Origin of the sequence: Paraburkholderia sp. CHISQ3, assembly GCF_030464945.1 — a bacterium.
Classification (GTDB): domain Bacteria; phylum Pseudomonadota; class Gammaproteobacteria; order Burkholderiales; family Burkholderiaceae; genus Paraburkholderia; species Paraburkholderia megapolitana.
The window spans coordinates 111,000-152,381 of the sequence record NZ_JALPRG010000016.1; the positions used below are offsets into that span (position 1 = coordinate 111,000).

A 41,382-nucleotide genomic window follows, 5' to 3' on the forward strand; every position below is an offset into this window, starting at 1 on the left:
GAGGCTGACCTTGCGGTTCCAGAGTGATGTGGGGATAGGTTGAAATGATAGCGGATTTCGCGTAGGGCGGCCTCGCGCGCCTCAGCCGGGCATCTGGGCGCCGCTGATACGCTGGATGCCGGCAAGATCGCGGGCCGAACTGGCGGCGAGAAAACCGCGCTCCGTGAGCAGTGCGCGTACGGCGGCTGCCTGGTCGTAGCCGTGCTCGATCCAGAGCGCGCCGCCGGGCACGAGGTGGCGCGGGGCGCCCGCGACGATCGTGCGGATCGCCGCCAGGCCGTCGGCCTCGTCGGTCAACGCGCTGCGCGGTTCGAAGCGCAGATCGCCCTGGCTCAGATGAGGGTCGTCGCTGGCGATATACGGCGGATTGCTGACGATGAGGTCGAACTGCAGCGCAGTATCGAGTGCTGCGTACCAGTCGCCGTGTGCGAATTGCAGCGGTCCGCCGGGACGCGCCGGATCGAGCAATCGAGCGGCGTTGCGCGCCGCGACGCCGAGCGCTTCGGCCGAGCGGTCGGTCGCCCAGATGCGCGCATCGGGCCGCTCGGAGGCAATCGCGACCGCAATCGCGCCGGTGCCGGTGCCCAGATCGAGGACATGCGGCGCACGGCGCCCAACGAGTGCCGCCAGCGCCGTTTCAACCAGCAGTTCGGTTTCAGGCCGCGGAATCAGCACGTCCGGTGTGACCTCGAAGTCGAGCCCGAAGAATTCCCGCGAGCCGATCAGTTGCGCCACCGGCTCGCCCGCCACACGGCGTGCTTCGAGCGCGCGGAAACGATCGACAGGCGCGGCATCGAGCGGCTCGTCGCTGCGCGTGATCAACTCGGTACGGCGCCAGCCGAGCACATGCCCGAGCAGGATGCGCGCTTCGAGCGACACTAGCGGCGAGACACGCAACAGGGCGGCGACGGTATCCATGCGAGCCTGCCGTCAGTCAGCGTCGCCGAGCGACGCCAGCAATTCCGCCTGATGCTCGCTGACGAGCGCCGCGATCAGTTCGTCGAGATCGCCGTCCATGATCGAGTCGAGGCGGTACAGCGTCAGGTTGATCCGGTGATCGGTCAACCGCCCCTGCGGAAAGTTGTAAGTGCGGATACGCTCCGAGCGGTCGCCGGAGCCGATCAGGCTCTTGCGCGTCGCGGCTTCTTTCGCCTGCTGCTCGTGAGATTGCTTGTCCTTGATGCGCGCGGCCAGCACCTTCAGCGCGCGATCCTTGTTCTTGTGCTGCGAGCGATCGTCCTGGCACTCGACGACGATCCCGGTCGGCAGGTGGGTAACGCGCACCGCCGAGTCGGTCTTGTTGATGTGCTGACCGCCCGCGCCGGACGCACGGAACGTGTCGATACGCAAATCCGCCGGATTGATCTCGACTTCGCCGATCTCATCCGCTTCGGGCATCACGGCGACGGTGCAAGCAGACGTGTGAATGCGGCCCTGCGTTTCGGTAGCCGGCACGCGCTGCACGCGATGACCACCCGATTCGAATTTGAGCTTCGAATACGCGGCTTCGCCCGCGATCCGCACGATCACTTCCTTGTAGCCGCCAAGATCGGATTCGCTCGCCGACATCATCTCGACCTGCCAGCGGTTGCGTTCCGCGTAGCGCAGGTACATCCGCAGCAGATCGCCCGCGAACAGCGCCGATTCGTCGCCGCCCGTGCCCGCGCGGATTTCGACGAAGATGTTGCGCTCGTCGTTCGGGTCTTTCGGCAGCAGCATCTTCTGCAGTTCGGCGGCGAGCTGTTCCATGCGCTCGCGCGCCGCGCGGATTTCTTCTTCCGCGAAGTCGCGCATCGACGCATCGGCGAGCAATTCCTGCGCGGTCGCCGCATCGCCGGCCGCGTGGCGCCACTGTGCGTACTGCTCCACGACCGGGCCGAGTTCGGCATGCTCGCGGGTGAGCTTGCGGTATTGGTCGAGATTCGCCGTGATGTCTTCGCGGCTCAACAGATCGTTTAGTTCGGCCAGTCGGGTAGTGAGCTGGTCGAGCTTGCTTTGCATGCTCGTTTTCATCGGTCGGTCGGAGCGTGTTCCGGAAAGGACGGCGGGGTAGATAAGGATCGGACTGGGCGCGAGCCCTGAGGCGGGCGCCAGGCGGGCTCGCGGGGAAACGGCAAGCGGGCCCGGGGCGCGGTGGCGGCAGGGCCGCTAACGCTCCGTAGAACCGGAGTGTTTGTAGAAGCCGCCCATCAGGTCGATGAGCGCGTCGCGGTCCGGACCGCTCGCGCGATTGAGCGCATGCGTGGGGCCGTGGATCAGCTTGTTGGTGAGCGCCTGCGACAGCGCTTCCAGCACGGCAGCGGGATCTTCGCCGCGCGCGAGCATCTTCTGCGCGCGCTCCACTTCAGCGCGACGCAATGCATCCGCCTGGGTGTGCATGTGGCGAATGACCGGCACGATGCTGCGCGCATCGAGCCACTGCATGAAGTTCTGTACGCGCGTTTCGATGATCGCTTCGGCCTGGGCGACCGCGGCCTGGCGCGAGGCATTGCCTTCGCGGACGATCGCGCCGAGGTCGTCGACGGTGTACAGGAAGACGTCTTCGAGCTTGCCGACTTCGGGTTCGATGTCGCGCGGCACCGCGAGGTCGACCATGAAGATCGGCCGGTGGCGGCGCGCTTTCACCGCGCGCTCGACGGCGCCGAGTCCGATGATCGGCAGCGTCGACGCGGTGCACGACACGACGATGTCGAACTCGTGCATCCGCGCGGGCAACTCGGCAAGCGGAATGGCGCGGCCGTTGAAGCGTTCGGCGAGCCGCGAGCCGCGTTCGGCGGTACGGTTCGCGACCACCAGTTCGCGCGGCTGCTGGGCGGCGAAGTGGGTCGCGCACAGTTCGATCATTTCGCCGGCGCCGATAAACAGCACGCGCTGGTTCGCGATCTTGTCGAAGATGCGTTGCGCGAGCCGCACGGCGGCGGCGGCCATCGAGACCGACTGCGCGCCGATTTCGGTGGTGCCGCGCACTTCCTTCGCCACCGCGAAGGTGCGCTGGAACAGCTGGTTCAGGTAAGTCCCGAGCGCGCCGGCTTCCGATGCGGTGCGCACCGCGTCTTTCATCTGTCCGAGAATCTGCGTTTCGCCGAGCACCATCGAGTCGAGCCCCGACGCAACGCGAAACGCATGGCGTACCGCTTCCGACTGCGGCAGCGCATAGACGTGCGGCGCGAGTTCGTCGACGGGGAGGTTGTGGTACTTCGACAGCCAGTGGATGGCGGCTTCGCGGGCGGCCTGGTCGTCGGTGGCGCAGTAGAGTTCGGTGCGGTTGCAGGTGGACAGGATCGCGGCTTCGGGGGCCGTGGGGGCCATGCGCCCCAACCAGAGGTCCTTGAACGTCGCGAGGGCAGGCTTGATCTGTTCGAGCGGAAACGCCACACGTTCGCGCAAGGCGACGGGTGCGGTGTGGTGATTGATTCCGATCGTTAGAAGCTGCATATGCGGGGCTATGGTTGCGGCCAATATTATAGCGTTTTCACGATTCTTTCAGTCCGTCCGGCATATTCGGGCTATTACGTATGGCCGGTGGCGGCCGGCACCGTGGGGTTGTGGCGCGGCTTCAGGGACCGCGGCTGGGGTGACAAAGCGGCGTCGGGCAAGGGAGAGGGGGCCGTTACACGGCAGTCTGGCCGGTGAATATGGCAGATGAGGGGAGGTCAGAGCGGACATCTGTGCGTTGCCGCACCCGCGACCTTACGCCACGCCGCGATTTTGTCAGTCCGCTTCGGGCGCGGCGGGCCGAGTGACAAACTGGACTGGTTACCGGAGCGCCGGTCGTGTAAAAATCACGGGTGCGCGGAATAAACGGTAAATAAAAGCCAGACAACTTACCGTAATTCCGGCATCGCGCGGCCGAAACTGATTCGTAGAACCATAGCCGTCCGAATGGTCAAAACGTAGGCAGAATGCGGATTACGCGGCTTGCCATAGATTATTGTGCCCCGTAAACTCAGTCGACGGACCCAGGCAGCAATGCCGGTTCTCAGTAAAACGGAATAAAAATGCTCCTTGGGGAAACGATTTTCGCCCACACAATTAATCTGATTCATGGCGAGGTCGACTGATGGGTTGGTTCGGCATTATCGTGCTGGGCGCCGCAGTCGGTCTGGCGGGTGCATGGTTGCATCCCCTGCGGCGCGCAACCCGCGCTCGCTGGTGGCTCGCTGTCGTGGCCGGTATCGCCGGCGCGGCGCTGGGTCTGATGGCCGGCAATGTGACCGGTCTCTTTCATGACGGCGACACGCTCGAATGGCCCTTTTGCACGGCCTTCGCGTTCATCGCCGTCGCCCTGACGGTCGGCTTGTTCTCCCGTCGCTGAATGTTTGCAGGTGAATCTGATGAATGCCCGTCTTCCTGAAACCTCCACGATCCCCGAGCGGATCGCCGCCCTGCGCGCAGCGATGTCTCGCGAGGGACTGGCCGCGTACCTCGTGCCGTCGGCGGATCCGCATCTGTCCGAATACCTGCCGGGCCGCTGGCAGAGCCGCGAATGGCTGTCCGGCTTTACCGGATCGGCCGGCACGCTGGTGGTCACCGGCAGCTTTGCCGGCTTGTGGACCGACAGCCGCTACTGGTCGCAGGCCGAAGCGCAACTGGCCGGCACCGACGTGCAATTGATGAAAATGCTGGGTGGCCAGCAAAGCGCGCCGCATTTCGAATGGCTTGCGCAGAACGTGGCAAGCGGCAGTGCGGTTGGGGTGGATGGCGCGGTGCTCGGCATTGCCCCAGCGCGCGCGCTGACCGACGCGCTGACCGCGCGCGGCGTGCAATTGCGTACCGACGTCGACCTGCTCGACACGATCTGGCCGCAGCGGCCAGCCTTGCCCGTCGATGCCGTCTATGAGCACATCGCGCCGCACGCGAGCGTCACCCGTACCGACAAGCTCGACCAGGTGCGCCGCGCGATGCAGGAAAAGGGCGCGCAGTGGCATTTCATCTCGACGCTCGACGATCTCGCGTGGCTGTTCAATCTGCGCGGTGCCGACGTCAGCTATAACCCGGTATTCGTTGCGCATGCACTGATCGGTCTGGACAGCGCCACGCTGTTTGTCTCGAACGGCAAGGTGCCGGAGGCGCTCGCTGCCTCGCTGGCTCGCGACGGCGTGCGCGTCGAACCGTATGCGCATGCGGTACCCGCGCTCGTCGCGCTGCCCGCTGGCACCACGCTGCTGATCGATCCGCGTCGCGTCACGCTTGGCGTCATGAAGTCGTTGCCGGCGACGGTGAAGGTGATCGAGGCGGTGAATCCGTCGATCTTCTTCAAGTCGCGCAAGACCGAAGCCGAAGCCGAACACATTCGCGCAACGATGGAGCAGGACGGTGCAGCACTCGCCGAATTTTTCGCGTGGTTCGAAGGCGCGCTCGGCCATCAGACGATCACCGAGCTGACCATCGACGAACGTCTCACCGCAGCGCGCGCACGGCGCCCCGGCTTCACATCGCTGAGCTTCGCGACGATTGCGGGGTTCAACGGCAACGGTGCGATGCCGCACTACCGAGCGACCGAAGCGTCACACGCGACGATCGAAGGCAATGGTTTGCTGCTGATCGATTCGGGCGGCCAGTATCTGAGCGGCACGACCGACATCACACGCGTCGTGCCGATCGGTACGATCAGCGATGCACACCGGCACGACTTCACGACGGTGCTGAAAGGCACGATGGCGCTGTCGCGTGCGCGCTTTCCGCGCGGCATCCGCTCGCCGATGCTCGACGCGATCGCACGCGCGCCGATCTGGGAAGCAGGCGCGGATTACGGTCACGGTACCGGTCACGGCGTCGGTTACTTCCTGAACGTGCACGAAGGTCCGCAGGTGATCGCGCATTACGCCGCCGCCGAATCGTGGACCGCGATGGAAGAAGGCATGATCACGTCGATCGAGCCGGGCCTGTACCGGCCGGGCAAGTGGGGCGTGCGGATCGAGAATCTCGTGCTGAACCGCGCCGCGGAGCAAACCGAGTTCGGCGATTTCCTGCGGTTCGAGACGCTCACGCTGTGCCCGATCGACACGCGCTGCCTCGCGTTGCCGCTGCTGCGCGACGACGAGCGTGCGTGGTTGAACAGTTATCACGAGACGGTGCGCGCGCGCGTGTCGCCGCATGTATCGGGCGATGCGAAGGCGTGGCTCGAGGCGCGGACGCAGCCGGTTTGATGGCGCGTTAACGCGTGTGCGGGACGATTGATCTGACTTCGATGTGACAGCGGAGACACGGTATGGCGGGCGTAGCGGTTGTGGTCATCGATGTGCAGCGGGCCTTCTTCTTCGGCCCCGACGCAGCGTATCGCGGTGACGAAGTGGTCGCAGAGATCAACCGGCTGACCGGCGCTGCGCGTGCCGCCGGTGCGCCGGTGTTCTTCGTGCAGCACGACGGCGAAGCCGGCGACGAAGTCGAGCCGCACACCGAAGGCTGGCAATTGCATCCGGGGTTCGTGCGCAGCGATACGGACGTTGTCGTTAACAAAGCGGTCGGCGATTCGTTTCACGAGACGCCGCTCGCGGACATGCTCGCGCGGCGCGATGTCGACAGCCTGCTGATCTGCGGTTATGCGACCGAATTCTGCATCGATGCCACCGCGCGCCGCGCGGCGTTTCTCGGCTACCGGACGACGGTCGTCAGCGATCTGCACACCACGCAGCACACGTCTGCACTCACACCGCAGCAGATCGTCGATCACTACAATCAGCTGTGGCCACGGGCTTCGCTGTCCGGCAACCGCGTCGCCGTGCGCCCGCTCGCCGATGTGCTTGCCGCGGAGTTCGCATGACCATCAAGGCGGTCGTATTCGATTTCGGCGGCGTGCTGATCGACTGGAGTCCCGAGCATCTGTATCGCAAGCTGATTCCGGACGAGGCCGAGCGCCGCTGGTTTCTCACCCACGTCTGCACGATGGACTGGGTGGTTCGCCAGGACGGTGGCCAGCCGCTTGCCGAAGGCACCGCCGAACTGGTCGGCCAGTTTCCCGAACACGAAGCGCTGATCCGTGCGTTCTACACGCGCTGGCACGAGATGATCGGCGGCCTGCACGAAGACACGATGGCGATCGTCGAGACGCTCGAAGCCGCGGGCGTGCCGCTCTACGGGCTCACGAACTGGTCGGACGAGACGTTTCCGTATGCGTGGGAGCACTTTCCGATGCTGCGGCGTTTCCACGATATCGTCGTGTCCGGTCGCGTGAAACTCGTCAAACCTGATCCGGCGATTTTTGCGGCGATGCGCGAGCGGATTGAAGTGCGCTTGCCTGGTATTGCACCGGGTGAACTCGCTTTTATCGACGACAACGTGAAGAATGTCGAAGCGGCAACCGCACTCGGCTGGCACGCCATTCATCACACGAGCGCTGTGACTACAGCGGCTGCGTTGCGCGAACTGGGCCTGCCGGTCTGACACTGTCGCACGACGCGATCTTAGTGCTCCCTCAAACTTTTAAGCTCCGCTGAGTGACATCGGCATAAGCCTTTCCGCGACTCCGCGGCAGGTGTCACGCATTTAAACCCCACCGCACGACATCGGCATAGGTCTTTCCGCGACTCCGCGGCAGGCGTCGCGCATTTAAACCCCACCGCGCGACATCGGCGTGAGCCTTTCTGCAACCGCGCGGCACGCATCGCGCAGCGGTGCAATGTAGGTTTCCTGCGGCGTAGCGCTACGGCGAAACAGCGGAATACTCACGCTGATGCACGCAACCGGCCGACCATCCGGGTCCGGAATCGCACACCCGTAGCAAAATATTTGCGCTTCATTCTCTTCGCGATCTTCCGCGTGGCCGCGTTCGCGTGTTGTCTCGAGTTCGGCGGCGAGTACTGCGGGCTCGACAATCGTGTTCGGCGTCAAGCGTTCTAGCGCGACACCGCGCAGCAGCGCAGTGCGCGTGCCGGTATCGAGCGCGGCGAGGTACGCCTTGCCCACCGAACTCGAATAGAGCGTCACGCGTGTCCCGATGCGTGACGCCATCCGCACCGCATGCGGACTCTCCAGCTTCTCGATGAAGACCATTTCCGAACCGCTGCGCACCGCGAGATGCACGGTTTCCTGCGTGACGTCGCGCAGCGTCTGCAGCGCATCGATGGCGGCGACGCGCAGGTCGGAGCGCTCCCAGCTGCGACTCGCGAGAGTAATCAGTCGCGGACCGAGTTCGAATGTGCTGCCACGCAGACTGTCGACGACGAGCCCTTCCGCGATCAACGCGCCGACGATCCGGTACACCGTCGGCCGCGGATAGCCGCTTAGCGCGGCAAGCTGCGCGATGCCCAGTGGCGAGGCGGCGTCGGCGATCAACTGCAGCACCGTCATGAGCTTCGAGAACGCCGCGGTGCCGGTGGCGCGGGCGTCGTGACTAGCGGTGATGTCGGCGGAAATCGTCATGGTGTCGAACACGTAGTAACGGTAGAGCGGATGCAGTTCACGCGGCGAGATAGCCGCCGTCGACAGGCACAATCGTCCCGGTGATGAACGCCGCAGCCGGCGAACACAGAAAAGCGACGGCCTGCGCGATATCGTCGGGCTCGCCCCAGCGGCCGAGCGGCGTGCGTTCGAGAATCGCCCGCGAGCGGATGTCGTCGTCTTGCAGCGCCTGCGTGAGCGGTGTCGCGATCCAGCCCGGCGCAACTGCATTCACGCGAATGCCGTCGCGCGCATAGGCCAGCGCAAGCGACTTGGTCAATTGCGCGATGCCGCCTTTACTCGCGCTGTAGGCCGGTACGAGACCGCCGCCGAAAAAGCTCAACATCGACGCGGTATTGACGATCGTGCCGCGGCTCGCCGCGAGCAGCGCACGCGCGGCCGAACACGCGCGCATGGTGCCGGTCAGGTTCACATCGATCACCTGCTCGAACACCTCGATCTCGTGTTCGTCGCCGCGGCGGATCATGCCTGCGCAGTTCACGAGAATATCGAGCGACATCAGCGGAACGAACAGTGCGGCGACTTCGTCGTTCGAACTGACGTCGAGCGCGGCGACTTCGATGCCAGCGCCGAAACTCGCGCGTTGCGCATCGGTCGGCGCGAGACCGGCTGCTATGACGCGTGCACCGAGCGCCGCGAGACGATGCGCGATGCCCGCGCCGATGCCTTGAGTGCCGCCGGTGACGAGGGCCGTTTTACCTGCGAAAAGATCGTGCTGAAAAGTCATGATCGACGAATGAGTGTCAAGCGGACATAAGACGAAGAGTGATCACGCGAGCCGAGCCGCCGCGCCCTGATCGACACGTTCCGCGATCGGCACCCGCACGACGAACATATACACAAGCGCCGCCACGACCGACACAGCCGCGCTGATCAAAAACGCGTTAACGAACGAATGCGTCCGGTCCACCACGACGCCGGTAATGAACGGCGCAAACGAGCCGCCGAAATAGCCGCCGAAGTTCTGGATGCTGCCCAGCGACGCCACCAGATGCCGCGGCGCTGCCACGCTGACAAGCGCCCACGCACCGCCGCTCGCGAGGTTGATGAAGTACATCGCAAGCGACAGATAGACGATGGCGAGCGTGGTATTCGGCGTGTACGCAGCGGGCACGGTGAAGATCGCCGCGAAGATGAGTCCGGTGCAGATCGGCCACTTGCGGCTACGGATCGGCGCAACGCCGCGGGCCATCAGACCATCGGCGACGAAGCCGCTCGACAGCATGCCCAGCGTGCCGAACAGATAGGGGATCGAGACGATCCAGCCTGTCCGCGCGATCGACAGATGGCGCTCGTGTTCGAGGTAAGCGGGCAGCCACGTCAGGTATAGCCACACCATGTAGACCACGCCCATGAAGCCAAAGATCAAACCCCACGTAGTCGGTGCGGCGAACAGGCCGCGCCATTCGGCGAACGTCACCCGTCGTTCGGCGCGCGAATGCGGTTCTTCTTCGGTCAGATGCACGAGTTCTTCGGGAGCGAGCGCGACTTCGCTGCGGTTCCGGTAGACCGCATACCAGCCGAGCGCGACCGCGATGCCGAGCACGCCCATCACGATGAACATCCAGCGCCAGCCGAACACGAGTAGCAGCGAGGTGAGGATCGGCGGCGCGAGCGCGGGGCCGATCGTCGACGACGCGACGAAGATACCGCTCGGTCGGCCGCGTTCGCGCAGCGAGAACCATTCGCTGACGACTTTCGCTCCGGCCGGAAACTGCGGCGCCTCGCCGATACCGAGGCAGATTCGCGCGGCGAGAAATTGCGGCAACGTGTGCACGAGCCCGCCGAACAATTGCGCCACCGACCAGACGAGCATCCCAAGGCCGAGCATGATCCGCGCGCCGAAGCGGTCGAGCAGCACGCCGACCGGCAGTTGCGAGAACGCGTAGGAAAACGAGAACGCCGACAGCAGCAAACCCATCTGCGATGCGCTCAAGCCGAGTTCGCCACTGACCGAGTGATTGGCGATGGATAGCGTGCTGCGGTCGAGATAGTTGACGATACCCGCCAGCATCAGGAACGCGAGCGCTACCCACTGGATGCGCCTGAGGCGCGGTGTTTTTGCCTGCATGGTTGTCTCCTCCGATGCTCTTTTGAGTCTATGGATGGATGCGGCGGTGCGCAGCGGCGTGTTGTGGTTACCGCACGAACTGATCGACGAAGCCGCCGCCTAACCCGACCTGTTCGAAGTGCGTGCGGCACATCTCCAGCTTGGTGAACACGTCTTCGTAGCCGGTGAAGTTGCCGTAGGGGTCGCAGTAGTACATCACGCCGTTCACCTGAAAGTAGGTGATCATTTCTTCGACGTCTTCGGGAACGTACAACGTGTGCGTTTCGCCGGGCGGCTCGAAGACGTAGCTGCCTTCGGTCGCGACCCAGTCATGTTCGAGGTAGCGCCATTTGCCTTTCAGCACCATGCCATGCACCGCCTGCGGATGACGGTGGCGGCTCAGCACACCGGACTTGCGCACACGCAGCAGGTTCATCCAGTAGCCGCTTGAGACGTTCAGGCACAGCGGCCGGAACCAGACGTTCTCGGCTTGCGGTACCCACAGACGTTCATCTTTGGGAACCGCGGATTCGACGACGATCTCGCGCAGGGCTTCGGGCGGATTGGGGAGTTGATAGGGCGTCAGTGCATCGGCGCCTGTGGTGGGAGCAGCCATTGTGTCTCCGATTCCATGCAACGCAGTCGCACAGTGTCCATTATGTGGATTTTTACTTCGTATTATGGACAAATCGTCGTGCTTTATGCGGCACGTGTCAAGCTCGCCCACCTTGTCGCGCGACTACTGCCCGATCAGATTCAGCAGCGCGTTACCGAGTCCCTTGACCGTCTGTCCGGCACCCTTCGCCACGCCTTCGGCGCTGACGCCGAGCACCTTGGCCAGACCCGCGCGCAGCGCAGTCGCGAAGTTGTCGTCGAGCGTGAACTTCGGATCTTTCAGATTGCCGTCGAGCACGAAGTGCAGCGTGATAGCGCTGCTGTGCAGTTTGAGTGCGGCAATCGCGACGCGCGTGGGAATCGACATGAACGTGTCGAGCGGATCGTCGCTCGGTGCGATCTGCAGGTCATGCAGTGTCAGCGTGCCGGGCGCGTGTAACTGGTAATCGCGTACGGTCGAATCGATGGAGAGGTCGAGCGTGCCGCCATTTACGCGCGCCTTCGCGCCGGCTTTCTTCAACAGATAGGGATCGAGGGTGACGACGTCGACACCGCGCAGCGTGGTGGTGGTCTGCGAATCCTTGCTGGCGATCTTGATCCAGCCGCCGAACGACACCGTACCGGTGTGCTGCGGACCCTTGATCGAACCGGTGACGGCGACTGTCGTCGGCTCGGACAGCGCGGGCAGATGCAGGTGGTCGACGGTTGCGTTCGCGTCTGTGACGGTGACGCGGTAAGCCGGGTCGCTGACCGACAGATCGTAGAACTCGAACGTGCCGTGTTCGAAGACGATGTGATCGATGAGTTTTTCGGCGGATGGGCTCGGCTTGGAAGATGCGGATGTGCTCGCTGCTCCTGCTGCCTGCGCATTACTGGAGGATTGCCGCAGGTTCGGCAGCAAACGCAGCTTGCCGTCCTTCGTGCGCAGTACCGTCAGATCGAAGCCGCTCACGACGATATCGCGCAAATGCACGCGCCGCGCGAGCAGGTCGCGGATGTCCGGTGTGAGTGTGATCTGGTCTGCACGCAGCACGTCGGGTGTGGGCCAGCCCGATGGCGCCTTGAGCCGCACTTTGACGAGTCGAACTGAGGACAGTCCAACGTCGATACGCTCCGCGCTACCGAGCGGTCCAAGCACTTCGACGATACGCGCCCGGACTTCGCGTTGCACGAAGTACAAGCCGGCAAGTGCAATGCAGGCCAGTGCCGCCACCACGCATACCGCCGCAATGACTACACGTTTGCGGATCGATGTCGCCATGCCTGGATCCTCGTCGTCGTGCCTCTTGCGCGGTGTTGCCGTGCGCATCGTACCGATCGCATGACCGCCGTCGCGATGGTCTTCGCGATAGCCGCCGAACACCCGCTCGCGAGGTACACAGCAAGCCGCGTACCTCGACCACAGCGCTTAGCCCGTTTAACGAGCGATCGGCTTGTAACGCAGACGCTTCGGCCGTGCCGCTTCTTCGCCGAGACGCTTGATCTTGTCGGCCTCGTATTCCTGATAGTTGCCGTCGAAGAACGTGATCTGCGAATCGCCTTCGAACGCCAGGATATGCGTCGCGATACGGTCGAGGAACCAGCGATCGTGCGAGATCACCATCACGGAGCCCGCGAATTCGAGCAACGCATCTTCGAGCGCACGCAGCGTTTCGACGTCGAGGTCGTTTGACGGTTCATCGAGCAGCAGCACGTTGCCGCCTGCGATCAGCGTCTTCGCGAGATGCAACCGGCCGCGCTCGCCGCCCGACAGATTGCCGACGTTCTTTTGTTGATCGCCGCCCTTGAAGTTGAAGCGGCCGATATATGCACGCGACGGTGTTTCGTATTTGCCCACCGTCAGCACATCGGCGCCGCCGGAGATTTCCTCGAACACCGTCTTCGAACCGTCGAGCGCATCGCGGCTTTGATCGACGTAGGCCAGCTTCACGGTCGGCCCTTGCACGATTTCGCCCGAGTCCGGCTGTTCCTTGCCGGTCAGCATGCGGAACAGCGTCGACTTACCGGCGCCGTTCGGCCCGATAATCCCGACGATCGCGCCCGCAGGCACCTTGAAGCTCACGTTATCGAGCAACAGGCGATCGCCGTACGCCTTGCTGACGTCCTTGAATTCGATCACTTCATTGCCGAGGCGATCGCCGACCGGAATGAAGATTTCAAGCGTTTCATTGCGCTTTTGATAGTCCTGGCTGTTCAGTTCCTCGAAGCGCGCGATCCGTGCCTTCGACTTCGCCTGACGGCCCTTCGGATTCTGCCGCACCCACTCCAGTTCCTTCTTGATTGCTTTCTGGCGGGCCGATTCCGACGATTCTTCCTGTTTCAGACGCTCGTCCTTCTGATCGAGCCAGCTGCTGTAGTTGCCCTTCCACGGAATGCCGTGGCCGCGGTCGAGTTCGAGAATCCATTCGGCGGCGTTATCGAGGAAGTAGCGATCGTGGGTGACGGCGACGACCGTGCCCGGAAAGCGCGTCAGGAACTGCTCGAGCCATTCCACCGATTCCGCGTCCAAGTGGTTGGTCGGCTCGTCGAGCAGCAGCATGTCCGGCTTTTCCAGCAGCAGCTTGCACAGCGCGACGCGACGCTTTTCGCCGCCCGACAGATTTTCGATCTTCGCGTCCCATGCGGGCAGACGCAGGGCATCGGCGGCGATTTCGATCTGTTGTTCGGCGCTGCCGTCGCTGGTGGCGAGGATCGCTTCGTACTTCGCCTGCTCGGCGGCGAGCGCGTCGAAGTCGGCGTCCGGCTCGGCGTACGCCGCGTAGATTTCGTCGAGCTTCTTTTGCGCGCCGAATACTTCACCGAGACCTTCCTCGACGGCTTCACGCACGGTCTTCTGCGGATCGAGCTGCGGTTCCTGCGGCAGATAGCCGATGTTCAGGTTCGGCATCGGCGTGGCTTCGCCTTCGATGTCCTTGTCGACGCCCGCCATGATGCGGATCAGCGTCGACTTGCCCGAACCGTTCAGGCCGAGCAGACCGATCTTCGCGCCGGGGAAGAACGACAGCGAGATGTCCTTGAGAATTTGACGCTTGGGCGGCACGATCTTGCCGACCCGGTTCATGGTGAAGACGTATTGGGCCATTTGCTTGTAGTCAGGACGTTGACGCCGCAAGCCGCGCAAGGCGCGGGCGACGTGGGTGGATAGGAAGCCGGGCGGGGCCGGTGCGCCAGCGCGGAGATAGACAGACTGCGCGCGCCGGTGCAGAACGCGTCATTGTACTTCGCTGTGGCGCGCGAGGGCCTGGTGGGCGGGCCCTCGCTGCCGCGGCTGTCCCGGTTAGCCGCCCGGTTTGCCTGCTGGCCGGATCGAAGAAACGTAGATGCTTTACCGGCTGCGGTGCGATATCAGTTCGCCCGCTGCCCGCTGGCCGGATCGAAGAAATGCAGATGCTGCGCCGGCAGCGCAACCTGCAGCGCTTCGCCCGCAGCGGGGCGATGCGTGTGCGGCAGCCGCGCGGTGACGTCGTGTTTGCCCCAGCGACCGTGCGCGAGATTGTCGGCGCCGAGCAGTTCGCAGGAATCGACGGTGAGCGTGGTGTGCGCCGCGCCTGGCTGACCTGGCGTCATGTGCTCGGGCCGAATGCCGACGATCCACTCGCGTCCTGCCGCCACTTCGCTGCCAATCGACGGTGTACCCGCGATCGGCAGCGCCGGACCGCCTTCCGCAACTTCAAACGTCGCACCGTCGGCGGAAACGCGGCCGTGCAGCAGATTCATCCCCGGCGAGCCGATGAAGCTCGCAACGAAGATCGTCGCGGGCCGCTCATAGACATCGGTTGGCGAACCGATCTGTTCCGCGTAACCGCGGTTCATCACGATCACGCGCTGCGCGAGCGTCATCGCTTCGACCTGATCGTGCGTGACGTACAGGCTCGTCGTCGCAAGACGCGCATGCAGGCGCTGGATTTCGAGCCGCATCTGCACGCGCAGCCGCGCGTCGAGATTCGACAGCGGCTCGTCGAACAGAAACACGGCCGGTTCGCGCACAATGGCGCGGCCCATCGCGACACGCTGCCGCTGGCCGCCCGACAACTCACGCGGCTTACGCTCGAGCAGCGGGCCAAGTTCGAGGATCTTCGCCGCGGTGTCGACGCGCCGCGCGATCGTCGCCGCGTCCGTGCCCGCAATCTTCAGCGCGTAGCCCATGTTCTGCGCGACGCTCATGTGCGGATACAACGCGTAGTTCTGGAACACCATCGCGATGTTCCGGTCTTTCGGTTCGAGCCGGTTCACCACCTTGCCGCCGATCGAGATCTCGCCATCGGAGATGCTCTCCAGCCCGGCGACCATCCGCAGCAATGTCGACTTGCCGCAGCCCGACGGACCCACCATCACGACGAACTCGCCGTCGTCGATGTCCACGTCGATACCGTGCAGCACGAACTGTTTGCCGTCGTACGTTTTCTTGACAGCTTTTAGTGTCAGCGCAGCCATTCCACTCGCCCTTCAGTGCAGAGGCGGACGGCGCGAAATGCGCCACCGCCGTATGTGTTCATTGACGAAACCCGGACCGGCCGGCTCATTTTTCCGCATCGACGAGGCCGCGCACGAACCAGCGCTGCATCGTCAGCACAACTGCGAGCGGCGGCAGCATCGCCAGCAGCGTCGCGGTCATCACGAGGTGCCATTCGGTCGCGGTGTCGCCGGACGCGATCATGCTCTTGATGCCGACCACCGCCGTGGTCAGCGACTGCTGGCTCGTAATCAGGATCGGCCACAGGTACTGATTCCATCCGTAGATGAAGGTGATCACGAACAGTGCGGCCAGGTTCGTCTTCGACAGCGGCACCACGACGTCCCAGAAGAAACGCAGCGGCCCGGCACCGTCGATGCGCGCCGCTTCCATCAACTCGTCGGGCAGCGTCATGAAGAACTGGCGGAACAGGAACGTCGCGGTCGCGGAGGCAATGAGCGGCAGCGTGAGACCCGCGTACGTATTGCTCAGATGCATCGACGACACGACTTGCACGGTCGGGAAGATACGCACCTCAACCGGCAGCATCAGCGTCACGAAGATCAACCAGAACGCGGTGTTGCGAAACGGGAAGCGGAAGAAGACGATCGCGTACGCGGAGATCATCGAGATCGCGATCTTGCCGATCGAGATGATGAGCGCCATCACGAGGCTGTTGAACAGCATGCGGCCGAACGGGCTGGCCGCGTTGCCGCTGCCGTGCGACCAGACGGCAGCGATATTTTCGAACAGATGTGTGCTCGGGATCAGCGACAGCGGCACGCTGAACACCTCGTGCTCGCTCATCGTGGCCGCGCAGAACGCGACGTACACGGGAAAGACCACCAGCACGACGCCGATCAGCAGCACCGCGTGGCAGAAGAGGTCGAAACCGCGGCGATTCTCGATCATGAGTATTGAACCCTCCGCTCGATGAAACGGAACTGCACGACGGTCAGCCCGACGACGATCACCATCAGCACGACCGACTGCGCGCCCGAGCTACCGATGTCGAGGCCCTGAAAACCCTCGGCGAAAATCTTGTAGATCAGCGTGCGCGTGGCTTGTGCAGGACCGCCGCCGGTGGCCGCGTCGATGACCGGAAACGTGTCGAAGAATGCGTAGGTCAGATTGACGACGAGCAGGAAGAAACTGGTCGGCGAGAGCAGCGGCAGTGCGATGCCGAAGAAGCGCCGCACCGGACCCGCTCCGTCGATCGCCGCCGCTTCGATCAGCGAGCGCGGAATCGCTTGCAGGCCCGCATAGAAGAACAGGAAGTTGTAGCTGACCTGCTTCCACACCGATGCGAGCACGACGAGGAACATGGCCTGGCCGGCATTCAGTGCGTGATTCCACACGATGCCGTACTTGGCGAGCGCATACGTGACGATGCCGATGCTCGGATTGAACAGGAACGACCACAGCACTGCGGCGATGGCCGGCGCGACTGCATACGGCCAGATCAGCAGCGTTTGATAGGCTTTGGCGCCGCGCGTCACGCGGTCGGCGCAGGCCGCGAGCAAGAGCGAAATCACGAGGCCAAAGACCGTGACGAGCGCGCAGAAGATCAGTGTCGTAGTGAGCGACGAAAGGTACAGCGGGTCGGCGAACAACTGTTTGAAGTTCGCCAGCCCGACGAATTCGCTCGACGTGCCGAACGCGTCCTGCGACTGCGTCGATTGCCATAGCGCGGCGCCGGCAGGCCACAGGAAGAACACCGCGGTGATCAGGAGTTGCGGCGCGACCAGCAGGTAGGGCAGGACGCCGGTGCCGAAGCGGGAGCGTTTTTCCATCGAGATTTTCCAGCTGCGATGCTTGAGATGCAGGGAGACGCGCGGATTGCGGCGTCTCTACGTCAAGCCTGCGACGACCGGCCGGTGAGGTCGATCGTCGCGGCTCGGGACAGCTTAGCTACCGGCCTTTTCAAAGCGACGCAGCAACTCGTCGCCGCGCGACGCCGCGGAGTCGAGCGCATCCTTCGGCGATTTCTTCTGCGCCCACACCTGTTCGAGTTCTTCGTCGATGATCGTGCGGATCTGCGGCATGTTGCCGAGACGCAGGCCCTTCGTGAACGGCAGCGGCGGTTTGTTCAGCATCTGCTTGATCGCCGTGTCGCTGCCCGGGTTCTTGTCGTAGAAGCCCTGTTGCTGCGTCAGCTGATAAGCCGCCGTCGTGACGGGGAGATAGCCCGTGTCCTGATGCCACTTCGCAGCGACAGCCGGCGAGCTCAGATACGCCAGAAACTTCGCGACACCTTTATAGGTGGCGGCGTCTTTGCCCGACAGCACCCACAGACTCGCACCACCGATAATCGCGTTCTGCGGCGCGCCCTTCACGTTCGCGTCGTACGGCATCATGCCGGTGCCGAAGCTGAACTTCGCGTACTTCTTGATCGTGGCAAGCGAGCCCGACGAGTTCGTGATGATTCCGCAATCGCCGCTATAGAACTTCGAGACCGGTTCGTCCTTGCGGCCGACGTAGGTGAACGTGCCTTCCTTCAACATGGTCTGCAGGAACTGGATGTGCGCGATCTGCAGCGGCTTGTTGAATTCGAGCACCGCATCGGCACCGTCGAAGCCGTTGTTCTCAGACGCGAACGGCACACCGTGCCATGCACTGTAGTTCTCGAGCTGAATCCAGCTCTGCCAGCCCGACGAGTAACCGCACGACATGCCCGACGCTTTCAGCTTCTGCGCGTCCTGCTGCAGTTCCTGCCAGGTTTTCGGCGGCTTGTTCGGATCGAGCCCGGCTTTCTTGAACGCGTCCTTGTTGTAATAGAGCACCGGCGTCGAGCTGTTGAACGGCATCGAGATCAGCTCGCCGGTCTTCGCGTCGCTGTAATAACTTGCAATAGTCGGTACGAAGGCTTTTTCATCGAGTGGCACACCGGCCTGCTTGAACACATCGGAGACCGGGATCACCGCTTTCTTTGCCTGCATCATCGTGGCGGTGCCGACCTCGTAGACCTGCAGGATGGCCGGTGCATTACCGCTGCGGTACGCCGCGATACCGGCGGCGAGCGTCTGGTCGTAGCTGCCCTTGAAGACCGGAACGATCTTGTAGTCGCTTTGCGACGCGTTGAACGCGGTCGCGATGTCGTTCAGGTGTTCGCCCAGCGCGGCTTCCATGGCATGCCAGAACTGGATCTCGGTGGCTGCGTGCGCGCTCTGCGCCACGCCGAGGGCCAGCACGGCCGCCACGGAAAACGAACGAAACAAGGGTTTGAATTTCATCGATAGGTCTCCAGGGTCTAGATTCGCGCAAGTTGCGAGTACGCGATTGTAGTTGTGGTCGATGACAGAAAATAAAGTGTGGGAGTCCTTTCGAGCGGTCGGACGATGCCACGTTGTTGCTTTGCTGCATTGCACAGGTAAGGTGCATTCGTGGTGCAGTCACCCATTCTTATACCCATTTACACCCATTTCAACACGGCAGAGCACAAACGGACACCCGAAAACAAAAAAGCCCTTGGCAGCAAAGCCAAGGGCTCAGATTCAGCCAGTCACGCTCAAACGTTGAACAGAAAGTTCATCACATCCCCGTCGTGCACGACATATTCCTTACCTTCCGCGCGCATCTTGCCGGCTTCCTTCGCGCCGTGTTCGCCCTTGTACGCGACGAAATCCGCAAAGCCGATAGTCTGTGCACGAATGAAGCCGCGTTCGAAGTCCGTATGAATCACGCCGGCGGCCTGCGGTGCCGTGTCGCCGATATGGATCGTCCAGGCGCGCACTTCCTTCACGCCCGCGGTGAAGTAGGTCTGCAGGCCGAGCAGCTTGAAACCCGCGCGGATCACGCGGTTCAGGCCCGGCTCGTCCATGCCCATGTCGGCCAGGAAGACTTCCTTGTCCTCGTCGCCGAGTTCACCGATCTCAGCTTCGATCGCGGCGCACACCGCGACAACCGGCGCGTTTTCGGCTTCGGCGTGTTTGCGCACCGCGTCGAGGTGAGGGTTGTTTTCAAAGCCGTCTTCTTTCACATTCGCGACGTACATCGTCGGCTTGGCGGTGATTAGACAGAACGGTTTGAGCAGCGCGTTTTCGTCGTCCGACAGATCCAGTGCCCGCACCGGTTTCGCCTGATCAAGTTGTGCGCGCACCTTCTCGAGCACTGCGGCGAGCTTTCCCGCTTCCTTGTCGTTGCCCGATTTCGCCGCCTTCGAATAGCGTGTCAGCGATTTTTCGACCGTTGCGAGGTCGGCGAGCGCGAGTTCGGTGTTGATGACTTCGATATCCGACAGCGGATCGATCTTGCCCGCAACGTGAATCACGTTCTCATCGTCAAAGCAGCGCACGACGTGCGTGATCGCGTCGGTTTCGCGGATGTTCGCGAGGAACTGGTTGCCGAGCCCTTCACCTTTGCTGGCACCTGCCACGAGCCCCGCGATGTCGACGAACTCGACGATCGCCGGCACGATGCGCTCCGGCTTGACGATGTCGGCGAGTGCCGTGAGGCGCGCATCCGGCACTTCGACGATGCCGACGTTCGGCTCGATCGTGCAGAACGGGTAGTTTTCGGCGGCGATGCCGGCCTTGGTCAGTGCGTTGAACAGGGTGGACTTGCCGACGTTAGGCAGGCCGACGATGCCGCATTTGAGGCTCATGGAATTTCTCTAATAAACGGGTGGTGACGGGGCTTCGTCGCGCGCGGCGGGGCTTGCTGCCTGCGGCTCGACGGACGCGCCGGCTACGGCCCGATGGAGAAGGGCGGCAGACGGCACGGTGCAAGCGGTACGTCTTGCCGGTGGTCGTAATCACCGGAAAAGCGTAATTGTAACCCTGTCGGGGGTGCCGGTTCGAGCGGGGCAGACCGGTGGTGGGCGGTGCGCATGCCCGTGGCGCACCGATTACAGCACTGCTGGACGGGCCCGGACGGCGTGGCCCCCGCAGCTATAATGCCCGCATGAACGCTCACCACCAGACCTTTGACGTCGCCGTGATCGGCGGCGGGCTTGTCGGCAAAACCGCGGCGCTGGCATTGACGCAGGGCGGTCTGCGCGTCGCACTGCTCGCGCAGCCGTGCGTGCCGCCGCCCGCCGATGCCGCTTTCGATGCACGCGTCTACGCGTTATCCGCGAGTTCGCAGGCGCTGCTCGAGCGTCTGCGGGTCTGGCAGGCGCTCGATCCATCCCGTCTGTCGCCGGTCTACGACATGCGCGTATTCGGCGATGCGCACGCCGAACTGCATTTCTCCGCGTTCCAGGCATCGGTGCCGCAGCTCGCATGGATCGCCGAATCGTCGCTGATCGAGCAGGCGCTTGATGCCGCGCTGCGCTTCCAGCCGAATCTGACATGGCTCGACGCCCGCGCCCAGGCACTCGATGTGAAAGCGTCCGGCGCGACCATCGCGCTCGCAAACGGTCGCACGATCGAAGCCGATCTGGTGGTTGGCGCCGACGGTGCTCATTCGTGGGTACGCGCGCAGATCGGTTCGAAGGTTCTGCGGCGCGACTATCAGCAGACCGGTGTCGTCGCCAATTTCAAGGCGGAGCGCCCGCACGGCGAAACGGCGTATCAATGGTTCAGCGGCGGTGAGATTGTCGCGTTGCTGCCGCTGCCGGACGGTCACGTGTCGCTGGTCTGGTCGGCGCGCACCGAACATGCCGATGCGCTGCTCGAACACGACCCGGCGAAGCTCGCAGCGGAAGTCGAACGCGTGACGCAAGGCACGTTGGGCGCGCTCGAATGCGTGACACCGGCGAAGGGCTTTCCGCTCGCGCTGCAAACTGTCGACCGTTTAATCGCGCCGCGCGTCGCTCTCGTCGGCGACGCCGCGCATCTGATCCACCCGCTTGCGGGCCAGGGGATGAACCTCGGGCTGCGCGACGTCATGTCGCTGGCGGAAGTCGTTGCGCAGAAGGAAGCGTTCCGCGATCTCGGCGACACGGTGCTGTTGCGCCGCTACGAGCGCTCGCGTCGCGAGGACATCCGCGCGCTGATGCTCGCCACCGATGGTCTGCAAAAGCTTTTCGCCGTGCCCGGTCCGCTTGCCCGCGTAGTGCGCAACGCAGGCATGGCGATGATCGGTGCGCAACCGCTCGTCAAGCGCTGGCTGGTATCGGCGGCGCTCGGTTGAGCAAGAGGGAAGAAGAAGTGTGCGGTCGTCGCGGATGCCGCGGATGCAAGCCGCAGCGCATTCGGGCACACTCGAATGACTACGCAGTACGCCAGACCACAGTCGAAGCAGGCGCGCGCATCCGGCGCGCGTGAACGAATCAGGGAATCCAGCATGAAAAAGCCTATCCGAATCGTTGCGCTTGTCCTTGCCGTCGCCGCTGCGACGCTCGGTTGCACCGCGCAGGCCGATCAGACCACCGACAAGCTGAAGGCAGCGCTGCAAACGCGCCTCGCCGACGCGACAATCAAGAGTATCGAGAAGTCGCCGATCGCCGGGCTGTACGAGGTGAATCTCGGCTCGCAGATCATCTATAGCGACGCTACCGGCGACTACCTGATCCTTGGCGATCTGATCGATGCGAAGAATCACAAGAATCTCACCGAAGCGCGCCTGTCGGAAACCAACCGCATCAACTTCGCGAGCCTGCCGTTCGCGAATGCGGTGAAGGTCGTGAAGGGCAACGGTAGCCGTCAGATCGCGGTGTTCTCCGATCCGAACTGCCCGTACTGCAAGCAGCTCGAAAACACGCTGAAATCGGTGGATAACGTCACTGTCTACACGTTCTTGTACCCGGTGCTGTCGCCTGATTCCGAGGTGAAGTCGAAGTCGATCTGGTGTTCGACCGACCGCGCGAAGGCATGGGAATCGTGGATGCAGAACCGCACCGCGCCGACAGCCGCCGGTACCTGCGATACCGCCGCGATCGACAAGAATCTCAAGCTCGGTCATGAGATGAACGTCACCGGCACGCCGACGGTGTTCCTCGCAGACGGCCGGCGCCTGCCCGGTGCAGTTCCCGCCGACGAGCTCAACAAACAGATCTCGGCAGTGCGCTAAACATGCCGGTACGGCGGGCGGCGGCGCGTTGCCAACGGCGGCGCCTCCTTCCGTCGTACCGTTACTCGCGCTGACACGGAACACGGGCGCCGCCCGAACCCGCCCGTTATGCACCGCCCCCTGTCCTCCCTATCCCAGCGCTTACACCCGCCCCGCAGATGAAGCCGATCCGCTACACCATCGTCCCCAGCCAGCCCGCTGCACACCTGTTCGAAGTCACCGTCACCGTTGCCGACCCCGATCAGGCCGGACAGCGTTTCATGCTGCCCGTGTGGATTCCGGGCAGCTACATGGTGCGCGAGTTCGCGCGCAACATCGTCACGCTGCACGCGTTCAACGATGCAGGCCGCAAGGTTCGCGTCACGAAGACCGACAAGCACACGTGGCAGGCCGCGCCGGTCAAAGGTGCGCTGACGCTGCGCTATGAGGTCTACGCGTGGGATCTGTCGGTGCGTGCGGCGCATCTGGACGACACGACCGGTTTCTTCAACGGTACGAGCGTGTTTCTCGCGGTGCCGGGTCATGAAGACGCACCTTGCGTCGTCGAGATCCAGAAGCCGGCCGGCGCGCAGTACCGGCAATGGCGCGTCGCGACTGCACTGCCCGAAGCGCGTGGCACGAAGCGCCATGGTTTCGGCGAATATCGCGCGCAGAACTACGATGAGTTGATCGATCATCCGGTCACGCTTGGCGAGTTCGCGCTCAAGACCTTCAAGGCGCACGGCGTACCGCACGACATCGTGATTGCCGGGCGCGTCGTCGGGCTCGACATGGAGCGGCTCGCCGCCGACCTTAAGCGCATCTGCGAAGCTCAGATTGCGCTCTTCGAACCGAAGTCGAAGAAGGCACCGGTCGATCGTTATGTGTTCATGACCCAGGCGGTCAGCGATGGTTACGGTGGGCTCGAGCATCGCGCGTCGACGGCGCTGATCTGCAATCGCGGCGATTTGCCGGTGACCGGCCGCGAGCCGATGACTGAAGGCTACCGGACCTACCTCGGCCTGTGCAGCCACGAGTACTTCCATACGTGGAACGTGAAGCGGATCAAGCCCGCTGCGTTCGCGCCGTACGATCTGACGCGCGAGAACTACACGTCGCTGCTGTGGCTGTTCGAAGGCTTCACGTCCTATTACGACGATCTGATTCTCGTGCGCAGCGGCGTCATCACGCAGGACGATTACTTTGGCCTCGTCGGCAAGGTGGTCGGCGGCGTGCAGCGCGGCAGCGGCCGCCTGAAGCAGACGGTCACCGAAAGCTCGTTCGATGCGTGGGTCAAGTACTACCGGCAGGACGAAAACGCACCGAACGCGATCGTCAGCTATTACACGAAGGGTTCGCTCATCGCGCTGGCATTCGATCTGACGATTCGCGCGCAAACCCGCAACCGCAAATCGCTCGATGACGTGATGCGCCTGCTGTGGCAACGCTACGGCCGCGATTTCTACCGCGGCAAGCCGGTCGGCGTCGAGGAAGCGGATGTCGAAGCGCTGTTTGCCGAAGCGACCGGCGCAAACCTCGCGGAACTGTTCACCGACGGCGTGCGCGGCACGGTCGACCTGCCGCTGGCGGCGCTGCTCGCGCCGTTCGGCGTGACACTGAAGCCCGAAACCGATGCAAGCGCGAAGCCTTCGCTCGGTGCACGCGTGCGTGGCGGCGCGGATTGCACGCTGGCCGCCGTTCACGACGGCAGCGCCGCGCAGAAAGCGGGGCTGTCGGCGGGCGACGTGCTGGTCGCGATCGACGGGCTGCGTGTCACCGGTGCCAACCTCGATGCATTGCTCGCGCGCTACCTGCCGGGCGTGAAAGTGGAGATCCATGCGTTCCGGCGCGACGAACTGCGGGTTGTTCAGCTGAAACTGGATGCGCCCGAGGTCGCGCGCTACGTGCTCTCCGCCGCCGATTCCCGTGCCGTCGAGACCCGTGCTCGTGAACGCTGGCTGAAGGCCTGAAAGCGCAAAGCCCCGCCGTGGAACGCGCTGCGACGGAGTGCCCACTCGCTCGCGGGCGCTCCGCAGCTTTCGATTGCCTGTCGGGGTCGATACAATGCGACGGTCGTATGTCCGCTCAGACAGTCGATTGTTCTACTGATGCAACAATCCGTCGCTGCCGCGCTACTTTTTCGCGGCCCCGCAAAAAAACACAATGGCTCCACTCGCGCAAAGCTGCGCGCCCCAACTGGAGTCAACCATGACCACGATCCTTCAAATCAATTCGGCGGCCCGCTCGCAAGGCGCGCAGTCGACCCTGCTCGCCGACGAACTGACGGCGAAGCTGCAACAGTCGAACCCGGGCGCGCAAGTCGTCGTCCGCCATCTGCACGCTGAACCGCTGCCCCACCTCGACGACGAGATCCTCGGCGCATTCTTCACGCCGGCCGAACAACGTAACGCCGAGCAGCAAGCCATCTCGGCACGCAGCGAAGCGCTGATCGCCGAACTGCAGGCCGCCGACATCGTCGTGATCGCCGCGCCGATGTACAACTTCGGCATCTCGTCGCAACTGAAGACCTACTTCGACTTCATCGCTCGCGCCGGCATCACGTTCCGCTACGGCGCATCGGGTCCGGAAGGTCTGGTGAAGGGCAAGAAGGTATTCATCGTCGCGGCACGTGGCGGCAAGTACGTCGGCACGCCGGGCGATACCCACACGCCGTACCTGAAGACGTTCCTCGGTTTCCTCGGCATGACCGACGTGAACTTCATCTATGCGGAAGGTCTGAACATGGGCCCGGACGCTGCTGCTGCCGCCCTGGCCGGTGCACGTGAAGTGATCGCGACGGCTGCCTGATTCGCCGTATTCGCTGTAGATGTTGCGCGGCTCGGTGTGCGCCGCGATGTGCAGATGCAATGCACGGCAAAACGCCACGAAAATTTTTCGTGGCGTTTTTGTTTGGGGCTGGTTGTTAGCTTCAGCGCCTGGTAGAGGCGAGGGCGCGAGAACGAACCCTAAGCGAGCGTTCGCGCGATCTCGGGCAATCGCCAGTCGATCGGCTTGCGTCCTGCTTCGACGAGATAAGCGTTGGCGAGCGCGAAATGCCCGCAGCCCAGAAAGCCGCGATGCGCCGACAGCGGCGACGGATGCGGCGCTTCGAGCACCTTGTGCGAGCGACCGCCGAGCAGCGCGTGTTTCGCCTGCGCATGCGCACCCCACAGCATGAACACAAGGCCGTCATGACGCTGCGCAAGCTCATGAATCAGCGTGTCGGTGCATTTTTCCCAACCGCGTTTTGCGTGGCTCGCGGCGTTGTTGCGCTCGACGGTCAGCACCGTGTTCAGCAGCAGCACGCCTTGCTGTGCCCAGGCATCGAGACAACCGTGAGCGGGTGCCTCATGTCCGAGGCTGGCGGCGATTTCCTTGAAGATGTTCTTGAGCGACGGCGGCGGTCGCACACCGGGCGGCACCGAAAACGCGAGCCCGTGTGCCTGCGGCGTGTCGCGATCTTCGCCGTGATACGGGTCCTGTCCGAGGATCACCACCTTGACCTCGTCGGGACTCGTCAGACGCAACGCGCGAAACACATCCGCTGGATAGACGGTCTTGCCGGCAGCGCGTTCTCCATCGACGAAACGGCACAGCGCCGTATAAGCCTCACTGCCGATAAACGGATCGAGCAGCGCGCGCCACGCGGGTGGGAGCGCGTCGAACTGTGCTTCGAGCGGTTGAACACCGGCAGGAATGGCTACGGGAGCAGCAGCGGCAGGTTCGTCGGCAAAGAGCGATGGCTGCGACGCTTGCGGAGTGCGGGAACGTGAACGAGAAGAAGAGGTCATGAGGCGCAAGTGTCGCAGCAAACCTGCGGCAGCTCAAGGCGAAGGCGAGCGGAGATTGCTGCCTAGCGTTCCTGCAACCGGTATCCGCGTTGCGCCTTACTGATGTCGTCGGGAGTAAGGCCGGGGATATGGGCGCGAAGTTCAGCGGCAAGGGTATGCAACGCGCTTTCATCGCCGCGCTTCAATTCGAGTTCGATCTCGCACAGTGGCGCCCGGCGCGTTTCGCCGTTCACCTGGGCCACGACCTCGCCCTGATCGATCGCGGCTTCGACTGCCGCATCTGCATGGTCGATATGCCAGATCGTGCGCGTGAAGTCGGTGCGAAACAGCTCGACGAGTTCCGGTGCGGCCTCGCGCAGTGCCGCCGCGGAAGGTTCGTCGTCGCAGGCGCGCAGTAGCGCGTCGATCTCGAGCGCCGGGCCGGCTACCGGCATTTCCCATTCGTGCCGACTGTGCAATCCCGCCTGCGATGTGCCCGCTGTCTTGAACGTCTGAAGCCAGCCTTCCGGCGTATGGCGCAGGCGCAGCGCACTTTTCGCGCGTGCAAGCGCGAGCGCAGGCGTGTCGAAGTAGCGATTCGCGAGCGGCACCGCGTGTCCGGCTTGCCCCGTGCGTGCGACAAACCACTGCGTCGCCGCGTCTGTCTGGTCGGCAGGCAACGCCAGTTTGATTTCGCGTTCTATTCCCATGGTGCGTTATCGCTCGCCGTGTTCGTTCTATGCCGCGATCAGAAAAACATACGGGCGAGTTCCACGCCCGGTTCGTCGGCGCGCATGAACGCTTCGCCAACGAGGAACGTATGCACGTCCATCGCACGCAGTCGTTCGACATCGGCACGCGCCAGGATGCCCGATTCGGTGACGACGATGCGATCGTCCGGAACGGAATCGAGCATACCGATCGTCGTTTCGAGTGTGGTTTCGAACGTACGCAGATTGCGATTGTTGATGCCGATCAGCGGTGTCTTCAACGTCAGTGCCTCGGTCAGCTCGTCGCGGTCGTGTACTTCGACGAGCACCGCGAGCCCCAGCGAATGGGCGAGCGCTTCGAGGTCCTGCATCTGCGGCGTGTCGAGCGCGGCGGCGATCAGCAGGATCGCGTCGGCGCCCATCGCGCGGGCTTCGACGATCTGGTACGGATCGATGATGAAGTCCTTGCGCAGCACCGGCAGATCGCAGGCGGCGCGTGCTTCTTCGAGGTAGGCGGTGCTGCCCTGGAAGAACTGCACGTCGGTCAGCACCGACAGGCAGGCTGCACCGTGCTTCGCGTACGAGCGCGCAATATCGGCCGGCACGAAGTGCTCGCGAATCACGCCTTTTGACGGACTGGCCTTCTTCACTTCGGAAATCACCGCCGGCACGCCGGCCGCGTGCTTCGCGCGCAGCGCGCCGACGAAGTCGCGGTGGTCGCGCGCCGACGCTTCGAGCCTCAGTTCTTCAAGCGGCGCGCTCTGTTGGGCGGCGCGAATTTCCTGGCGCTTGACGTCGATGATGCGGTTAAGAATATCGCTCATGAGAGTTCCGTACAGAAGTTACTGCTTGAATTGCTGGGTGAAGCGAATCAGGTCGTCGACCTTGGCGCGCGCACGGCCGCTTGCAATAGCCTCGCGCGCCAGCTCGATGCCGGCCTCGATCGATTCGATGACATTCGCCGCATAGAGCGCGGTGCCCGAGTTGAGGACCACGATCTCGCGCGCGACGCCCGGCTTATTGTCGAGCGCTTCGAGCAGCTTCACTTTCGATTCCTGCGCGTCGGTCACTTTCAACGAGCGGTTCGACACCATCTGCATGCCGAAGTCCTCCGGATGAATCTCGTACTCGCGCACTTCGCCATCGCGCAGTTCGCCGACCTGAGTCGCTGCGCCAAGCGATACCTCGTCCATGCCGTCCATACCGTACACGACGAGCACGTGCTTCGCGCCGAGCCGTTGCATCACGCGGACCTGAATGCCGACGAGGTCCGGGTGGAACACGCCCATCAACTGGTTCGGTGCGCCGGCCGGATTGGTCAGCGGGCCGAGAATGTTGAAGATGGTGCGCACGCCGAGTTCACGGCGCACCGGCGCGATGTTCTTCATCGCTGGATGATGGTTCGGCGCGAACATGAAGCCCATGCCCGTTTCGGCGATCGATGCCGCCACCTGGTCCGGCTGCAGATCGATGTTCACACCGAGCGCTTCGAGTACGTCCGCGCTGCCCGACTTGCTCGACACGCCGCGGTTGCCGTGCTTCGCGACCTTCGCGCCCGCGGCGGCCGAGACGAACATCGTCGCCGTCGAAATATTGAACGTATGCGCACCGTCGCCGCCGGTACCGACGATATCGACGAAGTTCGAGTTGTCCTGCACCTCGACGTGCCGGGCAAATTCACGCATCACCGTGGCGGCCGCGGTGATTTCGCCGATGGTCTCTTTTTTGACGCGCAGTCCGGTGATGATCGCCGCCGACATCACCGGCGACATATCGCCGCGCATGATGAGGCGCATCAGATGCAGCATTTCGTCGTGGAAGATCTCGCGATGTTCGATCGTGCGCTGCAATGCTTCCTGCGGAGTAATCGTCATGGTGTCGCTCCCGATCGTCATGCGTGGTGCTGCTGGCTGGCCAGCTTCGACTGCTTGACGAAATTCTCGAGCAGCGCGTGACCGTGTTCGGACAGGATCGACTCCGGATGGAACTGCACGCCTTCGACGGCTAGTTCCTTATGACGTACGCCCATGATCTCGCCGTCTTCGGTCCAGGCCGTCACTTCGAGGCAGTCGGGCAGCGATTCGCGCTCGATCGCGAGCGAGTGATAGCGGGTGACGATGAAGTGTTTCGGCAGGTCGGCGAATACGCCACGGCCGTCGGTTTCGATCTGGCTCACCTTGCCGTGCATGATGGTTTGCGCACGCACGACGCGACCGCCGAACGCTTCGCCGATGGCCTGGTGGCCGAGGCACACGCCGAGAATCGGCAGTTTGCCGGCGAACTCGCGCAGCACGTCGAGCGTGATGCCCGCATGTTGCGGATTGCTCGGCCCCGGCGACAGGCAGATGCGCGACGGCGCGAGCTTCGCGATGTCGTCGAGCGTGATTTCGTCGTTGCGATAGGTCCGTACGTCTTCGCCGAGTTCGCCGAAGTACTGGACCAGGTTATAGGTGAACGAATCGTAGTTGTCGATCATCAGCAGCATGGTCTGTCTCCGGTCAGAAGTCGCTATCGAGGCCGTCCTGCACCTGCTCGGCTGCGCGCAGCACCGCACGCGCCTTGTTCTCGGTCTCCTGCCATTCGGACTCGGGCACCGAATCCGCGACGACACCCGCCGCGGCCTGCACATACAGATTGCCGTTGTGAATCACACCAGTGCGGATCGTGATGGCCAGATCCATTTCGCCGGTGAACGACAGGTAGCCGACCGCACCGCCGTACAGGCCGCGCTTAACCGGTTCGAGCTCGTCGATCAGTTCCATCGCGCGGACCTTCGGCGCACCCGACAGCGTGCCGGCCGGGAAGGTGGCGCGCAGCACGTCGAAGTTCGTCATGCCGGGCTTCAGCTTGCCTTCCACCGAGCTGACGATGTGCTGCACGTGCGAATACTTTTCGATCACCATCTTGTCGGTCACCGCGACCGAGCCGATCTCCGCGATGCGACCGACGTCGTTGCGCGCGAGGTCGATCAGCATCACGTGTTCGGCGATTTCTTTCGGGTCGTTCAGCAGTTCGGTAGCGAGTTCGGCGTCGCGTTCCGGCGTGTTGCCGCGCGGCCGCGTACCGGCGAGCGGACGGATCGTCACGATGCGATCCTCGCTGCGCTTTTCCTGGCGCACGAGAATTTCCGGCGATGCACCGACCACATGGAAGTCGCCGAAGTTGTAGTAGTACATGTACGGCGATGGATTCAGCGAACGCAGCGCGCGATACAGCGACAGCGGGTTGTCGCGATACGGCTTGGTAAGCCGCTGACCGACCTGAACCTGCATCAGCTCGCCGGCAGCGATGTATTCCTTCGCCTTGCGCACGGCGGCGAGGTAGTCGTCTTTAGCGAACTCGCGGTAGATGTCGGTGCGCACGCTCGCCGACGTGACCGGCGGCTGGACGGTGGTACGCAGGCGCTGGCGTAGTTCGCGCAGGCGCTGTTTCGCGCGGGTATAGGCTTCGGGGGTAGACGGATCGGCGTAGATGACGAGGTAGAGCTTGCCCGCGAGATTGTCGATGACCGCGACTTCTTCGGTCAGGAGCAACTGGATGTCGGGCAGATTGAGGTCGTCGGGCGGGGCGGTGTGGGCGAGCTTCTTCTCGATGTAGCGGACCGCGTCGTAGCCGAAGTAACCGGCGAGACCGCCCGCGAAACGCGGCAAACCCGGGCGTAGCGCAACCTTGAAGCGTTTCTGGAACTGCTCGATGAATTCGAGCGGATCGCCTTCATGTGTTTCGACGACCTTGCCGTCCCGCACTACTTCCGACACACCGTTACGGGTACGCAGCAGCGTGCGCGCCGGCAAGCCGATGAACGAATAGCGGCCGAACCGTTCGCCGCCCACCACCGATTCGAGCAGAAACGAATTCGCGCCGTTGCGCTCGGGTTGCGCGAGCTTCAGATACAGCGACAGGGGTGTTTCGAGATCGGCGAGCGCTTCGGCGATCATCGGGATGCGGTTGTAGCCCTCGTTCGCGAGGGACTGGAATTCGAGTTCGGTCATGTTCCGATCCTGTTCATGCGTTCGGCGGCTTAGATGCGCCGGACAATGCGGGGTGTTGCGCTGCTGCCTGGTCGTGCCGCCGACGGTGTGTGGCCGGGGTTTGCTGGGACGACCTGTGCGAGCTTGACCGGAGGTTGACCGCTACGCGCGCATCGTCCGGTTAGCTGCCGTACATCGTGTTACATCGTGTACATGGCGGCAATCGAAACGGTACAGCGAAGCCAGCAGCGGAAAACCAGGGGAAAGCGCGCAAGCGCAGCGAAGTAAAAAACGGTGCCGAAGCGAAGCTTCAGCATACCTCAGCGAGGTATCAGCGCGACCAGCGACGCCAGGGCCATGCTCCCCGGTCGATGCTGCTCAGACTCCGTTTTTTATTCAGAAACATGAGGAAGGACTTTATTAAGCCGGTGGGTTGTGTGCCGCGATAGCCTTGGCGGCATCGAGCAGCGAGGCAACTATACCATCCGATTTTATCGTTTGTATAGCCTGGCCATGATTGTAGCCGTAGGGGACGGTGAGGGTCGCCGTGCCCGCGGCGCGGCCCGCCAGCGCGTCGTTTTCCGAATCGCCGATGGCGACCGTGACCTGCGGCGCGACGCCGAGCGCGGCGCACGCATGCAAGACCGGCTGCGGATCGGGCTTTTTCTTCGGCACGATGTCGCCGCCCTGCACGAGGTCGAAGTAGTCGCGCAATCCGTACTGCGTGAGCAGTTCGACGGCGAAGCGGTGCGGCTTGTTCGTCACGCAGGCGAGCTTGAGACCCGCGGCGCGCATCGCGATCAGACCGGCTTCGACGTCCGGATAAAGACGCGTATGGCGACCGTTGATCTTCGCGTATTCGCTCTGATAAATCGCGAGTGCATCGTCGAAGTGCGTTTGCGCGCGATCCTCACCGAGGCGCGACACGAGCACCGTGCGAACCAGATGCTCCGAGCCTTTGCCGATATAGCCCACGACTTCGCTACGCAAGATCGGCGTTGCATCGAATTGCGCGAGCATGCCGTTCAGGCCGGCGGTGAAGTCGTCGGCGGTATCGATCATCGTGCCGTCGAGGTCGACGATCGCGGCCTGCAGGCGCGGGCCGGTGAAAACCGGCGCGGCATACGGATGGGCTTCGGCGATCGTCATCAACGCGCGACCTTGGCGAGCTCGCTGCGCATGTGGTCGATAACGGCTTTGTAGTCCGGCTTGCCAAATATCGCCGAGCCGGCGACGAACGTGTCCGCACCCGCTGCCGCGATCTCCGCGATGTTGTCGATTTTTACGCCGCCGTCCACTTCGAGAAGAATCTCGCGGCCGGTTTTCTCTTTATACGCATCGATGCGCGCGCGTGCTTCGCGCAGCTTGTTGAGCGCTTCGGGAATGAACGACTGCCCGCCGAACCCCGGATTCACCGACATGATCAGCACGAGATCCACCTTGTCCATCACGTGATCGAGGTAATTGAGCGACGTGGCCGGGTTGAACACGAGCCCCGCCTTGCAGCCGTGGTCGTGGATCAGCGACAGCGTGCGGTCGATATGATCGGAGCCTTCAGGGTGAAAGCTGATCCTGTTCGCGCCGGCTTTCGCGAAGTCCGGCACGATGCGGTCGACCGGCCGCACCATCAGATGCACATCGATCGGCACCTGAACGTGCGGACGCAGCGCTTCGCAGACGAACGGTCCGATCGTCAGGTTCGGTACGTAATGGTTGTCCATGACGTCGAAATGGATCCAGTCGGCGCCGGCGGCGACGACGTTGCGAACTTCCTCGCCGAGGCGCGAGAAATCGGCGGACAGGATGCTGGGAGCGATGCGGAATTGCGTCATGGCGAGGGGAGACCGACGGAAAACCGCTATTTTACCGGTTCGCGGGCAACCCGGCCTTACGCGGGGCGGGACAGTCTGGTTGCGGGCATGCGCTGCATCAAGCAGAATGCCAACCCATGAACGAGGTTCCCGCCGACGCGTCGCAAAGCATTGGCGTACGGGCTTCGCGAGGACTTTAACCACACACCATTATCAAACCGGAAATCAGACCGGAAGCGGGCGGAATCAGGATGAGCCAGTACGAATTCAACGTGTCGTCGCAGGTGCAGTATCTGCCCGAAGAGTCGGACCCGGAGCATCGCCAGTATGCGTTTGCCTATACGCTGACTATCCGCAACAGCGGGCAGGTGCCCGCGCAACTGATCGCCCGCCACTGGGTGATCACGGACAGCGAGGAGCGTGTGCAGGAAGTGAAGGGGCTCGGAGTGGTTGGCCATCAGCCGCTGCTCAAACCGGGCGAGCAATTCGAATATACGAGCTGGGCGGTGATCTCGACGCCCGTGGGGACGATGCGCGGCGAGTACTTCTGCGTGGCCGAAGATGGCGAGCGCTTCGATGCGCCCGTGCCCGAGTTCATTCTGCGCATGCCGCGAACGCTGCATTGAACGCCGTGGCGCGTTCGTGGTCTGCTAACAGGCTTGCAGCACCTACTGACGCGGCTTGTTGCGCGACGTCTTCTTCTTCCCGGACGCGGTCCAGACCACGATGAAAATGAGTAGCGAGAGCGCCAGAAGCGATTCCAGCGCGAATATGAGCATCGGGTATTCGTCGAGTAGTTCAGACATGGCGGTTTCCATCAAGAGCGAACATTGTATGCGTTTTGTCCGGCGTGCCGTAGCGTGGGCCGGGGCTGTTTCGATGGCAGTCCTGCTTGCTGCGTGCGGTAGTGCGCCGGTTCGACATCCAGTATCGCCGCCCACCGGTGCCGCGATCATTCCGGGGCAGATTGCTCCGGCGCGTCTTACTCCGGTTACGTGGCAGCAGGTGCCAGGTTGGGCCGACGATTCGCTGATCGGTGCGACCGCGGCGCTACGGCAGAACTGCGTGCGGCTTGCCCGCATGGAAAACTGGCAGCGTGCCTGCGCAGCGGCGGCGCAGATCGACGATCTCGATGTGTCCGGCGCGCGGACGTTTTTTGAAGCCTATTTCGCGCCATTTCAGCTCGCTAATAACGATGGCACGCTCGACGGTCTCGTGACCGGTTACTACGAACCGTTGTTGCGTGGTTCGCGTACACGTCACGGTATTTATCAGACTGCGCTATACCGCTGGCCTGCTGGCTATCGTACGGGTACTGAATTGCCGACTCGCTCGCAACTCGAACGCTCGGGTGTGCTGAACGGCAATGAACTCGTGTGGGTCGACGATCCGATCGAGGCGTTCTTCCTGCAGGTGCAGGGATCGGGTCGCGTCGTGATGGAAGACGGTAGCGTGATGCGTGTGGGCTTCGGCGGAACGAACAATCAGCCGTACCGGTCGATCGGCCGCTGGTTGCTCGATCGCGGCGAAGTCACGCCTGCCCAGGCGACGATGCAGGGCATCAAGGCGTGGGCGCGCGCGAATCCGGGGCGAGTCGATGCGTTGCTCGATACGAATCCGCGCTTCGTGTTCTTTCGCGAGATGCCGAACTCGGAACCGGCACCGGGCGGCGGCGCGGATGGTCCGATCGGCGCGCTTGGCGTGCCGCTCACACCTGAGCGTTCGATCGCCGTCGATCCATCTTCGATCCCGCTCGGCACGCCGGTCTTTCTGCAGACCACACGCCCGCTTACCAACCAGCCGATGAACCGCCTCGTGTTCGCGCAGGACACCGGCAGCGCGATCAAGGGCGGCGTACGTGCTGACTACTTCTGGGGGCTCGGCGACGATGCCGGCGATCTGGCCGGCAAGATGAAGCAGGCTGGCCGGATGTGGTTGTTGCTGCCGAGGTCGTAATACGCAGATATGCAGCTTCGTGGTCCGATACCGCGGAGCTGCGTTTTCCTGCTGTCCTTCTTTCGTTCAGGCGCCCGCCTGGCGCTTGTCTATCACCCGCCGCGCCTTACCCACCGACCGCTCGATACCATTCACCGCCAGCACGTTGACCACCGCGCTCACGCCGATCAACGACTTGATGTCGTAGGTCAGCGCCTGTTTCGCTGCATGGAGCGCAGACGTGTCGGGCGCCGATTCGGGACAGGGCTCGACGTTCAGCGTCAGCACGTCGAGCGGGCCTTCCTTTGTCAGCACGATCTGGTAATGCGGCGCGAGTGCGTGCTGCTTGAGCAGCAACTCTTCGATCTGCGTCGGAAAGACGTTCACGCCGCGCACGATCATCATGTCGTCCGAGCGACCAGTGATCTTTTCCATCCGTCGCATGGTGCGCGCCGTGCCGGGCAACAGGCGCGTGAGATCGCGGGTGCGGTAACGGACGATAGGTAGCGCTTCTTTGGTTAGCGACGTGAATACGAGCTCGCCCAGTTCGCCGTCGGGCAATACTTCGCCGGTGACGGGGTCGATCACTTCGGGATAGAAGTGGTCTTCCCAGATAGTCGGACCGTCTTTGGTCTCCACACACTCCGACGCGACGCCCGGGCCGATCACTTCCGACAGGCCGTAGATGTCGACCGCATCGATACCCATGCGTTGCTCGATCGCGCGGCGCATGTCGTTAGTCCACGGTTCCGCACCGAAGATGCCGATGCGCAGTGAACACGCCGCGGGGTCGATACCTTGCCGCTCGAGTTCGTCGGCGATCGAGAGCATGTAGCTCGGCGTCACCATGATGATGTCCGGCCGGAAGTCCTGGATCAGCTGGACCTGCTTTTCGGTTTGACCGCCACCGAACGGAATGACAGTGAGACCCGCGCGTTCGGCGCCGTAGTGCGCGCCGAGCCCGCCGGTGAAGAGGCCATAGCCGTAGCTGATGTGCACCTTGTCGCCGGCGCGTGCGCCGGCCGCGCGGATCGATCGCGCGACGAGGTTCGCCCATGTGTCGATATCGCGGCTCGTGTAGCCGACCACGGTCGGTTTGCCGGTCGTACCCGACGAAGCGTGGATTCGTGAAACCTGCTGCTGAGGCACCGCGAACATACCGAACGGGTAGTTGTCGCGCAGGTCCTGCTTCGTCGTGAATGGGAAGTGAGACAGGTCGGAGAGCGTGCGTAGCTGAGCCGGATGAACGCCGGCGTCATCGAACTTACGGCGGTACACAGGCGAATTTTCGTACGCGTGCGTGAGCGACCATTTCAGTCGTTCGAGCTGCAATGCGGCGAGTTCGTCGCGGCTCGCTGTTTCGATCGGGTCGAGCGGGAGCGAGGTGGTCATCGAAGGTCTCCTTGTCTTCTTCAGAATAGATGCGCGTGCGGGCAATTGACGCTGGTGCGGGCTAGCCGGTCACCGGTGGAATCACGTTGCCGCGGATCTGTGCCGATTTGCCGCGGAACATCGCGACGGCCTCGCCGGTTTGATTGGTCACACGAATATCGTAGATGCCGGTGCGTCCGCTCAGCGTCTGCTCGACGGCTTCGGCGGTCAGCACGTCGCCGCCGGGCACCGGGCGCAGAAACTCGATCGAGCATCCGGATGCCACGGTGTTCACGTTGTACGAGTTGCACGCGAAAGCGAAGGTCGAATCGGCGAGCGTGAAGATCAGACCACCGTGACAGATTTCGTGGCCGTTCAGGAAGTCGTCGCGCACCGTCATCCGCATGCGCGCGTAGCCGGGGCGCACCTCGAGTAGCTCGAATCCGAGTGCTTTGCTGCAGCGGTCGGCGGCGTACATGCTTTGCGCCGTGGCGCGGGCCAGTTCGTCGGGCGTCATGGCAGATGGTTCCGTTTGAGGTTGCGTCGACATGTCAGCGTCCTTCGAAGCGCGGCGCGCGCTTTTCGATGAACGCCTGCACACCTTCGGCGTAATCGTGCGAGTTACCGAGTTCGCGTTGCAGATCGCGCTCGAGGTCGAGTTGCTGGCTGAGCGTGTGCATCTGGCCTGCGCGCATCGCGTGCTTGATTGCCGCTATCGCACGCGTGGGTTGCTGTGCAAGCTGTGTCGCCAACTGGGTTGCGGTTGCGGAAAGTTCGGCGTCGTCGACGACGCGCCACACCAACCCCCAGCTTTCGGCTTTTTCCGCGCCGAGCTTTTCGCCGGTGAGAGCTAGCCCCAGCGCGCGCGCCATCCCGATGCGTTGCGGCAGGAACCACGTGCCGCCCGAGTCGGGCACTAGGCCGATCTTCACGAACGCCTGGATGAAACTCGCCGAACGGGCCGCGACGACGAGATCGCAGGCAAGCGCGAGATTGGCGCCCGCGCCGGCCGCGGTGCCGTTGACGGCGGCGATCACCGGTAGCGGTAGCGCCTGAAGCCGGCGGATCAGCGGGTTGAAGTGCGTGTCGATTAACTCGCCGAGATCGGTCATCGCACCGGGCGTGAAGTCCAGATCCGCGAGATCCTGGCCGGCACAGAAACCACGGCCCGCACCGGTGAGTACCAATGCGCGGACGCCGGCGGCTTCGATCTGACCGAGCGCCGCGGAGAGTTCGCCGTGCATCGTGCGCGTAAAGCTGTTGAGCTTGTCCGGACGGTTGAGCGTGATGGTCGCGACGTGGCTCGCCGCGTCGATTTCGACTTTGATCGTTTCATCTGACATGGGGTGTCTCCTCCTGAGCATGGGCGGCGCTAGATGCGCTCGATGGCGAGCGCAATGCCCTGACCGACGCCGATGCACATTGTGCACAACGCGAAGCGACCGCCGCTGCGCTCCAGTTGATACAACGCCGTTGTAATGAGCCGTGCGCCCGATGCGCCGAGCGGATGTCCGAGCGCGATGGCGCCGCCGTTCGGGTTGACACGCGGATCGTCGTCGCGCAGCCCGAGCGTGCGCAAGACAGCAAGCCCTTGCGAGGCGAACGCTTCGTTCAGTTCGATCACGTCGAATTGCGCGAGCGACATGCCGAGTTGCTTCAGCAACTTCTGTGTAGCAGGTGCCGGCCCGATTCCCATGATGCGCGGCTCGACACCCGCGGTCGCCATGCCGATCACGCGCGCGCGGCGCCGCAAACCGTATTGATCCGCGGCTGCCTGATTCGCAAGCAGCAACGCGCACGCGCCGTCGTTCACGCCCGATGCGTTGCCCGCGGTCACCGTGCCGTCGGCGCGCACGACACCTTTGAGTTTACCGAGTGCTTCAAGCGAGGTCTCGCGCGGGTGCTCGTCAAGTGTCACGCGCAATGCATCGCCCTTTTTCTGGGCGATTTCGACCGCGACGATTTCTTCCGCCAGCGTGCCATCGTGTTGCGCACGTGCCGCTTTCTGCTGGCTTCGCAACGCGAACGCATCCTGATCGGCGCGCGCGATGCTGAATTCGACCGCGACGTTTTCCGCCGTTTCCGGCATCGAGTCCACGCCGTAATCGCGCTTCATCAACGCATTGATAAAGCGCCAGCCGATCGTCGTATCGTGAATGTCGGCCTGACGCGAAAATGCGCTCGCCGCTTTGCCCATGACGAACGGCGCTCGTGTCATGCTTTCTACGCCGCCCGCGATCATCAAACGGGCTTCGCCTGACTTGATCGCGCGTGCCGCGGTGCCGACTGCGTCCATGCCGGAACCGCACAGCCGGTTGATCGTCGCGCCGGGTGCATCGACCGGCAGGCCAGCGAGCAGTGCCGCCATACGCGCAATGTTGCGGTTGTCCTCGCCGGCTTGATTCGCGCAGCCATAGATCACGTCGTCGAGTGCGCGCCAGTCGACGCCAGGGTTGCGTTCGATCAACGCCTTGATCGGCACTGCGCCGAGATCGTCGGCGCGAACGTCCTTCAGGGCGCCGCCGTAGCGGCCAAAGGGAGTGCGAATCGCGTCGCAGATGAAGGCATCGGTCATGTCGGGTTCCTGCGGGGTGCGACCGGTATGGACCGGTCACCTGGGCTTGGGCTCATTTTGTTCGGAGGTCGGTGCGAATTCGATTCGACCAGACGGCATAGGCCGTCCGGCCGACTTACGCGGGCACCGATCTCGGTTCAACATGCACACGACTCTGCACGACACGGAAGCGGCTCGCGACAAACGCGGCGTCGGCGAGCGCCGCGTTAGCTGCCGGGTTGGCGCCGGTGCCGTGAAAGTCGGAGAACGCGGCCGACTGGTTGACGAATACGCCACCCGTCAGATTGATCGACAGTGCGACGCCGCCCTGGATCGAGGCTTCGTGCGCCGCTTCGACGACGGCATCGTCGGTGCTGTAGACCGACAGCGTCAGTGCGCCATGCTCTGCAGCGATCGAGCCGGCCAGTTCCAGCGATTGCGCCGTGGAATCGGTCGCGATGACGAACGAGATCGGGCCGAACCATTCGCGCGTGAACTGGTGGGCGTCGGTAGCGGCGTCCAGTTTCAGCACGAGCGGCGTGCGCACGCGTGCACCGGCAAAAGCAGGATGGTCGATTGCCTGGCTGTCGACCAGTACGTGGCCAAGGTGGCGTGCTTCATCGATGCGTTGCACGACGCCTTCGTTCTGGATCGCGCCCAGCAGTTCCACTGCGCGCGCAGGATCGCCAACGAGTTTCTGGACGGCACCCGCCAGCGCTTCGGCGACTGCGTCGAAACCCAGCGTGCCTTCGGCGGTACGGATACCGTCGCGGGGTACGTAGATATTTTGTGGAGCGGTGCACATCTGGCCGGAGTACAGCGCAAGCGAGAACGCGATGTTGCGGGCGACGGCCTTGATGTCGTCGACCGAGTCGATGACGATCTGGTTGACGCCGGCTTTCTCGGTGAAGACCTGTGCCTGATGCGCGTGACGTTCGAGCCAGGTGCCGTTTTGCGTGCTTCCGGTGAAATCGATCAGCTTGATTTCCGGGCGTTGGGCAAGGTCCTGGACGAGCGGGCCGTCGTTCGGATCGGTTGCAAGAAGCGTGACGACGTTCGGATCGAAACCGGCTTCACGCAGCACGTCGCGGGCAATTCGCACCGTAATCGCGAGCGGCAGGATGGCGCCAGGGTGCGGCTTGACGATAGCGGTGTTGCCGGTGGCGAGATCCGCGAACAGACCGGGGTAGCCGTTCCAGGTGGGGAAGGTGCAGCAACCGAGTACGAGACCGGTGCCGCGCGGCACGATCGTGTAACGCTTCTGCATCGCGAGCGGCGGATTCTTGCCTTGTGGCTTTTCCCAGTGCGCGTCGGCGGGGATCCGGCGCAACTGGTCCCACGCATAGACGACGGCTTCGAGCGCGCGATCCTGGGCATGCGGGCCGCCGGCCTGGAAGGCCATCATGAAAGCCTGGCCGGTAGTGTGCATGACGCTATAACCGATCTCGAAGCTGGCCCGGTTCACGCGCGCGAGAATTTCGAGGCTTACGCCGATCCATGCCTGCGGGCCGGCGGCGCGCCAGTCGCGTTGGGCTTTTGTAGCGGCGGTGATGAGAGCGTCGGGGTCGGCCTTCGGATAGCGGATGCCGAGCGGGAAGCCGAACGGCGACGTTTCGGCGCCAACGGTGTCTCCGGTACTGGGTTGGTCGAGTTCGAAGGTCGTATGGAGGTGGGCTTTGAACGCAGCCTCACCGTCAGCGCTTGCCGTTTCCCCGTACACTTTTGGACTGGGCATTTCGGCAAACGGGCTCCAGTAACCGCGTGTCTCGATAGCGGTAAGCGCCTTCTGGAGCGTGTCTTCGTGCTTTGTGAATAAGGAATGTGTCATGGAGAAGGAATGCCGAGCAGTAGTGGGGGAAACCTTACCGAATAATTAACCGACCGGTTGGTTGGTGAATGTTAGCATTATTGGTCCGGCTGCGCGAAATGTTTTCGCGCGCCTTCTACAACAAACCAAGGAGCGCAAATGGCATACGAAAACATTCTGGTCGAGACCCGTGGGCGGGTCGGTCTGATCACGCTGAACCGGCCGAAAGCACTGAATGCGTTGAACGACGCACTGATGGATGAACTGGGTGCGGCGCTCAAGGCATTCGATGCTGACGACGGCATCGGCGCGATCGTCGTGACCGGCAGCGAGAAGGCGTTCGCGGCAGGTGCCGATATCGGCATGATGGCCACGTACACCTACATGGACGTGTACAAGGGCGAGTACATCACCCGCAACTGGGAAACCGTGCGGACGATCCGCAAGCCGATCATTGCCGCGGTGGCGGGTTTTGCGCTTGGTGGTGGCTGCGAACTGGCGATGATGTGCGACATCATTTTCGCCGCCGATACCGCGAAGTTCGGGCAACCTGAGATCAAGCTCGGCGTCATGCCTGGAGCGGGAGGGACGCAACGGCTGCCGCGCGCCGTTTCGAAGGCTAAGGCCATGGACATGTGCCTGACTGCGCGCTTCATGGATGCGGCAGAGGCCGAGCGGGCAGGATTGGTATCTCGCGTGGTACCGGCGGCGTCGCTGATCGACGATGCGATTACGGCCGCTGCGACGATTGCCGAATTTTCGCTGCCGGCAGTGATGATGGTGAAGGAATCAGTGAACCGCGCCTACGAAACGACGCTGGCGGAAGGGGTAACTTTCGAGCGACGTCTGTTCCATTCCCTGTTCGCAACCGAAGATCAGAAAGAAGGAATGGCGGCGTTCGTCGAGAAGCGCAAAGCGGTCTTCAAGCATCGATAGACGCGCTGTTGAAATAACGCTTGCGCGGGTTGGATGGTGTCGCTAGAATCTCGGTCTTTCGCGCTC

The 41,382-nt window shown here is 63.2% G+C and carries 38 protein-coding genes; 11 read left to right on the plus strand and 27 right to left on the minus strand.

Going from position 1 to position 41,382, the window contains the following annotated elements:
- Nucleotides 1-81 precede the first annotated feature (81 nt).
- The 3 genes from prmC to hemA form a co-directional block, all read right to left on the minus strand.
- The gene (gene prmC / locus M0D65_RS30475; RefSeq protein ID WP_266255818.1) at nt 82-918 is read right to left on the minus strand and encodes a peptide chain release factor N(5)-glutamine methyltransferase; all 837 of its coding nucleotides are present in this window, start codon (nt 916-918) and stop codon (nt 82-84) included.
- 12 nt (nt 919-930) lie between these two features.
- Nucleotides 931-2,013, minus strand: a complete 1,083-nt coding sequence (gene prfA / locus M0D65_RS30480; RefSeq protein WP_091019834.1) for a peptide chain release factor 1 — start codon at nt 2,011-2,013, stop codon at nt 931-933.
- A gap of 135 nt (nt 2,014-2,148) precedes the next feature.
- Nucleotides 2,149-3,435, minus strand: a complete 1,287-nt coding sequence (gene hemA / locus M0D65_RS30485) for a glutamyl-tRNA reductase (RefSeq protein ID WP_266255819.1) — start codon at nt 3,433-3,435, stop codon at nt 2,149-2,151.
- A 625-nt stretch (nt 3,436-4,060) separates the two neighbouring features.
- On the opposite strand from hemA, the gene M0D65_RS30490 reads away from it, so the two are divergent.
- The 4 genes from M0D65_RS30490 to M0D65_RS30505 all read left to right on the plus strand — a co-directional run bounded on the left by M0D65_RS30490 (nt 4,061) and on the right by M0D65_RS30505 (nt 7,383).
- Nucleotides 4,061-4,315, plus strand: a complete 255-nt coding sequence (locus tag M0D65_RS30490) for a hypothetical protein (RefSeq protein WP_091019839.1) — start codon at nt 4,061-4,063, stop codon at nt 4,313-4,315.
- Between the two features lie 19 nt (nt 4,316-4,334).
- The gene (locus tag M0D65_RS30495; RefSeq protein WP_266255820.1) at nt 4,335-6,149 is read left to right on the plus strand and encodes an aminopeptidase P family protein; all 1,815 of its coding nucleotides are present in this window, start codon (nt 4,335-4,337) and stop codon (nt 6,147-6,149) included.
- Between the two features lie 62 nt (nt 6,150-6,211).
- Nucleotides 6,212-6,763, plus strand: a complete 552-nt coding sequence (locus M0D65_RS30500; RefSeq protein ID WP_266255821.1) for a cysteine hydrolase family protein — start codon at nt 6,212-6,214, stop codon at nt 6,761-6,763.
- Complete coding sequence (locus tag M0D65_RS30505; RefSeq protein WP_266255822.1) at nt 6,760-7,383, plus strand: HAD family phosphatase; 624 nt, start codon at nt 6,760-6,762, stop codon at nt 7,381-7,383. The genes M0D65_RS30500 and M0D65_RS30505 overlap by 4 nt, the downstream gene beginning before the upstream one ends.
- 165 nt (nt 7,384-7,548) lie before the next feature.
- On the opposite strand, the gene M0D65_RS30510 is transcribed toward M0D65_RS30505, so the two are convergent.
- The 11 genes from M0D65_RS30510 to ychF all read right to left on the minus strand — a co-directional run bounded on the left by M0D65_RS30510 (nt 7,549) and on the right by ychF (nt 20,121).
- Nucleotides 7,549-8,361, minus strand: coding sequence for an IclR family transcriptional regulator (locus tag M0D65_RS30510; RefSeq protein WP_266255823.1), 813 nt, complete (start codon nt 8,359-8,361; stop codon nt 7,549-7,551).
- Nucleotides 8,362-8,398: 37 nt separating this feature from the next.
- The gene (locus tag M0D65_RS30515; protein ID WP_266255824.1) at nt 8,399-9,127 is read right to left on the minus strand and encodes an SDR family NAD(P)-dependent oxidoreductase; all 729 of its coding nucleotides are present in this window, start codon (nt 9,125-9,127) and stop codon (nt 8,399-8,401) included.
- Between the two features lie 42 nt (nt 9,128-9,169).
- Nucleotides 9,170-10,471, minus strand: a complete 1,302-nt coding sequence (locus M0D65_RS30520) for an MFS transporter (protein ID WP_266255825.1) — start codon at nt 10,469-10,471, stop codon at nt 9,170-9,172.
- A 67-nt stretch (nt 10,472-10,538) separates the two neighbouring features.
- Nucleotides 10,539-11,066 carry a 2,4'-dihydroxyacetophenone dioxygenase family protein gene (locus M0D65_RS30525; protein ID WP_266255826.1) on the minus strand — a complete coding sequence of 176 codons (528 nt, stop codon included), beginning with the start codon at nt 11,064-11,066 and terminating at the stop codon, nt 10,539-10,541.
- 123 nt (nt 11,067-11,189) lie between these two features.
- A complete protein-coding gene (locus M0D65_RS30530; RefSeq protein WP_266255827.1) occupies nt 11,190-12,326 on the minus strand; it encodes a DUF748 domain-containing protein in 1,137 nt (378 codons plus the stop codon).
- A gap of 156 nt (nt 12,327-12,482) precedes the next feature.
- Nucleotides 12,483-14,147, minus strand: a complete 1,665-nt coding sequence (gene ettA, locus M0D65_RS30535; protein WP_266255828.1) for an energy-dependent translational throttle protein EttA — start codon at nt 14,145-14,147, stop codon at nt 12,483-12,485.
- 263 nt (nt 14,148-14,410) lie between these two features.
- A complete protein-coding gene (locus tag M0D65_RS30540; protein ID WP_266255829.1) occupies nt 14,411-15,499 on the minus strand; it encodes a sn-glycerol-3-phosphate import ATP-binding protein UgpC in 1,089 nt (362 codons plus the stop codon).
- 85 nt (nt 15,500-15,584) lie between these two features.
- Nucleotides 15,585-16,430 (minus strand): sn-glycerol-3-phosphate ABC transporter permease UgpE, encoded by an 846-nt coding sequence (ugpE, locus tag M0D65_RS30545; RefSeq protein ID WP_091019859.1) that lies wholly within the window; start codon nt 16,428-16,430, stop codon nt 15,585-15,587.
- Complete coding sequence (gene ugpA / locus M0D65_RS30550) at nt 16,427-17,311, minus strand: sn-glycerol-3-phosphate ABC transporter permease UgpA (protein WP_091019861.1); 885 nt, start codon at nt 17,309-17,311, stop codon at nt 16,427-16,429. The genes ugpE and ugpA overlap by 4 nt, the downstream gene beginning before the upstream one ends.
- 114 nt (nt 17,312-17,425) lie before the next feature.
- Nucleotides 17,426-18,751, minus strand: a complete 1,326-nt coding sequence (ugpB, locus tag M0D65_RS30555; protein WP_266255830.1) for a sn-glycerol-3-phosphate ABC transporter substrate-binding protein UgpB — start codon at nt 18,749-18,751, stop codon at nt 17,426-17,428.
- A gap of 275 nt (nt 18,752-19,026) precedes the next feature.
- Complete coding sequence (ychF, locus tag M0D65_RS30560; RefSeq protein WP_091019866.1) at nt 19,027-20,121, minus strand: redox-regulated ATPase YchF; 1,095 nt, start codon at nt 20,119-20,121, stop codon at nt 19,027-19,029.
- A 299-nt stretch (nt 20,122-20,420) separates the two neighbouring features.
- On the opposite strand from ychF, the gene M0D65_RS30565 reads away from it, so the two are divergent.
- The 4 genes from M0D65_RS30565 (at nt 20,421) to M0D65_RS30580 (ending at nt 25,259) form a co-directional block, all read left to right on the plus strand.
- Complete coding sequence (locus M0D65_RS30565; protein WP_266255831.1) at nt 20,421-21,593, plus strand: UbiH/UbiF family hydroxylase; 1,173 nt, start codon at nt 20,421-20,423, stop codon at nt 21,591-21,593.
- A gap of 153 nt (nt 21,594-21,746) precedes the next feature.
- Complete coding sequence (locus M0D65_RS30570; protein ID WP_091019870.1) at nt 21,747-22,472, plus strand: DsbC family protein; 726 nt, start codon at nt 21,747-21,749, stop codon at nt 22,470-22,472.
- A 158-nt stretch (nt 22,473-22,630) separates the two neighbouring features.
- Complete coding sequence (locus tag M0D65_RS30575; RefSeq protein ID WP_266255832.1) at nt 22,631-24,421, plus strand: M61 family metallopeptidase; 1,791 nt, start codon at nt 22,631-22,633, stop codon at nt 24,419-24,421.
- Between the two features lie 238 nt (nt 24,422-24,659).
- The gene (locus M0D65_RS30580; protein WP_091019874.1) at nt 24,660-25,259 is read left to right on the plus strand and encodes an FMN-dependent NADH-azoreductase; all 600 of its coding nucleotides are present in this window, start codon (nt 24,660-24,662) and stop codon (nt 25,257-25,259) included.
- 158 nt (nt 25,260-25,417) lie between these two features.
- Here M0D65_RS30580 and M0D65_RS30585 read toward each other — a convergent pair whose 3' ends face one another.
- The 8 genes from M0D65_RS30585 to rpe form a co-directional block, all read right to left on the minus strand.
- Nucleotides 25,418-26,242, minus strand: a complete 825-nt coding sequence (locus M0D65_RS30585; RefSeq protein WP_266255833.1) for a uracil-DNA glycosylase — start codon at nt 26,240-26,242, stop codon at nt 25,418-25,420.
- Between the two features lie 62 nt (nt 26,243-26,304).
- Nucleotides 26,305-26,931 carry a CYTH domain-containing protein gene (locus M0D65_RS30590; RefSeq protein ID WP_266255834.1) on the minus strand — a complete coding sequence of 209 codons (627 nt, stop codon included), beginning with the start codon at nt 26,929-26,931 and terminating at the stop codon, nt 26,305-26,307.
- Nucleotides 26,932-26,969: 38 nt separating this feature from the next.
- Nucleotides 26,970-27,755, minus strand: coding sequence for an indole-3-glycerol phosphate synthase TrpC (gene trpC, locus M0D65_RS30595; protein ID WP_266255835.1), 786 nt, complete (start codon nt 27,753-27,755; stop codon nt 26,970-26,972).
- Nucleotides 27,756-27,773: 18 nt separating this feature from the next.
- Nucleotides 27,774-28,805: an anthranilate phosphoribosyltransferase gene (trpD, locus tag M0D65_RS30600; protein WP_266255836.1), complete on the minus strand. Its 1,032-nt coding sequence runs from the start codon at nt 28,803-28,805 to the stop codon at nt 27,774-27,776.
- Between the two features lie 17 nt (nt 28,806-28,822).
- Nucleotides 28,823-29,416, minus strand: a complete 594-nt coding sequence (locus M0D65_RS30605) for an aminodeoxychorismate/anthranilate synthase component II (protein WP_266255837.1) — start codon at nt 29,414-29,416, stop codon at nt 28,823-28,825.
- Nucleotides 29,417-29,429: 13 nt separating this feature from the next.
- Nucleotides 29,430-30,923 (minus strand): anthranilate synthase component I, encoded by a 1,494-nt coding sequence (gene trpE / locus M0D65_RS30610; protein WP_266255838.1) that lies wholly within the window; start codon nt 30,921-30,923, stop codon nt 29,430-29,432.
- Nucleotides 30,924-31,322: 399 nt separating this feature from the next.
- Nucleotides 31,323-32,051 (minus strand): phosphoglycolate phosphatase, encoded by a 729-nt coding sequence (locus M0D65_RS30615; protein ID WP_266255839.1) that lies wholly within the window; start codon nt 32,049-32,051, stop codon nt 31,323-31,325.
- Nucleotides 32,051-32,734 (minus strand): ribulose-phosphate 3-epimerase, encoded by a 684-nt coding sequence (rpe, locus tag M0D65_RS30620; protein WP_091019890.1) that lies wholly within the window; start codon nt 32,732-32,734, stop codon nt 32,051-32,053. The genes M0D65_RS30615 and rpe overlap by 1 nt, the downstream gene beginning before the upstream one ends.
- A gap of 230 nt (nt 32,735-32,964) precedes the next feature.
- Here rpe and apaG point away from each other — a divergent pair, with 230 nt between their 5' ends.
- Nucleotides 32,965-33,339 (plus strand): Co2+/Mg2+ efflux protein ApaG, encoded by a 375-nt coding sequence (gene apaG / locus M0D65_RS30625; protein ID WP_091019892.1) that lies wholly within the window; start codon nt 32,965-32,967, stop codon nt 33,337-33,339.
- A gap of 100 nt (nt 33,340-33,439) precedes the next feature.
- On the plus strand, nt 33,440-34,669 hold the full coding sequence (locus tag M0D65_RS30630) for a murein transglycosylase A (RefSeq protein WP_266255840.1): 1,230 nt from the start codon (nt 33,440-33,442) through the stop codon (nt 34,667-34,669).
- A gap of 66 nt (nt 34,670-34,735) precedes the next feature.
- On the opposite strand, the gene paaK is transcribed toward M0D65_RS30630, so the two are convergent.
- The 5 genes from paaK to paaN all read right to left on the minus strand — a co-directional run bounded on the left by paaK (nt 34,736) and on the right by paaN (nt 40,401).
- Complete coding sequence (gene paaK / locus M0D65_RS30635; RefSeq protein ID WP_266255841.1) at nt 34,736-36,040, minus strand: phenylacetate--CoA ligase PaaK; 1,305 nt, start codon at nt 36,038-36,040, stop codon at nt 34,736-34,738.
- Between the two features lie 61 nt (nt 36,041-36,101).
- Nucleotides 36,102-36,569, minus strand: coding sequence for a hydroxyphenylacetyl-CoA thioesterase PaaI (gene paaI / locus M0D65_RS30640; protein ID WP_266255842.1), 468 nt, complete (start codon nt 36,567-36,569; stop codon nt 36,102-36,104).
- A gap of 1 nt (nt 36,570) precedes the next feature.
- Nucleotides 36,571-37,362 (minus strand): 2-(1,2-epoxy-1,2-dihydrophenyl)acetyl-CoA isomerase PaaG, encoded by a 792-nt coding sequence (paaG, locus tag M0D65_RS30645; RefSeq protein ID WP_266255843.1) that lies wholly within the window; start codon nt 37,360-37,362, stop codon nt 36,571-36,573.
- Between the two features lie 29 nt (nt 37,363-37,391).
- Nucleotides 37,392-38,594 carry a 3-oxoadipyl-CoA thiolase gene (gene pcaF / locus M0D65_RS30650; RefSeq protein ID WP_266255844.1) on the minus strand — a complete coding sequence of 401 codons (1,203 nt, stop codon included), beginning with the start codon at nt 38,592-38,594 and terminating at the stop codon, nt 37,392-37,394.
- Between the two features lie 115 nt (nt 38,595-38,709).
- A complete protein-coding gene (paaN, locus tag M0D65_RS30655) occupies nt 38,710-40,401 on the minus strand; it encodes a phenylacetic acid degradation protein PaaN (RefSeq protein ID WP_266255845.1) in 1,692 nt (563 codons plus the stop codon).
- A 138-nt stretch (nt 40,402-40,539) separates the two neighbouring features.
- Here paaN and M0D65_RS30660 point away from each other — a divergent pair, with 138 nt between their 5' ends.
- Nucleotides 40,540-41,316, plus strand: a complete 777-nt coding sequence (locus M0D65_RS30660; protein ID WP_266255846.1) for an enoyl-CoA hydratase — start codon at nt 40,540-40,542, stop codon at nt 41,314-41,316.
- Nucleotides 41,317-41,382 lie beyond the last annotated feature (66 nt).

Bases quoted from the DNA above. Each gene is read 5' to 3' on its own strand.
- prfA (WP_091019834.1), bottom strand. From the start codon at position 2,013: ATGAAAACGAGCATGCAAAGCAAGCTCGACCAGCTCACTACCCGACTG.
- hemA (WP_266255819.1), bottom strand. From the start codon at position 3,435: ATGCAGCTTCTAACGATCGGAATCAATCACCACACCGCACCCGTCGCC.
- M0D65_RS30500 (WP_266255821.1), top strand. From the start codon at position 6,212: ATGGCGGGCGTAGCGGTTGTGGTCATCGATGTGCAGCGGGCCTTCTTC.
- trpD (WP_266255836.1), bottom strand. From the start codon at position 28,805: ATGACGATTACTCCGCAGGAAGCATTGCAGCGCACGATCGAACATCGC.
- M0D65_RS30615 (WP_266255839.1), bottom strand. From the start codon at position 32,051: ATGACGATCGCCGAAGCCCATCCGTATGCCGCGCCGGTTTTCACCGGC.
- M0D65_RS30580 (WP_091019874.1), top strand. From the start codon at position 24,660: ATGACCACGATCCTTCAAATCAATTCGGCGGCCCGCTCGCAAGGCGCG.
- M0D65_RS30510 (WP_266255823.1), bottom strand. From the start codon at position 8,361: ATGACGATTTCCGCCGACATCACCGCTAGTCACGACGCCCGCGCCACC.
- paaG (WP_266255843.1), bottom strand. From the start codon at position 37,362: ATGTCAGATGAAACGATCAAAGTCGAAATCGACGCGGCGAGCCACGTC.
- paaK (WP_266255841.1), bottom strand. From the start codon at position 36,040: ATGACCACCTCGCTCCCGCTCGACCCGATCGAAACAGCGAGCCGCGAC.
- M0D65_RS30590 (WP_266255834.1), bottom strand. From the start codon at position 26,931: ATGGGAATAGAACGCGAAATCAAACTGGCGTTGCCTGCCGACCAGACA.
- paaI (WP_266255842.1), bottom strand. From the start codon at position 36,569: ATGTCGACGCAACCTCAAACGGAACCATCTGCCATGACGCCCGACGAA.
- trpE (WP_266255838.1), bottom strand. From the start codon at position 30,923: ATGACCGAACTCGAATTCCAGTCCCTCGCGAACGAGGGCTACAACCGC.
- M0D65_RS30530 (WP_266255827.1), bottom strand. From the start codon at position 12,326: ATGGCGACATCGATCCGCAAACGTGTAGTCATTGCGGCGGTATGCGTG.
- M0D65_RS30570 (WP_091019870.1), top strand. From the start codon at position 21,747: ATGAAAAAGCCTATCCGAATCGTTGCGCTTGTCCTTGCCGTCGCCGCT.
- M0D65_RS30495 (WP_266255820.1), top strand. From the start codon at position 4,335: ATGAATGCCCGTCTTCCTGAAACCTCCACGATCCCCGAGCGGATCGCC.
- M0D65_RS30575 (WP_266255832.1), top strand. From the start codon at position 22,631: ATGAAGCCGATCCGCTACACCATCGTCCCCAGCCAGCCCGCTGCACAC.
- prmC (WP_266255818.1), bottom strand. From the start codon at position 918: ATGGATACCGTCGCCGCCCTGTTGCGTGTCTCGCCGCTAGTGTCGCTC.
- M0D65_RS30565 (WP_266255831.1), top strand. From the start codon at position 20,421: ATGAACGCTCACCACCAGACCTTTGACGTCGCCGTGATCGGCGGCGGG.
- M0D65_RS30515 (WP_266255824.1), bottom strand. From the start codon at position 9,127: ATGACTTTTCAGCACGATCTTTTCGCAGGTAAAACGGCCCTCGTCACC.
- ettA (WP_266255828.1), bottom strand. From the start codon at position 14,147: ATGGCCCAATACGTCTTCACCATGAACCGGGTCGGCAAGATCGTGCCG.
- ugpB (WP_266255830.1), bottom strand. From the start codon at position 18,751: ATGAAATTCAAACCCTTGTTTCGTTCGTTTTCCGTGGCGGCCGTGCTG.
- trpC (WP_266255835.1), bottom strand. From the start codon at position 27,755: ATGAGCGATATTCTTAACCGCATCATCGACGTCAAGCGCCAGGAAATT.
- M0D65_RS30520 (WP_266255825.1), bottom strand. From the start codon at position 10,471: ATGCAGGCAAAAACACCGCGCCTCAGGCGCATCCAGTGGGTAGCGCTC.
- M0D65_RS30605 (WP_266255837.1), bottom strand. From the start codon at position 29,416: ATGCTGCTGATGATCGACAACTACGATTCGTTCACCTATAACCTGGTC.
- apaG (WP_091019892.1), top strand. From the start codon at position 32,965: ATGAGCCAGTACGAATTCAACGTGTCGTCGCAGGTGCAGTATCTGCCC.
- M0D65_RS30630 (WP_266255840.1), top strand. From the start codon at position 33,440: ATGAAAATGAGTAGCGAGAGCGCCAGAAGCGATTCCAGCGCGAATATG.
- pcaF (WP_266255844.1), bottom strand. From the start codon at position 38,594: ATGACCGATGCCTTCATCTGCGACGCGATTCGCACTCCCTTTGGCCGC.
- ugpA (WP_091019861.1), bottom strand. From the start codon at position 17,311: ATGGAAAAACGCTCCCGCTTCGGCACCGGCGTCCTGCCCTACCTGCTG.
- M0D65_RS30490 (WP_091019839.1), top strand. From the start codon at position 4,061: ATGGGTTGGTTCGGCATTATCGTGCTGGGCGCCGCAGTCGGTCTGGCG.
- ugpE (WP_091019859.1), bottom strand. From the start codon at position 16,430: ATGATCGAGAATCGCCGCGGTTTCGACCTCTTCTGCCACGCGGTGCTG.
- M0D65_RS30540 (WP_266255829.1), bottom strand. From the start codon at position 15,499: ATGGCTGCGCTGACACTAAAAGCTGTCAAGAAAACGTACGACGGCAAA.
- M0D65_RS30505 (WP_266255822.1), top strand. From the start codon at position 6,760: ATGACCATCAAGGCGGTCGTATTCGATTTCGGCGGCGTGCTGATCGAC.
- paaN (WP_266255845.1), bottom strand. From the start codon at position 40,401: ATGACACATTCCTTATTCACAAAGCACGAAGACACGCTCCAGAAGGCG.
- ychF (WP_091019866.1), bottom strand. From the start codon at position 20,121: ATGAGCCTCAAATGCGGCATCGTCGGCCTGCCTAACGTCGGCAAGTCC.
- M0D65_RS30660 (WP_266255846.1), top strand. From the start codon at position 40,540: ATGGCATACGAAAACATTCTGGTCGAGACCCGTGGGCGGGTCGGTCTG.
- M0D65_RS30585 (WP_266255833.1), bottom strand. From the start codon at position 26,242: ATGACCTCTTCTTCTCGTTCACGTTCCCGCACTCCGCAAGCGTCGCAG.
- M0D65_RS30525 (WP_266255826.1), bottom strand. From the start codon at position 11,066: ATGGCTGCTCCCACCACAGGCGCCGATGCACTGACGCCCTATCAACTC.
- rpe (WP_091019890.1), bottom strand. From the start codon at position 32,734: ATGACGCAATTCCGCATCGCTCCCAGCATCCTGTCCGCCGATTTCTCG.